Annotated in this window: 47 protein-coding genes and 2 riboswitches (2 of these 49 running past the window's edge); of the genes, 35 read left to right on the top strand and 12 right to left on the bottom strand. The window is 31.4% G+C overall.

The features are described from left to right. A protein-coding gene (menE, locus tag HMPREF2663_RS01790) for an o-succinylbenzoate--CoA ligase (RefSeq protein ID WP_046044309.1) crosses the window boundary here: on the top strand, positions 1-462 show its final stretch. The gene continues 963 nt to the left of window position 1, outside the view; only the last 462 of its 1425 coding nucleotides appear in the window; its start codon lies off the left edge, out of view; its stop codon occupies positions 460-462. Continuing rightward, on the top strand, positions 452-1453 hold the full coding sequence (menC, locus tag HMPREF2663_RS01785) for an o-succinylbenzoate synthase (RefSeq protein WP_070592801.1): 1002 nt from the start codon (positions 452-454) through the stop codon (positions 1451-1453). Before menE ends, menC begins: the two co-directional genes overlap by 11 nt. Here menC and yidD read toward each other — a convergent pair. Continuing rightward, positions 1450-1698 (bottom strand): membrane protein insertion efficiency factor YidD, encoded by a 249-nt coding sequence (gene yidD / locus HMPREF2663_RS01780; protein ID WP_002457867.1) that lies wholly within the window; start codon positions 1696-1698, stop codon positions 1450-1452. The genes menC and yidD overlap by 4 nt on opposite strands. A gap of 70 nt (positions 1699-1768) precedes the next feature. On the opposite strand from yidD, the gene ytkD reads away from it, so the two are divergent. Beyond that, complete coding sequence (ytkD, locus tag HMPREF2663_RS01775) at positions 1769-2236, top strand: RNA deprotection pyrophosphohydrolase (RefSeq protein WP_002446736.1); 468 nt, start codon at positions 1769-1771, stop codon at positions 2234-2236. Continuing rightward, positions 2223-3011: an alpha/beta hydrolase family protein gene (locus HMPREF2663_RS01770; RefSeq protein WP_080052294.1), complete on the top strand. Its 789-nt coding sequence runs from the start codon at positions 2223-2225 to the stop codon at positions 3009-3011. The genes ytkD and HMPREF2663_RS01770 overlap by 14 nt, the downstream gene beginning before the upstream one ends. A gap of 226 nt (positions 3012-3237) precedes the next feature. Here the strand turns inward: HMPREF2663_RS01770 and pckA are convergent, their stop codons facing one another. Then, on the bottom strand, positions 3238-4830 hold the full coding sequence (gene pckA / locus HMPREF2663_RS01765) for a phosphoenolpyruvate carboxykinase (ATP) (RefSeq protein ID WP_002490100.1): 1593 nt from the start codon (positions 4828-4830) through the stop codon (positions 3238-3240). Between the two features lie 151 nt (positions 4831-4981). Then, positions 4982-5091: riboswitch (SAM riboswitch) on the top strand. 108 nt (positions 5092-5199) lie between these two features. Here pckA and metK point away from each other — a divergent pair. From metK to HMPREF2663_RS01750, 3 genes are all read left to right on the top strand, one after another. Beyond that, on the top strand, positions 5200-6399 hold the full coding sequence (gene metK / locus HMPREF2663_RS01760; RefSeq protein WP_002457863.1) for a methionine adenosyltransferase: 1200 nt from the start codon (positions 5200-5202) through the stop codon (positions 6397-6399). A 102-nt stretch (positions 6400-6501) separates the two neighbouring features. Then, on the top strand, positions 6502-7410 hold the full coding sequence (locus HMPREF2663_RS01755) for an NERD domain-containing protein (RefSeq protein ID WP_070845652.1): 909 nt from the start codon (positions 6502-6504) through the stop codon (positions 7408-7410). A 180-nt stretch (positions 7411-7590) separates the two neighbouring features. Beyond that, on the top strand, positions 7591-8427 hold the full coding sequence (locus tag HMPREF2663_RS01750; RefSeq protein ID WP_002446731.1) for an aldo/keto reductase: 837 nt from the start codon (positions 7591-7593) through the stop codon (positions 8425-8427). A 248-nt stretch (positions 8428-8675) separates the two neighbouring features. On the opposite strand, the gene HMPREF2663_RS01745 is transcribed toward HMPREF2663_RS01750, so the two are convergent. Genes HMPREF2663_RS01745 through HMPREF2663_RS01735 form a run of 3 tightly spaced genes read right to left on the bottom strand, consistent with a single transcriptional unit; the run spans position 8676 to position 9736 of the window. Continuing rightward, on the bottom strand, positions 8676-9029 hold the full coding sequence (locus HMPREF2663_RS01745; protein WP_002457861.1) for a fluoride efflux transporter FluC: 354 nt from the start codon (positions 9027-9029) through the stop codon (positions 8676-8678). Next, entirely contained in the window at positions 9026-9391 is a 366-nt protein-coding gene (gene crcB / locus HMPREF2663_RS01740) for a fluoride efflux transporter CrcB (protein ID WP_002474960.1), read from the bottom strand. The genes HMPREF2663_RS01745 and crcB overlap by 4 nt, the downstream gene beginning before the upstream one ends. A 36-nt stretch (positions 9392-9427) precedes the next feature. After that, positions 9428-9736, bottom strand: a complete 309-nt coding sequence (locus tag HMPREF2663_RS01735; RefSeq protein ID WP_002487559.1) for a hypothetical protein — start codon at positions 9734-9736, stop codon at positions 9428-9430. A 273-nt stretch (positions 9737-10009) separates the two neighbouring features. On the opposite strand from HMPREF2663_RS01735, the gene HMPREF2663_RS01730 reads away from it, so the two are divergent. Beyond that, a complete protein-coding gene (locus HMPREF2663_RS01730) occupies positions 10010-10723 on the top strand; it encodes a transaldolase (RefSeq protein ID WP_002446727.1) in 714 nt (237 codons plus the stop codon). 139 nt (positions 10724-10862) lie between these two features. Beyond that, on the top strand, positions 10863-11306 hold the full coding sequence (locus tag HMPREF2663_RS01725) for a hypothetical protein (RefSeq protein ID WP_002446726.1): 444 nt from the start codon (positions 10863-10865) through the stop codon (positions 11304-11306). On the opposite strand, the gene HMPREF2663_RS01720 is transcribed toward HMPREF2663_RS01725, so the two are convergent. Beyond that, positions 11293-11736 carry a competence protein ComK gene (locus HMPREF2663_RS01720; RefSeq protein WP_002457860.1) on the bottom strand — a complete coding sequence of 148 codons (444 nt, stop codon included), beginning with the start codon at positions 11734-11736 and terminating at the stop codon, positions 11293-11295. The two genes, HMPREF2663_RS01725 and HMPREF2663_RS01720, sit on opposite strands and share 14 nt — an antisense overlap. Positions 11737-11741: 5 nt before the next feature. Beyond that, positions 11742-12221 (bottom strand): sigma-70 family RNA polymerase sigma factor, encoded by a 480-nt coding sequence (locus HMPREF2663_RS01715; RefSeq protein WP_070845651.1) that lies wholly within the window; start codon positions 12219-12221, stop codon positions 11742-11744. A gap of 206 nt (positions 12222-12427) precedes the next feature. On the opposite strand from HMPREF2663_RS01715, the gene HMPREF2663_RS01710 reads away from it, so the two are divergent. From HMPREF2663_RS01710 to ribE, 7 genes are all read left to right on the top strand, one after another. After that, positions 12428-12643 carry a hypothetical protein gene (locus HMPREF2663_RS01710; protein ID WP_002446723.1) on the top strand — a complete coding sequence of 72 codons (216 nt, stop codon included), beginning with the start codon at positions 12428-12430 and terminating at the stop codon, positions 12641-12643. Between the two features lie 378 nt (positions 12644-13021). After that, on the top strand, positions 13022-13873 hold the full coding sequence (locus tag HMPREF2663_RS01705; protein ID WP_001830727.1) for a peptidoglycan release complex glucosaminidase SagB: 852 nt from the start codon (positions 13022-13024) through the stop codon (positions 13871-13873). A 348-nt stretch (positions 13874-14221) separates the two neighbouring features. Next, entirely contained in the window at positions 14222-15706 is a 1485-nt protein-coding gene (locus HMPREF2663_RS01700; RefSeq protein ID WP_070845649.1) for an FAD/NAD(P)-binding protein, read from the top strand. Positions 15707-15854: 148 nt separating this feature from the next. Next, a riboswitch (FMN riboswitch) is annotated at positions 15855-15995 on the top strand. A gap of 149 nt (positions 15996-16144) precedes the next feature. Beyond that, positions 16145-17188, top strand: a complete 1044-nt coding sequence (gene ribD / locus HMPREF2663_RS01695) for a bifunctional diaminohydroxyphosphoribosylaminopyrimidine deaminase/5-amino-6-(5-phosphoribosylamino)uracil reductase RibD (RefSeq protein WP_002487547.1) — start codon at positions 16145-16147, stop codon at positions 17186-17188. 6 nt (positions 17189-17194) lie between these two features. Further along, a complete protein-coding gene (locus HMPREF2663_RS01690; protein WP_002457857.1) occupies positions 17195-17827 on the top strand; it encodes a riboflavin synthase in 633 nt (210 codons plus the stop codon). Between the two features lie 12 nt (positions 17828-17839). Next, positions 17840-19021, top strand: a complete 1182-nt coding sequence (locus HMPREF2663_RS01685; protein ID WP_070845647.1) for a bifunctional 3,4-dihydroxy-2-butanone-4-phosphate synthase/GTP cyclohydrolase II — start codon at positions 17840-17842, stop codon at positions 19019-19021. Between the two features lie 12 nt (positions 19022-19033). Continuing rightward, the gene (gene ribE, locus HMPREF2663_RS01680) at positions 19034-19495 is read left to right on the top strand and encodes a 6,7-dimethyl-8-ribityllumazine synthase (protein ID WP_002446718.1); all 462 of its coding nucleotides are present in this window, start codon (positions 19034-19036) and stop codon (positions 19493-19495) included. A 46-nt stretch (positions 19496-19541) separates the two neighbouring features. Here the strand turns inward: ribE and HMPREF2663_RS01675 are convergent, their stop codons facing one another. After that, on the bottom strand, positions 19542-20543 hold the full coding sequence (locus HMPREF2663_RS01675; protein WP_002490148.1) for a proline dehydrogenase family protein: 1002 nt from the start codon (positions 20541-20543) through the stop codon (positions 19542-19544). Between the two features lie 242 nt (positions 20544-20785). On the opposite strand from HMPREF2663_RS01675, the gene HMPREF2663_RS01670 reads away from it, so the two are divergent. Together HMPREF2663_RS01670 and HMPREF2663_RS01665 are read left to right on the top strand one after the other, a co-directional pair. Beyond that, on the top strand, positions 20786-21613 hold the full coding sequence (locus HMPREF2663_RS01670; protein WP_002474670.1) for an alpha/beta fold hydrolase: 828 nt from the start codon (positions 20786-20788) through the stop codon (positions 21611-21613). Between the two features lie 490 nt (positions 21614-22103). Next, positions 22104-22505 carry a SarA family transcriptional regulator gene (locus HMPREF2663_RS01665; protein ID WP_002457854.1) on the top strand — a complete coding sequence of 134 codons (402 nt, stop codon included), beginning with the start codon at positions 22104-22106 and terminating at the stop codon, positions 22503-22505. A 267-nt stretch (positions 22506-22772) separates the two neighbouring features. On the opposite strand, the gene HMPREF2663_RS01660 is transcribed toward HMPREF2663_RS01665, so the two are convergent. After that, positions 22773-23336, bottom strand: coding sequence for a tRNA 5-(aminomethyl)-2-thiouridylate-methyltransferase MnmM (locus HMPREF2663_RS01660; protein ID WP_002486538.1), 564 nt, complete (start codon positions 23334-23336; stop codon positions 22773-22775). Next, complete coding sequence (locus HMPREF2663_RS01655; protein ID WP_001830802.1) at positions 23333-24286, bottom strand: tRNA modification radical SAM protein MnmL/YtqA; 954 nt, start codon at positions 24284-24286, stop codon at positions 23333-23335. Before HMPREF2663_RS01655 ends, HMPREF2663_RS01660 begins: the two co-directional genes overlap by 4 nt. A gap of 106 nt (positions 24287-24392) precedes the next feature. Between HMPREF2663_RS01655 and HMPREF2663_RS01650 the strand changes: the two genes are divergently transcribed. From HMPREF2663_RS01650 to HMPREF2663_RS01635, 4 genes are all read left to right on the top strand, one after another. Then, positions 24393-25607: an MDR family MFS transporter gene (locus tag HMPREF2663_RS01650; RefSeq protein ID WP_002474989.1), complete on the top strand. Its 1215-nt coding sequence runs from the start codon at positions 24393-24395 to the stop codon at positions 25605-25607. Between the two features lie 288 nt (positions 25608-25895). Further along, entirely contained in the window at positions 25896-28313 is a 2418-nt protein-coding gene (gene leuS, locus HMPREF2663_RS01645) for a leucine--tRNA ligase (protein WP_141762225.1), read from the top strand. A 25-nt stretch (positions 28314-28338) separates the two neighbouring features. Beyond that, a complete protein-coding gene (locus tag HMPREF2663_RS01640; RefSeq protein ID WP_001830891.1) occupies positions 28339-28650 on the top strand; it encodes a rhodanese-like domain-containing protein in 312 nt (103 codons plus the stop codon). Between the two features lie 405 nt (positions 28651-29055). Beyond that, positions 29056-40134 carry a SasC/FmtB family protein gene (locus HMPREF2663_RS01635; protein ID WP_070845643.1) on the top strand — a complete coding sequence of 3693 codons (11079 nt, stop codon included), beginning with the start codon at positions 29056-29058 and terminating at the stop codon, positions 40132-40134. 551 nt (positions 40135-40685) lie between these two features. Here the strand turns inward: HMPREF2663_RS01635 and HMPREF2663_RS01630 are convergent. Further along, complete coding sequence (locus tag HMPREF2663_RS01630) at positions 40686-41948, bottom strand: BaiN/RdsA family NAD(P)/FAD-dependent oxidoreductase (RefSeq protein ID WP_002457849.1); 1263 nt, start codon at positions 41946-41948, stop codon at positions 40686-40688. Positions 41949-42219: 271 nt separating this feature from the next. On the opposite strand from HMPREF2663_RS01630, the gene HMPREF2663_RS01625 reads away from it, so the two are divergent. The 7 genes from HMPREF2663_RS01625 (at position 42220) to trmB (ending at position 49419) form a co-directional block, all read left to right on the top strand. Further along, the gene (locus tag HMPREF2663_RS01625; RefSeq protein ID WP_002457848.1) at positions 42220-43881 is read left to right on the top strand and encodes a putative polysaccharide biosynthesis protein; all 1662 of its coding nucleotides are present in this window, start codon (positions 42220-42222) and stop codon (positions 43879-43881) included. Beyond that, positions 43878-44570 carry a pseudouridine synthase gene (locus HMPREF2663_RS01620; RefSeq protein ID WP_002446706.1) on the top strand — a complete coding sequence of 231 codons (693 nt, stop codon included), beginning with the start codon at positions 43878-43880 and terminating at the stop codon, positions 44568-44570. The genes HMPREF2663_RS01625 and HMPREF2663_RS01620 overlap by 4 nt, the downstream gene beginning before the upstream one ends. Before the next feature lie 17 nt (positions 44571-44587). Then, complete coding sequence (locus HMPREF2663_RS01615) at positions 44588-45016, top strand: YtxH domain-containing protein (protein ID WP_070845641.1); 429 nt, start codon at positions 44588-44590, stop codon at positions 45014-45016. A 302-nt stretch (positions 45017-45318) separates the two neighbouring features. Then, the gene (pepV, locus tag HMPREF2663_RS01610) at positions 45319-46728 is read left to right on the top strand and encodes a dipeptidase PepV (protein WP_002486735.1); all 1410 of its coding nucleotides are present in this window, start codon (positions 45319-45321) and stop codon (positions 46726-46728) included. Between the two features lie 3 nt (positions 46729-46731). After that, the gene (gene dat / locus HMPREF2663_RS01605; protein WP_002474955.1) at positions 46732-47580 is read left to right on the top strand and encodes a D-amino-acid transaminase; all 849 of its coding nucleotides are present in this window, start codon (positions 46732-46734) and stop codon (positions 47578-47580) included. Between the two features lie 386 nt (positions 47581-47966). After that, entirely contained in the window at positions 47967-48758 is a 792-nt protein-coding gene (locus tag HMPREF2663_RS01600; protein WP_002457844.1) for a phosphotransferase family protein, read from the top strand. 13 nt (positions 48759-48771) lie between these two features. Continuing rightward, positions 48772-49419 carry a tRNA (guanosine(46)-N7)-methyltransferase TrmB gene (gene trmB / locus HMPREF2663_RS01595; RefSeq protein ID WP_002457843.1) on the top strand — a complete coding sequence of 216 codons (648 nt, stop codon included), beginning with the start codon at positions 48772-48774 and terminating at the stop codon, positions 49417-49419. A gap of 159 nt (positions 49420-49578) precedes the next feature. Here trmB and HMPREF2663_RS01590 read toward each other — a convergent pair whose 3' ends face one another. Beyond that, entirely contained in the window at positions 49579-49893 is a 315-nt protein-coding gene (locus HMPREF2663_RS01590) for a PepSY domain-containing protein (protein WP_002474691.1), read from the bottom strand. An 84-nt stretch (positions 49894-49977) separates the two neighbouring features. Here HMPREF2663_RS01590 and HMPREF2663_RS01585 point away from each other — a divergent pair, with 84 nt between their 5' ends. The 6 genes from HMPREF2663_RS01585 to murC form a co-directional block, all read left to right on the top strand. Further along, on the top strand, positions 49978-51063 hold the full coding sequence (locus HMPREF2663_RS01585) for a M42 family metallopeptidase (RefSeq protein ID WP_070592812.1): 1086 nt from the start codon (positions 49978-49980) through the stop codon (positions 51061-51063). Positions 51064-51068: 5 nt separating this feature from the next. Beyond that, positions 51069-51380: a thioredoxin family protein gene (locus HMPREF2663_RS01580; protein WP_002446698.1), complete on the top strand. Its 312-nt coding sequence runs from the start codon at positions 51069-51071 to the stop codon at positions 51378-51380. A 137-nt stretch (positions 51381-51517) separates the two neighbouring features. Then, complete coding sequence (locus tag HMPREF2663_RS01575; RefSeq protein ID WP_070845639.1) at positions 51518-52372, top strand: DUF1444 domain-containing protein; 855 nt, start codon at positions 51518-51520, stop codon at positions 52370-52372. Positions 52373-52394: 22 nt separating this feature from the next. Beyond that, positions 52395-52991, top strand: coding sequence for a YtpR family tRNA-binding protein (ytpR, locus tag HMPREF2663_RS01570; RefSeq protein ID WP_070845638.1), 597 nt, complete (start codon positions 52395-52397; stop codon positions 52989-52991). Positions 52992-53011: 20 nt separating this feature from the next. Next, positions 53012-56521: a DNA translocase FtsK gene (locus tag HMPREF2663_RS01565; RefSeq protein WP_070845637.1), complete on the top strand. Its 3510-nt coding sequence runs from the start codon at positions 53012-53014 to the stop codon at positions 56519-56521. A 20-nt stretch (positions 56522-56541) separates the two neighbouring features. Further along, positions 56542-57671, top strand: partial view of a UDP-N-acetylmuramate--L-alanine ligase gene (gene murC / locus HMPREF2663_RS01560; protein WP_002457837.1) — the 5' portion only. It continues 184 nt past the right edge of the window; 1130 of the gene's 1314 nt are visible here — the first part of the coding sequence; it begins with the start codon at positions 56542-56544; its stop codon lies beyond the right edge, outside the window.

Genomic DNA, 57671 nt, shown 5'->3' with positions numbered 1-57671 from the left:
ATTAAAGGTGAAAATGTGATGAATGGTTATTTATATCCCAAAGATTTAAAAGACACATTTGATAATGATGGGTATTTTCAAACTGGAGATATAGCTGAAATAGATGATGAGGGTTATGTCATGATATATGATCGGCGCAAAGATTTGATTATAAGTGGCGGAGAGAATATTTACCCTTACCAAATTGAAACAATAGCAAAAGACTTTGAAGGCATTGAAGATGCCGTATGTGTGGGAATATCAGATGATACTTGGGGGCAAGTGCCAATACTATATTATGTGACAAATCAAGATATTAATCGTAATGAATTAATAGAACATTTTGAAAATCATGTAGCTAGATATAAAATTCCTAAAAAATATTATCAGGTAGAATCTTTATCTTATACATCGACAGGTAAATTACAACGTAAAAAGGTCAAAAGTGAAGACTTGAATGAGGGAAAGAATAATGAAAGTTAAGGCAATCAATCTATATACTTATAAGGAACCTTTTAAATCACCAATTTCAACACCGAAAGTGAAGTTAACGCATCGAGAAAGTTTGTTTACGGAAATAGTAACTTATAGTGGAGAAATTTATTATGGAGAGTGTAATGCATTTTTAACTAATTGGTATGATAAAGAAACAATACTCACAGTCGCAAATAGATTAAGAAAGTGGATACCACAAGTACTTCATCAAGATATGATATCTTTTGATTCATGGTTACCTTACCTCAATCAAATGAATGATGCGCCAGCTGCTCGATCAATGGTTGTCATGGCTGTTTATCAAATGTATAACGATCTGCATGATTTTGAAGTACAATATGGTGCTACAGTTAGCGGCTTAACTAATAGTCAAATTGAAACATTATTAGAAACAAGACCGAAACGTATTAAACTTAAATGGTCAACATCACTTATCAAAGATCTTGAAACTATACGTTTATTAAATCTTGAGTGTGATATTGCAATAGATGCAAATGAATCATTAACAAAGCCATCATTTTTACAATTAGCCAATGAAAAAACATCAGATATTATATATATTGAAGAACCTTTTAAAATTCTAGAAGATTTAAATGATATTGATATGTCTATTTTTCCTAAAATTGCCATCGATGAAAAGGCACTTTCTATAGAAAAAATACAATCAATAATTCAACAATATCCCATACAAGTCGTCGTGTTAAAACCATTTAGACTTGGAGGAATAGATAGAATGTTAGACGCCATGAAAATTTTGAAAGAAAAAAATATAAGGTTTGTAGTTGGGGGCATGTATGAGTTTGGTCTAAGTAGATATTTTACAGCAATGTTAGCTAAAGAAGGAAATTATCCGGGTGATATAACGCCACACGGTTATTATTTTGCTAATGATATCGTAGAAACAAGTGGCATATTAAAAGAGGGAATGATTTATTTCACTCCCCCTAAAGTCAAGCGTTCTTTACTTAACAAAGTTTAATGATGATGTGTGGTTTTAGAATTTTTATCCTTTTTTAATGGAACAGGATCAAAGCCACCTTTATGCAATGGATGACATTTAAGTATGCGCCGTACACCGAGATAAAGTCCCTTTAGAGCACCATGGTATTCGATGGCTTCTCTAGTGTATTGTGAACATGTTGGATAAAATCGACATGTTGGGGGTGTAAGTGGCGAAATAAAACGTTGATAAAATACAACTAGAGATAACAATATTTTTTTCAACATTGATAAAGGCCTCCAACTAAATATTTGATAAATATATTTTAACATAGGATGAGAGGAAGTGAGGAACGTGGAGTTTGAGGATAAAGATGGAAGGGTTGTAACATTGAACTATAAAAATGAAAATGATATGCCAAATGGTAATCACGTTCTTGCAATTCCTGTATACAATAGTCAGTTATTATTTACACACCATCAACAACGTGGGATAGAGTTTCCTGGTGGTAAAGTTGAAATAAGCGAACAAAGTAAAGAAGCAGTAATTAGAGAGTTATACGAAGAGACGGGTGCAATCGCAAAATTTATCTACTATTTTGCACAGTATCGTATAAAAACGGAGCATGATGAGCCGTTTATTAAGGATGTTTACTTCGTTGAAGTAAGTCATTTGGAATATGTAGATACCTATTACGAGACTTTAGGCCCTTGTCTTTATCATCATATTAATGATATTCCTTTAAATAAAAGAAGTTTTTTAATCAATGATAAGGCGATTCTTCATTGTTTGGAAAGGGTGAGAGCACTTGGATTTTATTAAGGAAAAGCGCATGCCAATCGAATATGAAACTCATTTTTTTAATGAAGTAACATATATTGTAGATTATTTAAAAGTTAAGGCTCTGATGATGATTCCGAAAAGCAAAAAAGATATCAAACGTATTGTTATATACTTAAGAGGTGGTAAAGGGCAAGTTGGAAGAGTGAGAGCCGCAAGACTTATGCAATTTGCAAATGAACATACCTTAGTTATAGGCCCATACTATAGAGGAAATAATGGAAGTGAAGGAAGAGATGAATTTTACCGTGGTGATTTAAATGATGTAACGCATTTGATTCGACTTTTAAATCAAAACTATCCTTCTGCATTTATACATATGGTAGGATTTTCACGTGGAGGTCTACAGGGATTACTTACTTTTAATGATTTGCCTGTAGATAGTTATATGATTTGGGGTGGCGTATCTGATATACATTTAATGTATGAAGAACGAGTTGATTTGAGAGGAATGTTACGACGAATGGTTGGACATCCAAAAAAAGATACGAAAGCTTATAAGAGCAGAGATGCAATGCAATTTATAAAAAAAGATAGTCCTCCTATTCTCATTATTCATGGTGGCAAAGATATTCAAGTTGGAATACACCAAGCTTATGATTTAGAAAAAAAATTAAAATCCAAAGGAACCTATTATCAAACCTATTATCAATTGGATGAAGGTCATGTACCACGACCTGCTGCGATGAGAGACGTAATTCAATATATACATCAATGGATGAACGACGTCGAAAATAAAAATTTAAATATATTGTGACAATGGATTATACATGTTGATGATAACAATGTATATATTAGAAATAATTAGATATTAAATAATGAGATTGTTTGAAACTTTAGAAATGTATTATCATATATAGATATCCTCAAATAAATGTATTAATAATCCACTCGGCATTTAAATAAAAATTTAAGTGCCTGAGGTATTGAAAGCTTTCTCAGGCACAATGCTTTTAAATTTAACATATAAATGTGCATATTAATTATTGATTAAATGCACCTTTGTTGGCAATATGTTCGACTTCCTTGCCGAATTTTTTAAAGTTATTATTAAAGCGTTGAATCAAATCGTAAGCCTGTGCTTTGTAGTTATCTTTATTGTTCCAAGCATTGATAGGATTCAGAATAGTTGTAGGTACATTGTCAATCTGAACTGGAATATTTAAGCCAAATGTATCATCTTTAATATATTTAGTATTTTTTAATTTACCTGATATAGCTTGATCTACCATTTCACGAGTATAGTGTAGACTAATTCTTCGCCCTATACCATATTTGCCACCTGTCCATCCAGTATTTACTAGATATACATCAACATCATGAATATCGATTAAATTTCCAAGTAAATCAGCATACTTTGTTGGACTTAAAGGTAAGAATGGTGCACCAAAGCAAGTTGAAAACGATGGTTGAGGTTCAGTAACACCACGTTCTGTTCCAGCTAGTTTAGACGTAAACCCACTTAAGAAATGATACATTGCTTGATCTTTAGTTAGCTTTGAAATAGGAGGGATAACTCCAAATGCATCAGCGGTTAAGAATATAATCGTATTCGGATGTGCTGCCTTTGAAGGTGTAACAATATTCTCTATATAGTCAATAGGGTAGGCGGCACGAGTGTTTTCAGTATAGGTGTTATCATCAAAATCTACTGTACCGTCATCATTTGTAACTGTATTTTCTAAGATTGTTCCATATTTAATAGCATTATAAATTTGAGGCTCTTTCTGTTTAGATAAATGAATTGCTTTTGCATAACATCCACCCTCAATATTAAAAACGCCATTTTTATTCCAACCGTGTTCATCGTCACCAATTAACTTACGTTTTGGATCGGCAGAAAGCGTCGTCTTACCAGTTCCTGATAATCCAAAGAATAATGCTACATCTCCTTTTTCTCCAACATTAGCTGAACAATGCATACTCATGATATCCTGCATTGGAAGCAAATAATTCATTACAGAGAAAATACCTTTTTTCATTTCACCAGCGTATTCTGTACCACCAATTAAAATCACTTTATGTTTAAAAGATATAATGACAAATGTTTCACTATTTGTCCCATCTAATTCAGGATTAGCTTTAAAGTTAGGTGCTGAAACAATCGTAAAGTTGGGTTTTATATTTTGAGCTTCATCTATAGATTCTGGACGAATAAACATGTTACGAGCAAATAAGTTATGCCAAGCTAATTCATTTATCACCTTAAGTTTAAGACGTGACTCTTTATCGCTCCCTGCATATCCACTAAATATGTAAAGTTCATCTTTCTGATTTAAATAGTCGAGTACTTTATTGTAAAGTTTTAGAAATGTTTCTTCATCCATGGGCTGATTGATATCTCCCCAATTTATATTATCCTTATACGATGGTTCAGTGACAATAAATTTATCTTTAGGTGAACGACCAGTGTACTTACCTGTTTTAACATTTATTGCCCCCAGTTCAGTTAATTCACCCTCATGGTTTTTTAAAATTTTTTTGTATAATTGTGTTGATGATAGTTGAAAATGTGATGTAGCTTTTTCTATTAGCTGATTTATCTTAAGTGTTTCTGTGTATGTATCTATAGACATACCCAATCCCTCCATACAATAATTTATGTAAGCCCTTACATTTAGATAGTATAACACACCGATTGAATTTATCCACTTTAAAATAGAAATAGTGACAATGTATAAAATTGACAACATACTTTGAATTAGATATTATTAAGTTTAACGGATTCTCTTATCCTGAGTGGTGGAGGGACATGGACCCAATGAAACCCAGCAACCTCTTTATTTAAAGAAAGGTGCCAAACCGTTTGCAGACAAATATGGTCTGAACGATAAGAGCGAATGGACGTTTAAGAGCCTTCTCTCTATCTATATAGTGAAGAAGGCTCTTTTATTTAGCTCTCATATTTAAAGAGAATTTTCGTAATTTATTTAAAGGAGAAAATGATGACATACAATAAACGATTATTTACCTCAGAATCAGTTACTGAAGGCCATCCTGATAAAATTGCTGACCAAGTTTCAGATGCCATTCTTGATGAAATATTAAAGGATGATCCCAATGCTCGTGTAGCATGTGAAACAACAGTAACAACAGGAATGGCACTTATTTCTGGAGAAATCTCAACAACTACTTATGTAGATATTCCTAAAGTGGTGAGGGAAACGATTAAAGATATTGGTTATACTAGAGCAAAATATGGTTATGATTCACAAACAATGGCAGTGTTAACTGCGATTGATGAACAGTCACCTGATATAGCACAGGGTGTAGACAAAGCGCTTGAATATCGAAATGAAATTTCTGAAGAAGAAATTGAAGCAACAGGTGCAGGTGACCAAGGATTAATGTTTGGATACGCAACTGATGAAACTGATACGTATATGCCTCTACCTATATTCCTGTCACATCAACTTGCTAAACGATTATCTGATGTACGAAAAGATGAAATTTTAGATTATCTTCGTCCAGATGGAAAAGTACAGGTGACTGTTGAATATGATGAAGATGACCAACCTAGACGTATTGATACTATTGTTGTTTCTACACAACATGCTGAAGATGTAGAGTTAGCACAAATTGAAAAAGACATTAAAACGCATGTTATATACCCAACTGTAGATAAAGCTTTATTAGATGAAGAAACTAAATTTTACATTAACCCGACTGGACGTTTCGTTATTGGAGGACCTCAAGGAGATGCTGGTTTAACTGGACGTAAAATTATAGTTGATACGTATGGTGGTTATGCCCGTCATGGTGGAGGTTGTTTTAGTGGTAAAGATCCTACTAAAGTAGATCGTTCGGCAGCTTATGCTGCAAGATATGTAGCTAAAAATATTGTTGCAGCTGGTTTAGCTAAACAATGTGAAGTACAACTTGCATATGCAATCGGTGTAGCAGAACCCGTTTCTATTTCAATTAATACGTTTGATACTGGAAAGGTTTCAGAAGCACGTTTAGTTGAAGCTGTAAGAAAGCATTTTGATTTAAGACCAGCAGGTATCATTAAAATGTTAGACTTAAAACAACCGATATATAAACAAACAGCAGCGTATGGTCATTTTGGACGTACAGACGTATTATTACCATGGGAAAAATTAGATAAAGTCAACCTTTTAAAAGATGCAGTTGAAATTCAATGACTTGTAAAATAGAAAATAAATAATTATAAAATATATGTCGAAAATAAGCCTTTTTTCTATTATAATTAGAGTTATTGAAACTGATAAAGGAGCGTTGTTTTAATGGATTTTTCTTCACCGACAGTAATCGGCTTAATTGTTGCAATACTTGTGGCTGTTTTATTCTTTGTACTCTTCTTAGTAGCGAACCATAGTAAGAAGAAAGTGAAGAATCAAACAGAAGCACATTATAAAGAAAAAGAGCAACATCTTAAAGAATCTCATGAAGAAGCTTTAGAAAAAGAGAGAGTAGAGAATAAAAAAGTTGTTACAAAACAACAAGAAGATTTTGACGTGACAGTTAGTAACAAAAATCGTGAAATTGATGCGTTGAAACTATTCTCAAAAAATCATAGCGAATATGTTACAGATATGAGATTAATTGGTATTCGTGAGAGACTAGTAAATGAAAAGAGAATACGCCCTGAAGATATGCATATTATGGCAAATATTTTCTTGCCTAGTAATGAGTTAACTAATATTGAACGTGTGAGTCATCTAGTACTTACACGAACTGGCTTATATATTATTGACTCTCAATTATTAAAAGGCCATGTTTATAATGGCATTAGTGGTGAGCAATTTAAAGAATTACCTACGATGTCACAAGTTTTTGACACGCTCGACTTAGATTCATCACAGCCACAGACATTGGTCTTGGATCAAAATGAAGATCAACATTCATTATCTTTTGTTAATTATTCGGATAAGATTAAACATATTGAAAAATTAGCAGGAGACTTACAAAATGAATTGAATACTAAATATACGCCAACATCAATACTGTATTTTAATCCTAAAAAGGATAATGATGTGACTATTTCTCATTATACACAATCATCAAATGTTAAAGTTTTAGTTGGTCCTGAACAATTAGAAGAATTCTTTAACAAGTTTGTTTTCCATGGACGCATACAGTACAATGTGGATGATTTACAAGATATCATGGATAAAATTGAGTCATTCAATTAAATTATTAAAGAAATTACTTTATTTTTCATATGAGTGCTTATTATAGTCTTCAAAACAATTACTACAAATTAATTGTTTTGAAGGCTTTTTTGATTTGATAGTATTACTTTTTTAAAAAGTAAAAAAAGGGTATGTATTACTAGTAAATTTTTTAATTACAATGATTAAAGGAGAGATCATATGGAGACGGTTCAATTTTATAACGGAAGAACAATGCCTAAAATAGGACTCGGAACTTATAGAGTAAAAGATAGCGATGAATGTAGAGAATCTGTAAAACATGCTATCGAACAAGGTTATAGAAGTATAGATACGGCAATGATTTATGGTAACGAAGAAACGGTAGGTCAAGGTATTAAGGAAGGATTAAAATCGACTGGTTTGAGCCGTGAAGATTTATTTATAACTTCTAAATTATGGCTAACTGATTTTGGACGTCAAAATGTGGAAGAAGCCTATCGCCAATCTGTTGAAAAATTAGGACTGGATTATTTAGATTTATATCTAATGCATTGGCCAGGTACAAATGAAGCGGTAATGATTGATAGTTGGAGAGGTATGGAAGACTTATATAAACAAAATCAGGTGAAAAATATTGGTGTGAGCAATTTTACCCCAGAACATTTTGAAGCTTTGCTTGCCCAAGTTTCTATTAAACCGGTCATTAACCAAGTAGAATTTCATCCTTATTTAACACAAAATAAATTGCGAAAGTATTTAGAAGCCCAAAATATTATCATGGAATCATGGTCTCCATTAATGAATTCACAAATTCTCCATGATGATGTCATAAATGAAGTAGCTAATGAAGTAGGGAAAACTCCAGCCCAAGTTGTAATAAGATGGAATATTCAGCACGATGTTGTTGTTATACCTAAATCCGTAACACCACATCGCATAGAAGAAAATTTAGACGTATGGAATTTTGAATTAAGCGACAACCAAATGGAAAGAATCGATCAATTAAATCAAGATAAAAGAATTGGACCTAACCCTCTTGAATTTGACGGTAAGTAAATCAATAGTAAAATGGCTAAGACAATAGCATTTGTCTTAGCCATTATTATATATTGGTACAACATCGTTGAGTTGAGAATATGTTTATTTTTTAACTACAATTATTCTCGTTGTCATAATAGCTTGAGGACCTTAATAAGGATTTAGTTTTGTTGAGCTTCTAAATTAATAAGATAATTAAAGATACAAATAGAAATCATAATCTATGAAATAAGTTACTATAACCGTAAGTAAAAGTTATTTTAATATTAGATATGGTATCCACAGAAGCAAGCAATGAAACCTAAAATAAATTGTAATAAGGAATAAACTACAAAACGTAATGGTTTAAATTGAGGGCTTAACATATTAACAAGTTCAGATGATAATGTTGAAAAAGTAGTTAAACCTCCGAGAACACCTGTAACAAAGAAAGGAAACATATCCTGGCTAGCGAGTGCATGCCCCATCATAAACCCGATAATTAAGCTACCTGTAATATTTACTATAGATGTTCCAATAGGAATTTTACTATTGAATAAGCTTTGGCATATATTTGTGATTAAGGCTCTAAATACAGCACCGATTCCTCCACCTAACATAACGAGCAAAATAGTAATCAAGAAAATCTACCTCCTATTTTGACACCGAGGTAACAGCTTAGTATTCCTAAAATATAACTCGTTACACCATATACAGTAAACAGTATAAAATGATGTTGATTAAATAGTGTTATAAGTTCAAATTGAAATGTTGAAAAAGTAGTTAACGCACCAAGTAAACCAGTGGTAAGCCCTTTTTTTATGTTTGGATGACTTTTAAAGAGTGAAACGCTTAAAGCGCCGATACTGCCCATTAAAAAAGCACCCAATAAATTTGCAACAAATGTTCCCAACGGAAAGGTTGACCCTTCATTAAGCATTGATAAACAGAATCTTATCAATGCACCTAAAGCACCGCCTACAAAAATATATAGATATTGCATCTATATTTCACCTCAAAATATAAAAGAGTTGATTGTTTATTTAAAAATGTAACCAAAAGTATGTAAAGATGAAAGAATATGGATAATAATAGTGATTAAAATAATCAATGGTAAAATTTTGCTTGCAAATCTAATCCAGTCTGAACTTTCCTTAGCATACTTTATAGATTTATCGGCAAAAATTATCGATAAAATAAGTATTATAATATTAACGATACTCGTAACTACAACAATTTTCATAAACGATTGAAATATATTACTCAATAATGAATTATTGGTATTAAAGAAAAAACTTAAAATTATCATTAATAGACTAAGATAAAAATACTTTTTTGACCGAGCCATAAACTGCCTCCTAGATAAACATTATTACAATATACTATCATATTTATTAAACTTAAACATAGTAATTTTCATTCCATTTTAGACAGTATATTTAAAATTAAAGCAAATAATTCGCTTACATTTCAAGGTCATGTTATAAATAAGTTATAAAATTTTTAAATTTAAAACGTGATTACAAAACGCTATCCATAGTTTTAGTCTGATATACATACAAATAATCAATTCTATACATATAATTGATAGTATTGATCTTTCACGTTAAGGAGAAATGACATGACAAAATTAAATGTTAAAGTGTTTGCGGATGGTGCAGATATTGAAGAAATGAAATCAGCATATAAGAATCAACTCGTTGATGGTTTTACAACGAATCCAAGCTTGATGGCTAAAGCAGGTGTAACTGATTATAAAGCTTTTGCAGAGGAAGCGGTTAGTGAAATACCCGACGCATCAATTTCTTTTGAGGTGTTTGCTGACGATTTACCTACTATGGAAAAAGAAGCTGAGATTTTAAAACAATATGGTGATAATGTATTTGTAAAAATTCCTATTGTTACAACAACCGGTGAGTCTACACTACCATTAATTAAAAGTTTATCATCGAAACAGGTAAGGTTGAATGTTACAGCTGTCTATACTATAGAGCAAGTAAAAGCAATTACTGACGTTGTAACTGAAGGTGTGCCAACATATGTGTCAGTATTTGCAGGACGTATTGCAGATACTGGTATTGATCCACTTCCTTTGATGAAAGAAGCCGTTAAGGTAACTCATAGTAAAGAAGGCGTTCAATTATTATGGGCTAGTTGTCGTGAAGTATATAATGTAATTCAAGCTGATGAAATTGGCGCTGATATTATTACTTGCCCAGCTGATGTTGTAAAAAAAGTTAATAATAATTTAGGCCGTGATATAGGAGAACTTTCAGTAGATACAGTCAAAGGTTTTGCCAAAGATATTCAAAGTTCTGGTTTGTCAATTCTATAAATGTAAAAAAACAGCAATTAAGTGGATTTATTTCACTAGATTGCTGTTTTATTTTAGTTATATAAGAAGATTTGAAAGAATAGTTTAATTCATTTACTATTGATAAATATGACTAATTCTGAAGAGAGGTACCTATCAAATGAGTAAAAATGAATTCATCAAAAGAGTAAATAAGCAATTATGGTTTTTAAATGCTAAAGAAAAAAATGCGCTTAACAAATATATTGACTCAGTTGATCAGGATAAAAGTGTTGACACAAATAAGCCAATAAGATTTTCAAATGAATATTTAAAGAAATTTATATTTAATCATAAGAAAAAATCGACTTCTCATGTGTTCGTACTTTTAATTTGTATGGTTTTAGCTTATGCATTTTTGCTCGGACTCTTTATTTTAGGGTTAGTGACCAGCTTAGCTATAGTACATGCCTATATCAACCCACGTATTGATTTATCAGGTTTTGTTATGTTAACTGTTTTGATTATTGCGATAGTTATGATGATTGCTAGTTTATATGCTATTAAACATACGACTGCCTTATTCACTAAAAAGCTTTTAGAATATAAATTTAATAAAAAGTAGTTTTCTCTATGATATGACCTACGGTAAGACTTTCTTGCCACTTTTTTGTTACTAGGGTATAGGGGATGTTCACTTCGATAGTCGAACCATTTTCAAAAACTATCTTTGTGGTATGAATTGAAGAATGAATTCCTATAATATTGCGTGCATTGATAAAATATTTAATCGATGCACGTTTTTGCGTAACTGGAAATAATATGGTTTCCTCATTGATATAGATAGGTATGAGTTTTTTTATGTTTAAAATATTTTTAGATAACATACATTGATGATGATAAGATTTTTGATGTAATTCCAATAAATAATGTAATGTTTTTTCAGGTGAACATGGTAAATGAATATTGTAATGTTCATACTGAATATAGGTTTCAACATTTGTTGAAAACGCAGTTTGAAGATATAAAAGTGAATGCGTTGATATACATTTCATAGATGTCAATCCTTTGTAGATAAAATTAAATAACGACGTAGTTTTCGTATTGTGTTAGATTTTATTTTTTTAATCGTTGTAGGTGAAAAATCTAAGATTTGGGAAATTTCATATTGTTTGTATCCTTGTAAATATAAGGCTAACCAATCTCGTTCGCGTGGAAGTAACTGTTGTGAAATATCTTTAATAAATAAATCGATGTCGTTGATTGAAATTGACGGAGAAAGTTCTGAAAGGGTATCAATACTACATATATTAAGTGTAGTATCTTTTTGTCTAAATAAATCTATAAGATAGAATTTTAAGCGTATAAATAGATAAGATTTAAAAGAAGAAGATTGTTGTTCATCAAAATCGAGTGTAAGTTGCCACATTTTAATGAGCATTTGTTGATAAAATTCATCATAATTATAAGTGATTTGATAACTTTTTAACAAATAATGTATGATATTATTGTATTTTTTATATGATTCCTCAAATGACATGTAATTAACTCCTATTTATGTACATAAAGTGATTTCCGGATAAATAGAAGTTAACTTATTGTTTGAAAATAATCATTTGCGTAATTGAAGCAATAGGTGTTAAATAGTAGTCATAGACTTTATTAATATATAAAATAAGTGTTTTATTTGCATGCTAACTTGGCTTTTCAACATAAATACTTTTTGAATAAAGAGGAGGGACTTTTATGGATTACGCACATTTAAATCTAGAGCACTTTTTTGCACGAAATGATGATTTGGATATCATTAGAGATCGATCTGATTTTGTGATGATTAATAATTTCACCAATGAGATGAAATACCGTGAAGGTGAAATTGAAGGAACTATCGATTTAAATCAATACTATTATAAAAATAGATCACAAGCTGTAAGTTTCATAATGATGAATTATAAGAAATGATATTTAGAGTGTCACCATAGTGACTAAATCTGGATTTATAAAACCTATTCAACACTATAATGTTTAAATAAATTAAAATTTAAATCTAATTGCCATAAAAACAAAAGGTGATATTGCTGTTTAATAATAATCAATGAATTTTTCAGTTTTGTCAGTATATAAAAACATTCATTTGGCATTAAAAAAATTTCGATTCTTGTCTTATTTTTTTAATATGTGCATCGTGTAACCTATTTATTTAAATTTCAATTTGATTACCATTTATTTATGAATTTGTAACAAAAGAAGTTTCAAATTGTGAATGTGTTTGAATAATGTTAAACTTGATTATCGTAATAGAATGACTAGTTTAACAACAATGACCTAAGAGGTGTGAATATGACTAAGCACAAGAAAGGCTCAATATTAGCTATCATAGGTTTGCTAATTGTATTTGTTGTTACAGGTTTTATCTTCTTTTCAATGATTTCAGATCAAATATTTTTTAAACATGTCAAACCAGTTGAAAAGGTTGAAAAATTAGATAAAACTTTAGATAAAGCATCTAAAAAGCAAATACACAATTATACGAGCCAACAAGTATCTAACAAAGCTAATACAGCTTGGCGTGATGCGTCTGGTACAGAAATTAAAGAAGCTATGGATAGTAGTAAATTCATAGATGATGATAAACAAAAATATCAATTTTTAGATTTGTCTAAGTATCAAGGCATTGATAAAAATAGAATTAAACGTATGTTGTTTGATAGACCAGTACTACTAAAACATACAGATGATTTTATTAATGCCGCAAAGTCTAAACATGTCAATGAAGTATATCTTATTTCTCATGCTCTATTAGAAACAGGTGCAGCTAAAAGTGAACTCGCTAATGGTGTAGAAATAGATGGTAAAAAATATTACAATTTCTATGGTGTTGGTGCATTAGATAGTGACCCTATTAAAACAGGTGCCGAATATGCTAAAAAACATGGATGGGACACACCACAAAAAGCTATATATGGTGGCGCTGATTTTATTCATAAGCATTTCTTATCTCATGATGATCAAAATACACTTTATAGTATGAGATGGAATCCTAAAAATCCGGGTGAACACCAATATGCTACTGATATAAAATGGGCTGAAAGTAACGCGAATATCATTGCAGATTTCTACAAGAACATGAAAACAGAAGGTAAATACTTCAAATTATATGTTTATAAAGATGACGATAAACACCAAAAATAAATTAAATAGTTAAACTAAACACCACTAATAAAAGTTGTGAAGTTAATCGTGCTAATTAAAATTAATTTAGATTTAAGCAATAGTTAACTTTCAATAGTTTTATAGTGGTGTTTTTAATTTATTGGATTAAATGTTGAATTATTCAGCTTTGTTTTTTCGCGATAGTATTGTAAACAGAACTGCAAAAGCAATTAAAACTTTAACTATAAATTTCATAAGCTTCACCTCAAATAAAATTTTAGCATACTATTTTAAGATTAAAAGTCAATCAAATAGGTAATATAGATATAGTGAAAAAGTGTACAATAAAATGTAACTACTAATAATAAATACATAAGGATGATTGATATGCGTGTAGCAATAATAGGTATGGGAACAGCTGGTGTAAGTGTGTTACGCCAACTCGTTAAACATGAAAACTTTTCTCAATTAAAAGTAGATGTATATGATGATGATAGAAATATGGGTCAAGGTGTTCCATTTCAAAATGATAGTAGCGAACTACTTATTAACATGCCATCAAAATCTATGAGCTTAAATCTTGATGATGACCAAGAGTTTTGGAAGTGGTATCAAAATCAGACAGAATTCAATTTTAGTAATCCTCAATATTTGCCTAGATTTGTATTTGGTCATTATATGAAGTCTTATTTATCTTATTATAATGACCAATTTGATAATTTAACTATTATCAATGATAAAGTACAAGAAATTTTTACACAATCCGATGTTGATGACACAGATTTAAAATATCATGTATGTACATGTGATGATGAAAAAGAATGGCGTGAATATGATTATTTATTTTTAACTTTTGGAACTTTTAGTTACCATGACCCTTATGATTTGAAGGGAACTAAAGGCTATATCCAAACGCCTTATCCTACATATCATACACTTGATAATGTTAAAGATTCAGATCGAATCGTGATTATTGGAACAGGGTTGGCTAGTTTAGATGCTGTGAGATATGTAGCTGCACATCATCCATATTTACCCATTACTATGACAAGTCGTTCCGCAGCATTGCCCAGTGTTAGAGGAAAAATGACTAAAATTCAGTTTACGCATTTAACTAAATCACGATTTAATGGAATTATGAAAAAACACTTTGGTAATGTACCATTAGAAAAGGTAGTTTCATTATTTTTAAAAGAATGTGAAGATTATGGAATAGACTTTAAAAAACTTATTTATCGTAGAACTGGAAACCATGTGAAAGACTTGGAGTATGATTTGAATCATGAAGAAGAAATGGGGATATTCCAAAGTATCATTGAACATTTAAAAGAAAATTTAAACTGGATTTGGAATAGTTTGAGCGTTAAAGATCAAGAAACTTTTAATCGTAAGTACACTAAAATCATTCAATTAAATTCTAATCCAATGCCTCCTAGAACGGCTCGTTTACTAATTAAGTTAATACAGAATAATGAACTTGTCATTAAAAAGGGACTAGAAGACATAGTCCATAAAAATGAGCAATTTATGTTAAAGTACAACGACACCACGCAAAATTATGAGTTGTTTGACATTGTTATTAATGCTACAGGTTCTAAAACACATCTTTCTCAATTAGATGAGGATGATCAATTAATTTTAAACTTAGAAAATAGACAAATTGTTCAATGTCATCCTATGGGTGGCATTCAAATTATCCCAGAAACAAATCAAGTCATAAGTCCTAGATATGGAACCTTAAAAAATGTGATTGCAATTGGACAAATGACCAACGGTGTCAATAAACTTAGAAATGGTGTAAAGATGATTGTTAATCAAGTTGTTGATACAGTATCTCAATTATATATAACACAGGAAAATCGAAATAAGTAATATGCATTTAGCGTGTTTGTGAGTTTAATATATCTTCATAAAATCATTGAATAAAATAAGCTATAAAATTGTATTTTAAATTTAAATATAGTAAGATTTAAAATGTAGTGAAGAACTACTGGACTCAATTAATCATAACAATTTCATATATTTCTTTCGGGGCAGGGTGAAATTCCCAACCGGCAGTAAATTAAGCCTGCGACCCACTAGTATTGTTTTTTTGATGTTAGTGGCTGATCTAGTGTGAATCTAGAGCCGACAGTTAGAGTCTGGATGGGAGAAAGAAGATGAATTATCGACTTACACAAATTCGTGTAGTTATGATAAGCGTATTGTATACTTATGTGCAATTTTAAGTATGCCAATAGGCTTATTTAAAGATATAGATATCTCCTTATGCCTACAGTATAGGTATAAGGTTTTTTTTGAGGTGATCAATTGAGTAGATTTATGGATGATGCTATTCAACTAGCAAAAATGGTAAATGGACAAACAGGTGTTAATCCTCCAGTAGGATCCGTTGTTGTTAAAAATGGTAGGATTGTAGGTTTAGGTGCACATTTAAAAAAGGGAGATAAACATGCTGAAGTACAAGCTATTGAAATGGCAGGTTTAAAAGCCCAAGGTGCTACCATATACGTTTCATTAGAACCATGCACACACCATGGTTCAACGCCACCTTGTGTGGATAAAATTATTGAAGCGGGCATATCAAAGGTCATCTATGCTGTTAAAGATACTACTTTAGTAAGCAAGGGTGACGAGATTCTGAGAGAAGCTGGTATAGAGGTTGAATTTCAATATAATGAAAATGCAGCTACACTATACCGTGACTTTTTTACTGCTAAAAGAAACGAAGTTCCGGAAGTAACTGTAAAGGTCTCATCTAGTTTAGATGGTAAACAAGCAACAGACTTTAATGAAAGTAAGTGGATAACAAACAAAGAAGTTAAAGAAGATGTTTATCAATTAAGACATGAGCATGATGCAGTTATTACTGGGCGTAGAACCATTGAAGCAGACAATCCATTGTATACAACCAGGGTTCCTGATGGAAAACATCCGATTCGTGTTATTCTCTCTAAGACAGGACAACTCGATTTTAATCAACAAATATTTAAAGATACTGCATCGGAGATATGGATTTACACTGAAAATGAAAAATTAAAAACAGATAAAAGTTTTATTAAAATAATAAATATAAGTAATTGTGATACAACGACAATATTACAAGACTTATATCAAAGAGGTATTGGGAAACTGCTAGTCGAGGCAGGCCCAAATATTACTTCGCAATTTCTCCAATCCAAACATCTAAATGAACTCATTTTATATATAGCCCCGAAATTAATTGGTGGTTCTGGCAAACATCAATTTTATAAGACTGACGAAGTGATTGATTTGCCTGAAGCAACTCAATTTGAAATTGTTGATTCCAAGTTAATTAATCAAAATTTAAAATTGAAATTACGAAAGAAGTGAATGTCTATGTTTACAGGTATCATTGAAGAAATAGGTACTGTACAACAAGTTCGCTCTGAGCAATCAGTAAGAACGCTTGAAATTAAAGCACAAAACATTTTAGTTGATATGCATATTGGTGATTCAATAAGTGTTAACGGTGCATGTTTAACTGTGATAGATTTCACTGATTCAAGTTTTTCAGTTCAAGTCATCAAAGGGACTGAAAACAAAACATATCTTGGAAATGTTCAACGTAATACAGAAGTTAATCTCGAAAGAGCCATGAGTGGAAGTGGGAGATTTGGTGGACATTTCGTGTTAGGTCATGTTGATGAGCTTGGAACAATTTCTAAAATCAATGAAACTGCTAACTCAAGAATTATTTCTATTAAAACAACTAAAAATATTTTGAATCAAATGGTCAAGCAAGGTTCTATAACTGTAGACGGAGTTAGTCTTACTGTATTTGATTTACATGATCATACTTTTGATATACATCTTATACCAGAGACACGTCGATCTACTATTCTTTCATCTAAAAAAGTGGGCGACAAAGTGCATTTGGAGTCTGACGTACTATTCAAATATGTTGAAAACATCATGAATCAAAATCAATCGCAGATAACGGAAGAGAAGCTTAGAGCATTTGGTTTTTAGGAGGAATATCACATGCAATTCGATACAATTGAGTTGGCTATAGAGGCTTTAAGAAATGGAGAGAGCATTATTGTAGTTGACGATGAAGATAGAGAAAATGAAGGAGATCTTGTAGCTGTTACGGAATGGATGGATGATAATACCATTAATTTTATGGCTAAAGAGGGTCGTGGTCTGATTTGTGCACCAATTGATAGATCTATAGCTGAAAGATTAAAACTACAATCTATGGAGCAAAATAACACAGATATTTATGGCACACATTTTACTGTAAGTGTTGATCATTATAAAACTACTACAGGAATCAGTGCACATGAACGTACACAAACGGCTAGAGCACTCATAGATGAAAAGACTAATCCTGAAGATTTTCATCGTCCGGGGCACTTATTTCCACTTATAGCAAAAGAAAATGGTGTGTTAACACGTAATGGTCATACTGAAGCTGCCGTAGATTTGGCACGTTTAACAGGAGCACAACCAGCTGGCGTAATCTGCGAAATTATGAATGATGATGGAACAATGGCTAAGGGTGAAGATCTCCAGTCCTTTAAAGAACGTCACCATTTAAAAATGATTACTATAAAAAGTTTGGTTGCCTTTCGTAAGGCTGTTGAACTTAATGTTAATCTCAAGGCAAAGGTCAAGATGCCAACAGATTTTGGTCATTTTGATATGTATGGATTTACAACGGATTATAGCGAAGAAGAAATCGTTGCTATTGTTAAAGGAGATTTAAAAAGCATTCCTAATGTACGTATGCATTCTGCTTGTCTGACTGGGGATATTTTTCATAGTCAAAGATGTGATTGCGGGGCGCAACTTGAAGCGTCAATGAAATATATTGAAGAACATGGTGGAATGATTATTTATTTACCTCAAGAAGGTAGAGGAATAGGGTTAATGAATAAGTTGCGCGCATATGAGTTAATAGAAAAAGGCTATGATACAGTTACTGCAAATCTTGCTCTTGGTTTTGATGAGGATTTGAGGGATTATCATGTTGCAGCTGAAATATTAAAGTATTTTGGTTTAAGTAAAATTAACTTGCTCAGCAATAATCCTAAAAAATTTGAAGGTTTAAAAGATTACGGCATTGAGATCGTAGATAGAATTGAACTTATCGTACCAGAAACGCAACATAACCATAGTTATATGGAAACTAAAAAAAATAAAATGGGACATTTAATATAGGAGGACTCGAAAATGAATTTTGAAGGTAAATTAGTTGGTAAGGATTTAAAAATTGCGATTGTTGTTAGTAGATTTAATGATTTTATTACTACACGTTTACTTGAAGGGGCTAAAGATACACTCATTCGTCATGAAGTAGTAGATACTAATATTGATGTAGCTTATGTGCCTGGTGCATTTGAAATACCACTCGTTGCAAAAAAATTAGCTCAAAAAGGTGAATATGATGCTGTGATTACATTAGGATGTGTGATTAGAGGCGCAACTTCACATTATGACTATGTATGTAATGAAGTAGCTAAAGGTGTTTCTAAAGCAAATGATATTTCAGATACTCCAGTGATTTTTGGAGTTCTAACAACTGAAAGTATTGAGCAAGCAGTAGAAAGAGCTGGTACTAAAGCTGGAAATAAAGGTTCAGAAGCAGCAGTTAGTGCAATCGAAATGGCTAATCTAATTAAGCAAATCAATTAAAAAATAAAGGCATGAAGTAGATATCAAAATACTTCATGCCTTTATTTTATTTTTTATGTCTTTTAATGCCAAGGATAAGAGACGTCAATAAAGTTGCAAATATACCGATACCCAAAGTTATCTTTTTTAAGATTTTGGGTTTAGTAAATTCTTTTATAGCTAATGACAAGTTTTGAGGGCGTTCTGCTAGTCTTCTCATAAAGTACGCAAACCAATCATTACCGTATGGTACATAAACTGTAAATAAATAACCTTCATTAGCTATTTTTTGTGCTAATTCCGTGCGGAAACCGTACAACATTTGAAATTCCATTTTATCTTTGCTAATATGATTTTCTTTCATAAATTGTTTGACTTGGTTGATAATTTCATTGTCATGTGTAGCTACAGATGTAAAGTTCTTTGAATTTAGTAGTCGTTTTTTAATAATTCTAATATAATTTGCGTCAATTTCTTCTTTCGATTGATAAGCGATTGATGCATCTTCCTTATAAGCACCTTTCACTAGTCTCAAACGTAATTCAGGATATTTATCAATTAAATCATCGGCTTCATACAGATAGGCTTGAATGACTGTACCCACATTTTTAAATTCACCTTTCAATCTATCAATAATATGTTGAATTTTAGAAAGACTATCGTACTTCTCTGTATCAATATTAATGTGCATCTTTCCATTCTTATCAGCTTTAAGTAAAATTTCTCTCATATTTTCATAAGCAAGATTTAAATCAAACTCACTTCCAAGTTGGCTAATTTTAACTGACATATGTGCCTTAACATTATTGTTATAGATTGCATCAATAATTTCTAAAATCTCTTCTTTAGCTTTAATACTTTCTTCTCTAGTACTAACAAATTCACCCAATGAGTCGACAGTAACTGAAATATTATAATCATTTAAATATTGTATGGTCTCAATTAATTGATGAATCGTATTTCCTGCGACTACACGATTTGCTCCCATTTGAGGTCCCATCTTTTTAGCTATTTTATTAAGATATGTATGATTAGATAACGCAATGAAAAAATCTTTAAATAAGGACATATGCAATACCTCCGTTATACTAAACTATGATATTTTTAAATAGTGTATCATGAAAATTAAGTTTAAGAAAGCGTTTTCATTAAGAGCTTGCACACTTAAAGAGTAATTATATTTTAGGCTATATTGGAAGAGTTAAAGAAAACACTTAAATATCTATCAAATTTCACTTAAAATAGCATTCAATATGTTTGATTTGCTATAATTATATTAATAAAGAACATATAAAAAGGGGCAATTAGAAAATGTGGAAGTGGGAAACAGAAAATGACGCAAAAGGCGTTGTTGTCATTGCTCATAATATATTAGAACATACAGGTAGATATGCATATGTTATCACGATGTTAAGAAGGAATGGTTATCACGTTATCATGGGCGATTTACCGGGACAAGGACAAACTTCACGAGCTCAAAAGGGTCAAATAGATGATTTTAATACGTACCATGAAAATATATTAGAGTGGATAAAAATAGCTAATGAATATAAAATTCCAACATTTGTTTTAGGTGTGGGACTAGGTGGTCTCATTATTTTAAATCTGCTTGAGAAAACAGAATTACCTATTGAAGGTATATTATTATTTTCACCTATGTTAGAACTAAAGAGAGACTATAAAGGGCGCAAAAACAAATTGATTTCTAATGTTGGTAAAATTTCTAAAGATACTAGATTTAAAGTTGGTATAACCCCTCATGATTTAACACGTAATGATGAAATTATTGAAGAAACAGCAAATGATGGGCTAATGCTTAAAAAGGTAACATATAGTTGGTATAACCTTATAAATGAAAAGATGAAAGAAACAATGGATCATATCAGAGATATTAAACCTATTTCAGCATTGATAATGTATGGTACCAAAGACAAAATTTTAGAAACTCAATCTATTAATGAAATGAAAGATAAATTAAAGTCGAAAGAGATGTACTTTAAAGTTTGGGATGGATTATATCATGAAATACATAATGAACCTGAACGCGATTTGGTGATGAGATATGTTCTATCATTTTTAAATAATAGTGTAAATACTATGGGTTTTATAGTAAATGAAGAGGAAATTGAAGACATTTAAGTGAGCGAAAGAAAAATGTTATCAATTTGTATACGATTCTATAATGTGAATAAGTAACTCGGTTTTATAACGGGACTATAGTAATGAGTCCGTAGATCCTAAACATCTACGGGCTCTTATAATACTTAATGATATATTTAGTTTGGTTTAATAAAAAATATATTTAACAATTTGTATAGAAAGCTTTGCCAAAATTATTGCGTTTTAAATGTAGAATTGATATATTTTGATTATATAATTAATTTAATTTTATTATGTATTAACACTAAGTTTTTGGGTTAGAATTTGAGTTGCACTAGATGTAAGATTTGTTTTAAATCTCATTTTTAAATCTTTTTACGGATAAAGTTGATTTTAAGTAGCTCAATCATTGAAATAAAAGGGTATAATTCTAAAGTTTAATAACTTTACCATTTGTAAAATTAAATTTGGGGGAAATGGTTAAGTTAGTTTATAGAATTCACAATTTTTTATTTGGGAGATGTTAATTTTGGCTAATAGTGAAAAGAACAGGGTTTATGGTATTTTACAATTAGAGACATTATTCAAAGAGATTGATTCAATTTTTAATACAATCAAAGAAGAATATGGAATGTCTAAAGAGGAAATTTTGATTTTACTTACACTTTTAGAAAAAGGCTCAATGACTTTAAAGGAAATGGATAAATATGTTCATATTAAGCCGTATAAACGTACACGTACTTATAATAATTTAGTTAATCTTGAGTGGATTTACAAAGAAAGACCTCAAGATGATGAACGTACAGTTATTATTCATTTTAATGACAAGCAAAATTCAAAAAAAGAAGATTTGTTAGAGTTTATTGATGACTCAATTAAAATCAAGTCTGAACCAATGCAATCTAGTTTACAATCTATTTTAGCGGTTTAATTTAACGCGCTTTAAATCTTTAATTGAATAAATTATTTTATTTAAAGCATGAGTACACTTATGAGAATTATTTGTTGAACAATGTATTAAAGAATGTGTTCAAAATTATGATAATCAGTAAACTTAATAGCAATTAAAAGTAAGGTATACTTCATGATGAAATTTATAATTAAAAAAAGAACCTGGGGCAAAATGTTTGCTTGTCTCAGGTTCTTTTTATGTGCACGTATTCTATGACTGAATTGAAAATATACATGTATAAACTCTTTAATTACGCTTTTCAATAGCACAGATAAAAGGAGCGTTATTCTTTTGATTTATGAATTGATATTGCAATATATGAGCTTTATTTTGATCAAAGTTTTGTAAAAATTCAAGTAGTGCTTCTTTTTCTACTTTACCTTCTTCATGACCGTGATATATAACTAATATAATAATTCCTTCAATACTTAAGATATCAAAGATTTCATTAATAGCCATAATTGTTGTTTCAGGTTTAGTGACAATTTCTTTGTTACCTTTCGGTAAATAACCTAAATTAAAAATAGCAGCATCTATGTGGCCATGATATTGGGCAGGAATGTGCAATTTAGCATTTTCATGACCAGATTGGATTAATTTTACATTCGAATAATCTTTTATTTTTTTGTGCGTATTCAAAATTGCTTGTTCTTGTATATCGAATCCATAGACAAATCCATTTGGAACATGTTGAGCAAAATAAGCAGTATCATTCCCATTACCACATGTTGCATCAATTACAATACTATTATGATTAATATGAGAATCAATTAACGATTTAGCGAAGGGTAAAATACGTTCTAGTTTCATGATTGTATACTCTGCTTGTTCATTTTACCTTGATAGGAGTTTCGTCTAGCAAGCTCATTATCAATTTCATTTAATACTTCCCATTTATTAACACTCCACATTGGTCCAACCATTAAATCTATAGGTCCATCTCCAGTGATTCTGTGCACAATCATTTCTGGGGGTAATACTTCAAGTTGATCGCAAACAAGATTAGTATAATCTTGTTGACTCATAAACTCGAGCATACCTTTTTCATATTGTTTAACCATAGGCGTTCCTTTTAGCAAGTGTAATAAATGAATTTTAATACCTTGAACGTCCATCTGAGCGACTTCTTTAGCAGTCTCCATCATCATGTCATAATTTTCACCTGGTAAGCCGTTGATTATGTGTGTACAAACATTTATATTATGCTTGCGTAATTTTGTTACGCCGTCATAGTATGTTTGCATATCATGAGCACGATTTATTAAATCGGAAGTGGACTGATGCACAGTTTGTAAGCCCAATTCTACCCATAAGTAAGTGCGCTGATTAAGTTCAGCTAAATATTCTACTACATCATCAGGCAAACAATCAGGTCTTGTCGCGATTGATAAACCAACGACGCCATCTTCTTTTAATACAGGTTCATATTTTTCTTTTAATACTTCTACAGGTGCATGCGTATTTGTAAACGCCTGAAAGTATGCAATATATTGACCTTCACTCCATTTTTCATGCATTCGTTCTTTTATTTTTTTGAATTGAACTTCAATTGGTTCAGCTCTATTACCTGCAAAGTCACCGCTTCCTGCTGCAGAACAAAATGTGCAACCTCCATGAGCTACAGTACCATCTCTATTTGGGCAATCAAATCCTCCATCTAAAGCGACTTTAAATATTTTTTGACCAAACTTGTTTTTTAAATGATAGTTCCATGTGTGATAGCGTTTATCTTCAAAGGCATACGGGAAATAGTTACCCATAATACATTTTCCTTTCTATTTAAGTTCTAAGTACAGATTTTAACATATTTTAGTGTTATAGTGTCTATTGTAGATTGAGAAAAATATAAAGAGAGGGACTCATGATATGAATATACCTAAATCAGTTTGGTGGCTAGTTATAGGTATGGCACTTAATATAACTGGCGCCAGTTTTTTGTGGCCTTTAAATACAATTTTCATGAAGGAAGAACTTCATAAGAGTTTAACAATTGCAGGTATCGTTTTGATGATTAATTCATTTGGAATGGTTGTAGGTAATTTGTTAGGTGGTTCTTTGTTTGATAAACTTGGCGGTTACAAAACGATTTTAATAGGTACATTTACTTGTTTATGTAGTACAACATTACTCAATTTGTTTCATGGCTGGCCTTGGTACGCAATTTGGTTAGTACTACTTGGATTTGGTGGCGGAATGATAGTTCCTGCTATTTATGCGATGGCAGGTGCCGTTTGGCCTAATGGAGGGAGACAAACTTTTAATGCTATATACTTAGCACAAAATATAGGAGTTGCTTTAGGTGCGGCATTAGGAGGTTTTGTGGCTGAATTTAGTTTCAATTATATTTTTATGGCAAATCTCATTATGTATGTACTTTTTGCCATCGTGGCGATTACACAGTTTAATTTAGAGATTAATGCTAAATTTAAACCACAAGATTCGATAGATTTAAAAAGCAAAGAAAATAAAAAACGATTTACTGCTATGATGCTAGTATGTGCAATGTTTGCAATTTGTTGGATTGCATATATTCAATGGGAAACAACGATAGCTTCATTCACTCAATCAATTAATATTTCAATGTCCCAATATAGTGTATTATGGACAATCAATGGAATAATGATTTTAGTAGCTCAACCGTTAATAAGACCAATTATCATCTTATTAAAAGGTAATTTAAAGCATCAGATGTTTGTAGGTATTTTTATTTTTATGAGTTCTTTCCTAGTAACGAGTTTTGCAAATCACTTTGCAATATTTGTAGTTGGCATGGTCATTTTAACATTTGGAGAAATGTTTGTTTGGCCTGCAGTACCAACTATAGCAAATCAACTTGCACCAGTTGGAAAGCAAGGTCAATACCAAGGATTTGTTAATTCAGCATCTACAGTGGGAAAAGCATTTGGACCTTTTATTGGCGGTATACTTGTAGATACATTTAATATGAGTATGATGTTTATTGGGATGATTATATTATTAAGTTTTGCACTGTTATTTTTAAGTTTCTATGATAAAGTGTTGCCTAAGAATTTTAAAAATCAACATCAATCAAGAGGACGACGAAATCAGAATGGTGTTTAATAATGTAATGATGTTTAATTAACTACTTGCATTCATTGACCATATACAATAATATTAAACACGTATAGTATTAAGCATTTAGAGGCTTTTCTACAGAGAGCTAGTGTTGGTGAGAACTAGTGTTAAGGACTAAATGACTTATTAACATAAACGACATTTAATTAGACATCTCTTACTATTAAAATGAAGTGCGCTAATTGTTAGCGAATAAGGGTGGTAACGCGGCGCAGGTCGTCCCTTTCAAATCATTAATAGTAGGGATGTCTTTTTTATGAATTAGGAGGAAATGTGTTGAATTATAATCATAAGGAAATTGAAAAGAAGTGGCAGAATAACTGGGAAGAAAATAAGACCTTTAAAACGAATGACAATTTAGGACAAAAGAAATTTTATGCATTAGACATGTTTCCTTATCCATCTGGTGCTGGTTTACACGTAGGTCACCCAGAAGGATATACGGCAACAGATATCATCTCACGATATAAAAGAATGCAAGGTTACAATGTATTACATCCTATGGGATGGGACGCTTTTGGTTTACCGGCAGAACAATATGCTTTAGATACCGGTAATGATCCTCGTGAATTTACACAGAAGAATATTCAAACTTTCAAAAGACAAATTCAAGAATTAGGATTTAGTTATGATTGGGATAGAGAAGTGAATACTACAGATCCTGAATATTATAAATGGACGCAGTGGATATTTATTCAGTTGTATAATAAAGGTTTAGCTTATGTTGATGAAGTTGCTGTCAATTGGTGTCCTGCATTAGGTACTGTTTTGTCGAATGAAGAGGTTGTCGATGGGGTATCAGAACGTGGCGGTCATCCTGTTTACCGTAAGCCTATGAAACAATGGGTGCTCAAAATTACAGAATATGCTGATAGATTACTAGAAGATTTAGATGAGTTAGATTGGCCTGAATCAATTAAAGACATGCAACGAAACTGGATTGGACGTTCAGAAGGTGCCAAAGTAACATTTAAAATTGAGCAATCTGACCAAAATATTGAAGTGTTTACGACACGACCAGATACAATCTATGGTACTTCTTTCTTAGTTTTAAGCCCAGAACACCCACTTGTGAATGAAATTACGACAAGTGATAAAGAACAAGAAGTCAAATTGTATCAAAATGAAGCATCAAAAAAATCTGATTTAGAACGTACAGACTTAGCTAAAGAAAAAACAGGTGTGTTTACTGGAGCGTTTGCAATTAATCCGCTCTCTGGCGATAAATTACCTATTTGGATAGCAGATTATGTTTTATCAACTTACGGTACTGGTGCAGTAATGGCTGTGCCTGGACATGATGAGCGAGATCATGAATTTGCTACGAAGTTTAATTTACCAATTATCGAAGTTATAGAGGGTGGCGAAGTTCAAAAAAATGCATACACAGGTGAAGGAAAACACATTAATTCTGGAGAATTAGACGGTCTAGAAAATGAAGCGGCAATAAGTAAAGCGATAGAATTGCTTGAATCTAAAGGTGCTGGTGAGAAAAAAGTCAATTATAAATTACGTGATTGGTTATTTAGTAGGCAACGTTATTGGGGAGAACCGATTCCTATTATACATTGGGAAGATGGATCAATGACTACAGTTCCTGAAGATGAATTGCCTTTATTACTTCCAGAAACAGATGAAATTAAGCCATCAGGTACCGGTGAATCTCCACTTGCAAATATAGATGCGTTCGTAAACGTTATCGATGAAAAGACAGGTATGAAGGGGCGCCGAGAAACCAATACAATGCCTCAATGGGCTGGCAGTTGCTGGTACTATTTACGTTACATTGATCCACATAACGAAAAAATGATAGCGGATCCTGAAAAATTAAAACATTGGCTACCTGTTGATTTATATATTGGAGGCGTGGAACATGCAGTACTTCACTTATTATATGCAAGATTCTGGCATAAAGTGTTATATGACTTAGGTGTTGTACCGACAAAAGAACCATTCCAAAAACTATACAACCAGGGAATGATTTTAGGCGAAGGCAATGAAAAAATGAGTAAGTCTAAAGGTAATGTGATTAATCCAGATGATATTGTTGCATCACATGGTGCTGATACATTACGACTATATGAAATGTTTATGGGACCTTTAGATGCTGCGATCGCATGGAGTGAAAAAGGTTTGGATGGTTCTAGAAGATTCTTAGATCGCGTTTGGAGACTTATCATCACTGATGAGAATTCAATCAATAAAAAAATTGTAGATTCTAACGATCATTCACTTGATAAAGTATACAATCAAACAGTGAAAAAAGTAACAGAAGATTTTGATACACTTAGTTTTAATACTGCAATCAGTCAATTAATGGTGTTTATTAATGAGTGTTATAAAACAAATGAAGTTTACAAACCTTATATCGAAGGGTTTGTAAAAATGTTAGCGCCTATTGCACCACACATTGGTGAAGAATTATGGAATCGATTAGGGCATGAAAATACCATTACTTATCAACCATGGCCAACATTTGATGAAAGCTTATTAGTAGATGATGAAGTTGAAATCGTAGTTCAAGTCAATGGTAAAGTTAGAGCAAAAATCAATATACCAAAAGATTTATCCAAAGAAGAAATGCAAAACTTAGCCTTGTCTAACGATAATGTTAAAATGAGTATTGAAGGTAAAGAAGTTAAAAAAGTTATTGCTGTACCTCAAAAGCTAGTTAATATAGTTGCTAAATAATATTTTTCTAAAGGAGTGCTATTAAATGGAGTCAATAACAGTAGATGAATTAAAGAAAAAAATATTAGATTCAAATCCAGTTAACATTGTAGATGTTCGCACGAACGAAGAAACTGAAATGGGTGTTATTCCTGGAGCAAAAACAATTCCTATGGATGAAATTCCTGATAATTTGAAAGAATTCAATAAAAATGATACGTATTATATTGTGTGTGCAGCGGGATCACGCAGTGCTAAAGTAGTTTCATATTTAGAAGAACAAGGTGTTCATGCTGTAAATGTCGAAGGTGGAATGAATGCTTGGGGCGATGAAGGTACTGTAATTGATAATATTTAAAGAACTTCGAAGTTGTAGATAACGATAATTCTAAGTTAAAAATTAATACAAATGAGTTTATAATTTATTCTAGGAATTTCTGGAATTAGAATGTATATCACAAATGTGGTCACTGAGTACGATTAAGATTTTGATTTGAAATCTTAATCGTACTTTTTTTGATATAAAAATCATTAAATAATTCAATGTGGATCTCAAAAAACAAATTCTGATATCAATTAAAAATATATTAAGATAAATTTTTATACTACTAGATTTAGAATAATATAGATGATAAAATTAAAAAGACTTTAAATAGTTGTGTTTAATTAAATGAGCGATATTGGGAAGAGTCATTACTTTAAATATTTTTCAAAGTTCATTAGACATACATCATAAAGAATTTACAACTAGGAGGCCAATTTAATGAATCTATTTAGAAAACAGAAATTTAGTATTAGAAAATTTAATATAGGTATTTTTTCAGCATTAATAGCTACAGTCGCATTTTTAGCTCATCCGGGGCAAGCAACAGCTTCAGAACTGGAACCTTCTCAAAATAATGACACTACAGCTCAATCTGATGGAGGGTTAGAAAACACATCTCAGTCTAATCCTATAAGTGAGGAAACAACAAATACATTATCTGAGCAAACAGTACCTTCATCTACTGAAAATAAGCAAACACAAAATGATCCTCATCATAATGCTCAACCAATTGCAATAAATGCTGAAGAAGCTGAATCTGCTCAAACAGCACCTTATACCAATATCTATGAAAATAATGATACGAGTGACAACGGGTTACATGTTAATCAGCCGGTTAAACATCATATTGAAGCCCAATCTGAAGATGTAACAAATCATACGAACTCAAATCATTCAAATTCATCGATTCCGGAAAATAAAGCTACAACAGAATCATCAAGTAAACCTAAAAAGAGAGGGAAAAGATCATTAGATACAAATATCGGAAATGACGCTACAAGTACAACTCAAAATATGGATCCAAATTTAAGTAATACAGGTCCAAATAGCATTAACACTGTAATTACATTTGATGATTTAGGAATAAAGACAAGTACAAATCGCTCTCGACCTGAAGTAAAGGTAGTTGATAGTCTAAATGGCTTTACAATGGTTAATGGTGGTAAGGTTGGTTTATTAAATAGTGTGTTAGAACGTACCAGTGTGTTTGATAGTGCCGATCCGAAAAATTATCAAGCAGTAGATAATGTCGTAGCCTTAGGACGTATTAAAGGAAATGATCCGAATGATCATGATGGTTTCAACGGTATAGAAAAAGAATTTTCAGTAAATCCTAATTCTGAGATAATATTTTCATTTAATACAATGACTGCTAAAAACAGAAAAGGTGGAACTCAATTAGTTTTAAGAAATGCAGAAAATAATCAAGAAATTGCTTCAACTGATATTCAAGGAGGCGGCGTATATCGTTTATTCAAGTTACCTGATAACGTACATAGGCTAAAAGTTCAATTTCTACCTATGAACGAAATACACTCAGATTTTAAAAGAATTCAACAGCTACATGATGGGTATAGATACTATTCTTTTATAGATACAATTGGTGTTAATTCTGGTTCACATCTATATGTGAAATCAAGACAAGTTAACAAAAATGTAAAGAATGGAAAAGAATTTGAAGTTAATACTCGTATAGAGAATAATGGTAACTTCGCTGCTGCTATAGGTCAAAATGAACTTACTTATAAAGTCACACTACCAGACAATTTCGAATACGTTGATAATTCAACTGAAGTTTCATTTGTTAACGGGAATGTGCCAAATTCTACGGTAAATCCGTTTTCAGTTAATTTCGATAGACAAAATCATACTTTAACATTTTCTAGTAATGGTTTAAATTTAGGAAGAAGTGCTCAGGATGTTGCTAGATTCTTGCCCAATAAAATACTAAATATAAGATACAAGCTTAGACCTGTCAACATCTCAACGCCACGTGAAGTGACTTTCAATGAAGCAATTAAATATAAAACATTTTCTGAATATTACATTAACACTACTGACAATACTGTTACAGGCCAACAAACACCTTTTAGTATTAATGTCATCATGAATAAAGATGATTTATCAGAACAGGTCAATAAGGATATCATCCCATCGAACTATACACTTGCTTCTTATAATAAATATAATAAGTTGAAAGAACGTGCTCAGACTGTTCTGGATGAAGAAACAAACAATACACCTTTTAACCAAAGATACTCTCAAACTCAAATTGATGATTTATTACACGAATTACAAACAACACTAATAAGTCGTGTGAGTGCTTCGAGAGAAATTAATGATAAAGCTCAAGAAATGACTGATGGTGTATATGATAGTACAGAATTAACTACTGAAGAAAAAGATACATTAGTTGATCAAATTGAAAATCATAAAAATGAAATTTCTAATAACATTGATGATGAACTTACAGATGATGGTGTTGAAAGAGTTAAAGAGGCTGGATTACACACTCTAGAAAGTGATACTCCACATCCAGTAACTAAACCAAATGCTCGACAAGTTGTGAATAACAAAGCGGAACAACAAAAGACGCTTATACGTAACAATCATGAGGCAACGACTGAGGAACAAAATGAAGCGATTAGTCAAGTTGAGGCACATTCATCTGATGCTATCGCCAAAATAGGTGAGGCAGAAACAGATACCACTGTGAATGAAGCAAGAGATAATGGTACGAGATTAATAGCTACAGATATTCCAAATCCAACTAAAAAAGCAGAAGCTAGAGAGGCAGTTACCAACAGTGCAAATTCAAAAATTAAGGATATCAACAATAATACACAAGCTACATTAGATGAAAGAAATGATGCTATCACACTTGTTAATAGATCAAAAGATGAAGCGATTCAAAATATTAACACTGCACAAGGTAATGATGATGTCACTGAAGCACAAAACAATGGAACGAATACGATACAACAAGTACCATTAACTCCAGTGAAAAGACAAAATGCAATAGCAACTATCAATGCTAAAGCGGATGAACAAAAACGTTTAATTCAAGCGAACAATAATGCAACGACTGAAGAAAAGGCAGATGCAGAGCGTAAAGTTAATGAAGCATTATTAACTGCAACTCAAAATATTAGCAATGCACCTACTAATAGAGATGTTGATCAAGCACAAACAATGGGAAGTGGTATCATATCCACAATAAGTCCTGCAACGAAGATTAAAGAGGACGCACGTGCAGCAGTTGAAGCTAAAGCTATTGCACAAAATCAACAAATTAATTCAAATAATATGGCAACAACTGAAGAAAAGCAGGATGCATTAAATCAAGTAGAAGCACATAAGCAAGCTACAATAGCAAATATCAATCAAGCTCAGTCAACTCAACAAGTTTCTGAAGCTAAGAATAATGGCATAAATACTATGAATCAAGATCAACCTAATGCAGTTAAGAAAAATAATACAAAAACATTATTAGAACAAAAAGGAAACGAGAAAAAGTCAGCAATAGCTCAAACACCTGATGCTACGACTGAAGAGAAACAAGAAGCTGTCAGTGTTGTTTCGCAAGCTGTTACCAATGGCAATAATCATATCAACCAAGCAAATTCTAATGATGATGTAGATCAAGCACTTAGTAATGCAGAACAAATTATTACTCATACTGATGTTAATGTTCAAAAAAAACCTCAAGCTAGACAAGCACTGATTGCTAAAGTAAATGAAAAGCAGAGTGCGATTAATACTGATAATGAAGGCACTATAGAAGAAAAACAAAAAGCAATTCAAAGTTTGAATGATGCTAAAAATTCAGCTGATGAACAAATTACACAGGCTGCTTCTAATCAAAATGTTGATAACGCCTTAAATATAGGTATAAGTAATATCAGTAAAATTCAGACTAATTTCACTAAAAAGCAACAAGCTAGAGATCAAGTAAATCAAAAGTTTCAAGAAAAAGAAGCTGAATTAAATTCAACTCCTCATGCAACTCAAGATGAAAAACAAGATGCGTTAACTAGATTAACACAAGTAAAAGAAAGTACACTCAATGACATAAATCAAGCACAAACAAATCAAAATGTTGATACAGCACTTACTAATGGAATTCAAAATATTCAAAATATACAAGTGGATGTTAGGAAAAAACAAGAAGCCAGAACTACGATTAATGATATTGTTCAACAACATAAACAAACTATACAAAATAATGATGATGCTACAACTGAAGAGAAGGAAGTCGCAAATAATTTAGTTAATGTATCACAGCAAAATGTAATTAGTAAGATTGATAATGCTACAACCAATAACCAAATTGATGGTATTGTGAGTGATGGTAGACAAACCATAAATGCAATCACACCTGATACATCAATTAAAAGAAATGCGAAAAATGATATTGATGGTAAAGCAGCTGATAGGAAAATAAAAATTCAAAGAATAAATGATGCTACAGCTGAGGAAATTCAAGAAGCGAATCGTAAAATTGAAGAAGCTAAAATTGAAGCAAAAGATAATATTCAACACAGTAGCACTAGAGACCAAGTAAATGAAGCGAAAACTAATGGAATAAATAAAATAGAAAATATAACTCCAGCAACTACTGTGAAATCTGAAGCTAGACAAGCAGTACAGAATAAAGCAAATGAACAGATTAATCATATTCAAAACACGCCTGATGCTACTAATGATGAAAAACAAGAGGCAATAAACAGAGTAAGTGCTGAATTAGCAAGAGTTCAAGCACAAATAAATGCGGAACATACAACCCAAGGTGTTAAAAATATCAAAGACGATGCGATAACTTCTTTATCTCGAATTAATGCGCAAGTTGTTGAGAAAGAGTCGGCAAGAAATGCAATCGAACAAAAGTCAACACAACAAACGCAATTCATTAATGATAATGATAATGCTACAGATGAAGAAAAAGAGGTCGCCAACAATTTAGTTATAGCTAGAAAACAAAATGCGTTAGATAATATTAACTCTTTATCTTCAAATAGTGATATTGAAAATGCTAAAGTAACAGGAATAAATGAAATAGCTAAAGTTTTACCAGCAACCTCTGTTAAGTCTAAAGCAAAAAAAGATATTGATCAAAAACTCGCGCAACAGATTAATCAAATTCAAACACATCAAACTGCTACAATTGAGGAAAAAGAAGCGGCTATTCAATTGGCAAATCAAAAAGCAAATGAAGCAAGAACAGCAATTCAAAATGAACATAGTAACAATGGTGTCGCACAAGCTAAATCTAACGGCATTCATGAAATTGAATTAGTTACGCCAGATGCGCACAAAAAATCTGATGCTAAACAAAGTATCGATGATAAATATAATGAGCAAAGTAATACTATCAACACTACACCAGATGCAACAGATGAAGAAAAGCAAAAAGCATTAGATAAATTAAAAATAGCTAAAGATGCAGGATACAACAAAGTTGATCAAGCGCAAACAAACCAACAAGTATCTGATGCAAAAACTGAGGCTATAGATACGATAACTAATATTCAAGCAAATGTTGCAAAAAAACCATCCGCTCGAATGGAATTAGATTCAAAGTTTGAAGATTTAAAGCGTCAAATCAATGCAACGCCTAATGCTACAGAAGAAGAAAAACAAGATGCAATTCAAAGATTGAATGTTAAAAGAGAAGAAGTTAAGAATCTAATAAATCAAGACAGACGTGACAATGACGTTGAACAGCACAAAAATACTGGACTTCAAGAATTAGAAACGATTCATGCTAATCCAACTAGAAAATCTGACGCACTTCAAGAGTTACAAACTAAATTTATTTCACAAACAGAGTTAATTAATAATAATAAAGATGCAACTAATGAAGAAAAAGATGAAGCTAAACGACTTCTGGAGATTAGTAAAAATAAAACTATAACAAATATCAATCAAGCGCAAACTAATAATCAAGTTGATAATGCTAAAGATAACGGCATGAATGAGATTGCTACCATAATACCAGCAACAACAATTAAAACAGATGCTAAAACGGCGATTGATAAAAAAGCTGAGCAACAAGTTACAATCATCAATGGTAATAATGATGCAACAGATGAAGAAAAAGCAGAGGCTAGAAAGCTGGTTGAAAAAGCGAAAACTGAAGTCAAATCTAATATTACAAATAGTGATACTGAAAGGGAAGTCAATAGTGCTAAAACTAATGGGTTAGAAAAAATAAACAATATTCATCCATCAACTCAAACTAAAACAAATGCTAAACAAGAAATAAATGACAAAGCTCAAGAACAATTGATCCAAATTAACAACACGCCTGATGCAACCGAAGAAGAAAAGCAAGATGCAACAAATAGAGTCAATGCCGGATTAGCACAAGCAATACAAAATATTAATAATGCACATAGTACTCAAGAAGTAAATGAATCTAAAACAAATAGTATTGCTACAATCAAGAGTGTACTACCCAATGTGATCAAAAAACCGACTGCTATAAATGATTTGACTCAAGAAGCTAATAACCAAAAGACTTTAATAGGTAATGATGGTAATGCTACTGATGATGAAAAAGAGGTTGCAAAACAATTAGTGACCCAAAAATTAAATGAAGAAATTCAAAAAATTCATGAAAGTACACAAGATAATCAAGTTGATAATGTAAAAGCACAAGCTATTACTGCAATTAAATTGATTAATGCAAATGCACATAAAAGACAAGATGCCATCAATATTTTGACTAATCTAGCTGAAAGTAAAAAATCAGATATAAGAGCCAATCAAGATGCAACTACTGAAGAAAAAAATACGGCAATACAATCTATAGATGATACGTTAGCACAAGCACGTAACAATATTAATGGTGCAAATACAAATGCGTTAGTGGATGAGAATTTAGAAGATGGTAAGCAAAAGTTACAACGTATTGAGTTGTCTACCCAAACTAAAACACAAGCTAAAGCAGATATTGCCCAAGCAATAGGTCAACAAAGATCGACAATAGATCAGAATCAAAATGCTACAACTGAAGAAAAACAAGAAGCACTTGAGAGACTTAATCAAGATACAAATGGAGTCAATGATAGAATACAAGCAGCTTTAGCAAATCAAAATGTTACAGACGAAAAAAATAATATATTAGAAACAATAAGAAATGTTGAACCTATTGTAGTTGTAAAACCTAAGGCTAATGAAAATATTAGAAAAAAAGCTGCGGAACAAACGACTTTAATAAATCAAAATCAAGATGCGACACTAGAAGAAAAACAAATAGCACTTGGCAAATTAGAAGAAGTAAAGAATGAAGCGTTAAATCAAGTATCACAGGCACACTCAACTAATGATGTGAAAATTGCGGAAAATAATGGAATTGCTAAAATTTCTGAGGTTCATCCTGAGACTAATATTAAACGTAATGCTAAACAAGAGATTGAACAAGTTGCGCAAAGTCAAATTGATACTATCAATACAAATAATAAATCAACTAATGAAGAAAAATCAGCCGCTATAGATAGAGTTAATGTAGCTAAAATTGATGCTATTAACAGTATTACTAATGCTACAACTACACAATTAGTTAATGATGCTAAAAATAGTGGTAACACGAGTATTACCCAAATATTACCAAGTACAGCAGTCAAAACTAATGCATTAGCAGCTCTAGCTACCGAAGCTAAAAATAAAAACGCTATAATAGATCAAACGCCAAATGCAACAGCAGAAGAAAAAGAAGAAGCAAATAATAAAGTTGATGGTCTTCAAGAAGAAGCAGATGCTAATATCCTGAAAGCGCAAACTACTGAGGAAGTAAATAATATTAAAAATCAAGCTGTTCAAAATATTAACGCTGTTCAAGTTGAAGTTATCAAGAAACAAAACGTTAAAAACCAATTGAATCAATTCATTGATAATCAAAAGAAAATTATTGAAAATACGCCTGATGCAACACTTGAAGAAAAAGCTGAAGCTAATAGATTACTTCAAAATGTACTAACGTCCGCATCAGATGAAATTGCTAATGTAGATCATAACAACGAGGTTGATCAAGCTTTAGATAAAGCAAGACCTAAAATTGAGGCAATTGTACCACAAGTTAGTAAGAAACGAGATGCTTTAAATGCAATCCAAGAAGCATTTAATTCACAAACTCAAGAAATACAAGAGAACCAAGAAGCTACGAATGAAGAAAAAACTGAAGCATTAAATAAAATAAACCAATTACTTAATCAGGCTAAAGTAAATATTGATCAAGCACAGTCAAATAAAGATGTAGATAATGCGAAAACACGTAGTATTCAAGATATAGAGCAAATTCAACCACATCCACAAACAAAAGCAACCGGGCGTCACAGATTAAATGAAAAAGCTAACCAACAACAAAGTACTATTGCAACTCATCCTAATTCAACAATTGAAGAAAGACAGGAAGCAAGTACAAAACTACAAGAAGTCCTTAAAAAAGCTATAGCTAAAATAGATAAAGGTCAAACTAATGATGATGTAGAAAAGACTGTAGTAAACGGAATAGCTGAAATTGAAAATATATTACCTGCTACTACAGTTAAAGATAAAGCTAAAGCTGATGTAAATGCTGAAAAAGAGCAGAAAAACATACAAATTAATAGTAATGATGAAGCAACGACTGAAGAAAAATTAGTTGCTAGTGACAATTTAAATCACGTTGTCGAGACAACAAATCAAGCTATTGAGGATGCGCCAGATACCAACCAAGTGAATGTAGAAAAGAACAAAGGTATAGGTACAATTAGAGATATTCAACCACTTGTAGTTAAAAAACCTACTGCCAAATCTAAAATTGAAAGCGCAGTAGAAAAAAAGAAAACTGAAATTAAACAAACACAAAATGCAACTCATGATGAAGTAAGAGAGGGTTTAAATCAGTTAAATCAAATTCATGAAAAAGCCAAAAATGATGTAAATCAATCTCAAACTAATCAGCAAGTTGAAAATGCTGAGCAAAATAGTTTAGATCAAATCAATAACTTCAGACCAGATTTTAGTAAAAAACGTAATGCAGTAGCTGAAATTGTTAAAGCGCAACAAAACAAAATTGATGAAATAGAGCAAGAATTTAGTGCTACACAAGAGGAAAAAGATAATGCGTTACAACATTTAGATGAACAGGTTAAAGAAATCATTAATTCTATAAATCAAGCTAATACAGATAATGAAGTAGATAATGCTAAAACTTCTGGGGTGAATAACATAACTGAATACAGACCAGAATATAATAAAAAGAAAAATGCTATATTAAAATTATATGATGTTTCAGATACTCAAGAAGCTATAATTAATAGTTATCCTGATGCAACTGAAGATGAACTTCAAGAAGCTAATAGTAAGTTAAATAAAATACTTTTAGATGCAAAAAAACAAATTGGTCTTGCACACACAAATAATGAAGTTGATGATACTTATAATGAAGTTTCCCAAAAAATGAAAACTATTTTACCACGTGTAGATACAAAAGCGGTAGCACGTTCTGTACTTAATGCACTTGCTAAACAATTGATTAAAAATTTTGAAAATACTCCAGATGTTACTCATGAGGAACGTAATGATGCGATTAATCATGTAAAAGAACAATTATCATTAGTATTCAATGCCATTGAAAAAGACCGAAAAGATATACAAGTTGCGCAAGATGAATTATTTGGATTAAATGAATTAAATAGTATATTTATCAACATAACTCAAAAGCCTACTGCCAGAAAAGCAATTAGTGATAAGGCGAGTCAATTAAACAACTCTATCAATAATACGCCATATGCTACAGAAGAAGAACGACAAATTGCACTGAATAAAGTTAAGGCGATTGTTGATGATGCAAATGAAAAAATACGAGAAGCTAACACTGATAGCGAAGTACTTGGAACAAAATCAAACACAATAACATTGTTACAAGCAATCAGTGCAGATGTACAAGTTAAACCACAAGCATTTGAAGAAATCAATGCACAAGCTGAAATTCAAAGAGAACGTATTAATGGAAATAGTGATGCGACAAGAGAAGAAAAAGAAGAAGCTTTAAAACAAGTTGATACATTAGTAAATCATTCATTTATTACAATTAATAATGTTAATAAAAATCAAGAAGTTTATGATACAAAAAACAAAACGATTGAAGCTATTCATAAAATCAAACCAATATCAACTATCAAACCACAAGCATTAAATGAAATCACTATTCAATTAGACGCTCAACGTGATTTAATAAAGAATAATAAAGAGTCTACAGTTGAAGAAAAAGCCTCGGCTATCGATAAATTAATTAAATATGCAGCAAGAATAGCCGAAGCAATAGATAAAGCTCAAACAAATGAAGAAGTTAAAGATATTAAAAAACAAAGTATTGATGAAATTTCTAAAATACTACCTGTTATTGAAATTAAATCGGCTGCAAGAAATGAAATTCATCAAAAAGCAGAAGTTATTCGTGGATTAATTAATGATAATGAAGAAGCGACTAAAGAAGAAAAAGATGTAGCATTAAATCAATTAGACACAACTCTAACACAAGCAAATCTTTCAATTGACCAAGCATTAACTAATGAAGCTGTTAATAGAGCTAAAGAAATAGCAACTTCTGAAATTAATAAAATTTCTGTCATTGCCATTAAAAAGCCTGAAGCTATAGCAGAAATTCAAAAACTAGCAGATAAAAAATTAAATAAATTTAAACAAAATCAAGAAGCTACTATTGAAGAAAAGCAATCAGCTGTCAATGAATTAGAACAAGCTTTAAAATCAGCTATTAATCATATTCATCAATCTCAAAATAATGAATCAGTGAGCGCTGCATTAAAAGAAAGTATATCTTTAATAGACTCGATTGAAATTCAAGCACATAAAAAATTAGAAGCTAAAGCATACATTGATGGATATAGTGACGATAGAATTAATGACATATCTTCTAGAGCGACTAACGAAGAAAAACAAATATTTGTAAGTAAACTTAAAGCTTTAATCAATCGTGCACATAAACAGATTGACGAAGCTGAAACAATTGTGTCAGTTGATACAATTGTCCGAAACTTTAAAGTTGAAGTGGATAAATTAAACTCAATTGTACGTAAAAAAGCTAAAGCATTGAAGGAAATTAAATTAGAAGCAGATCATGTAAAGCAAATGATAAATGCAAATCTAAGTGCTAGTACTAGAGTGAAACAAAATGCTCATACATTGATAAATGAAATTGTTAGTAACGCTTTAAGTCAACTTAATAAAGTAACCACAAATAAAGAAGTTGATGAAATAGTTAACGAGACGATTGAAAAACTTAAGTCAATACAATTAAGAGAAGATAAAATATTGAGTAGTCAAGGCTCAACAACATCTATGACAGAAAAATCTAATCAATGTTATAGTTCCGAGAATAATACAATTAAATCTCTACCAGAGACAGGAAATGTTGATAAATCAGTACCATTAGCTGGAGTTACTTTAATATCTGGTTTAGCAATCATGTCCTCACGCAAAAAGAAAAAAGATAAAAAAGTGAATGACTAATATTATAAATTTATAAACCACAGAATCGGAGATATCAATTAATAAACTCCCTTCAAAGTAGACATTAATACAATGAAAACTTTGAAGGGAGTATTTTTAGCTATTCAACATAAAATCGTCGCTAATCTATTATTAAACGTCTTTTAAGGATAGCAAAATGTAAATTCTTTTCAATACTATTAAGGTAGTTATTAATATTAACCATCTATATGTGAAATATAATATGGAGTTTAACACCTTTATCACATTCTAATAACAATCGTTATTCAAAGAACAACAAATTAATAATTGTAAATGAATATTTGAATTCAGATATAGCAATTAAATATTTCTAATAAAATATAAAACATATAAGCTATTAAATAATAAAAATCTAGCATATCATTTTACTTATATTTGTGGTAGTTATCTTGTGAAAATATTAAGAAATATATTTTATGAATTAGTGTATGTACAATCTAGACGTGTCTAATATAAAAAAATTGCTATAAAGTATTTGATTATTATCAAGTACTTTATAGCTTATGCTAATTTGTATTATATTAATAAAATTATTTGTTTTTATCTATTTTAAATTCACCGGCAAACATTCCAGCAACATGACCCGTAACTAATGCACTTGTTATATTATAACCTCCAGTGTATCCATGAATATCTAGGACTTCGCCACATAAAAATAATCCTGGCACTAATTTGGACATCATAGTTTTGGGTTCTATTTCTTTTAAAGAAATACCGCCACCTGTCACAAAAGCTTTGTCTAATGGAAGTGTACCATCTACTGTAAAGGTAAAAGTCTTTAGAAGATTAACAAAAGTTTGAAACTGTTGGTTTGATAAATGATGTGCAGTCATTTCATCATGAATACCAGATTGTTCGAGAATAAATAATAAATATCGCTCTTCTATTATTCCACGCAAACTATTTTTAATATATTTATCTGGTTCTGCTTTAAGTATTTTTCTCACTTTTTGAAATAGTTGATCTACGTTTAGTTCAGGGAAAACATCTAATTGCATTTGGATATTTTTCTTTTTTTGATTTTTCTGCTCTTTATAAACAAACTGACTGCATCTAAGAGCAGCAGGACCACTAATTCCAAAATGTGTGAATATCATATCCATTTGATGACTTACTCTTTTTTTACCATTTTTCTTTAAAACCGATAAATTAACATCTTTTAAACTTAACCCTTTTAAGCGATTTGATTTGATAAAAGTTTCTGAAGAAGTGATAGGTACTTCAGTAGGGAATAATTCTGTTATAGAATGACCTAGAGATTTTGCAAATTTGTAACCATCTCCAGTAGAACCGGTTTGAGGCACTGATGTACCTCCTGTAGCAATAATTAAACTGTGACTTTCAAATTCACCTATTTGTGTTTTAACTTTAAAATTATGGTCATACGAAACACTGACAACTGGTGTTTCTTCCTTAATCTCAACATGATTCTCTTTGAGCTGGTTAATAAGCACATCAACAACATCTTGAGATTTATTTGAAACTGGGAACATTCTACCATGATCTTCTTCTTTAAGTTTGACTCCACGGGTTTCAAAAAAATTTATAATAGAAAGATTATCAAAAACTGAGAAAGGGCTATATAGGAATTTACCATTACCCGGAATATTTTTTATGATTTCATCATACGGAAGTCTATTAGTTACGTTGCAACGACCACCACCTGAGATTTTTAGTTTTCGTCCAAGACCTTTTTTCTTTTCGATTAATAAAACTGATTCATTTTTTTCACTTGCAGCAACTGCAGCCATAGCCCCACTAGGGCCGCCTCCGATAACAATTGTTTGATACATAATGATAACCTCCACACTTTTTTATCTTAATTATTGTAAATGGAATAGGATGACAGAGCTTAAGATAATAATTATAATATAAAACTTGGCAAATAATATTAAAATTGAAGTTGAGAGTCTTTTAAAGTCATATCGATTTTAATTAAAGTTATCTTTATAGGACAAACAACTATTATTTTGTGATATATTTTAAAGTAATGCAAGATAATGTGTTTAACAGTAAAAATAGAACTGACAAGCATTAATAATTATTAAGATAGGAAGATAGGTTATGAGTGAAAGTAAAGAAATGGTTCGTGGAACCTTTTTAATTACAATAAGTATTTTAATTACAAAAGTATTAGGTGTCTTATTTATTATTCCGTTTACTGCTTTAATAGGTGGACAAGCCAACATGGCACCTTTTACTTATGCTTATGCACCATACAATATAGCTATAGCTATAGCAACAGCAGGTGTTCCGCTTGCCGCGTCAAAATATGTTGCTAAATATAATGCACTGGGTGCATATAAGGTCAGTCAGAAGTTTTATAAATCAAGTTTTGTAGTCATGAGTATTACTGGTATTGTAGGTTTCCTAGTTTTATATTTATTAGCACCATACATAGCCGAACTAACTTTATCACGTAATACTCATGGTAAGAATGGGTGGACAGTTGCTGATATCACTTGGATTATTAGAATAATAAGTATGGTAGTTATATTTATTCCAGTTCTCGCAACTTGGAGAGGTATATTTCAAGGATACAAATCGATGGGACCTACTGCAGTATCAGAAGTTACAGAACAAATTGCAAGAATTGTATTTATTTTAGTAGGTAGTTATTTAACGCTCAATGTATTTGGAGGTACAGTTCTTCAGGCGAACGGTATTGCAACGTTTGCAGCGGCAATAGGTGCAATCGCAGGAATACTTACATTATGGTATTACTGGATTAAAAGAAGAAATAATATTAAAAATATGGTCGACTCAGATACAGCAAATTTAAATGTTTCATACGGGAAAATGTACAAAGAAATTATTGCTTATAGCATTCCATTTGTCATAGTAAGTTTGAATTTTCCACTATTTAATTTGGTTGATCAGTTTACTCATAATGGTGCGCTTAACCTTGTAGGTGTCAAACCTGGTTTGCAAGATATATTCTTTAACATGTTAAACATGTCTACAAACAAAATTGTAATGATTCCAACATCATTAAGTGCTGGATTTGCTGTCAGTTTAATACCATTTATAACTAAAACCTATGAAGAAGGTAGATATGCAGAGATGCATCGACAAATTAGAACTTCGATTGGAGTTTTAATGTTTATTACTGTTCCAGCTAGTATTGGGATCATGGCATTAGCGCAACCTTTATTCACAGTATTTTATGGTTTTGATCCAGTTGTTCACGGTCACGATCCAAATTTCGATGGAAGTAGATTATTATTTTACTATGCTCCTGTTGCAATTTTAATTTCATTATTAAGTGTTACAGCATCAATGTTACAGGGTATCGATAAACAAAAATTAACGGTTTTTGTTATTTTAGGATCTGTTTTAATTAAATTAATTCTGAATTATCCTTTAATTATGTTATTACACACACCTGGCGCTGTATTAAGTACAGCAATAGCTTTATTATTTGCAATTTGTTGCAATTTCTATATTCTTAAAAAATACGCAAACTTTAAATTTAGTTACAGTTGGATACATCTAGCTAAGATTATTCTAATTTCAATTATCATGATGATTGGGGTTGAGGTGATTTTCTTCATTTTAAGATTATTCTTGGAACCAACTAGATTTAATTACTTGATTATTGTTGCAATTGGTGTCATTGTAGGAGCAATCATTTATGGTGGTATTACAATCAAGACTAGATTAGCTGATGAATTTTTAGGTGATATTCCCACTAAAATAAGACGTAAAGTGAAGATATTGCGATGAGATTAGATAAATTTCTAGCTAATATGGGCGTTGGAACGCGATCAGAAGTTAAACAGTTACTCAAAAAAGGAGCTGTTAAGGTCAACCAAAATAAAGTTAAGTCACCTAAACTTCATGTTAATCCTAATTCTGATGAGATAATGGTAAATGATGAAGTAGTAAGTTATATTGACAAAGTGTATATCATGTTAAACAAACCAAAAGGTTATATTTCAGCTACAGAGGATGAGTTGCATCCTACTATTATTGATTTGATACCTGAATACGCACATTTAAATATTTTTCCGGTCGGACGTTTGGACAAAGATACAGAAGGATTACTCCTAGTTACAAATGATGGGCAGTTTAATCATGAAGTAATGAATCCCAATAAGCATGTTTCAAAGACTTATGAAGTCTATTCAAAACACCCAATAACTCAATTTGATATTGATGAATTTAAATCCGGAATAGAATTATCAGATGGAAAATTAAAGCCTGCAATTTTAAAGAAAGTTGATGATTATGTATCACATGTCACCATTTACGAAGGAAAATATCATCAAGTTAAAAGAATGTTTCATAGTATCGAAAATGAGGTATTAGAATTGAAACGCATAAAGATTGCTGAACTAGAACTAGACCATAATTTAGATTTAGGTAGTTATCGTTTGTTAACACAATTGGATTTTGATAACCTTAAAAACTAACAAAGGAGAGATGTAAAATGGGAAAAAGTACTAATTTATTTAAAGTTGCATTAGGCATTGGTGGTGCTATTACTGCTGTAGCATTATCACGTAAAGAAAGTCGAGATAAACTTAAACAAGAATATAATAAATATAAAGAAGATCCTGAATCATATAAATTTAGCGCTAAAGATTTAGCAACTCAAATAGGTAATAAAGCTAATGAAACAATTCAAGAAGTTAAGAAGAACCCTAAAGACTATGTTGAACGTATCAAAAGTAATCCTAAAGAATTTTTAGAAGAAGAAAAGTCTAAAATTATTGGCAAAAATGATCAGACTCAAGATGATATCGAAGAAGGAAAATTCGATGCTGAAGGTGGCGCAACTGCCAATAATAATTTAAGAGTTGTTACTGAAGATGACTTAAAAAATAATAAAAATGCATTACAAGATAAAAAAGAATAGTTATACATTTTAACTTTAGTGGAACAGAATTTGAATTCGTTGTTCCATAGCGATAACAAAGATTAGTTTTAAACATAAGCGTTATAAGTTTATTTTCAATCCGTTTAACGATTGTTAAGAATAAGAGAAGTCTAGGACATTAACTTGTACCTAGGCTTTTTTATATTTTTTAAACTATAAGTTAATCTTTTAGTCGCAACTTATTAATAAAAATTAAGTTATTTTTCTGACATCTTACTGTAGTTTCTTTTAAACATCATGTAAAATGGAACATAACTTAGAAAAAAGGAAGTTGATCTCGAATGTGGAAAGAAAAGGTTCTAGAGTACGAAAATCAAATGATTGAAGATCTTAAAGGCTTACTATCTATAGAAAGCATCAGAGATGATTCTAAAGCCACAGCTGATGCACCTGTGGGACCAGGACCGAGAGAAGCTCTTGATTACATGTACAAGCTAGGTAAAAGAGATGGTTTTTCAGCCCATGATGTTGATCATATAGCTGGTAGAATTGAAGCTGGTAAAGGAGAAGAGGTATTAGGTATTTTATGTCATGTCGATGTAGTACCGGCAGGCGATGGATGGGATTCAAATCCATTCCAACCAGTAGTGACAGACAATGCAATTATAGCCAGAGGGACACTGGATGATAAAGGACCAACCATTGCTGCCTATTATGCAGTTAAAATTTTAAATGAGATGAAGGTAGATTGGAAAAAACGTATACACATTATTATCGGAACTGATGAGGAATCAGATTGGAAATGTACAGACAGATATTTCAAAACAGAAGAAATGCCTGCCTTAGGTTTTGCACCAGATGCAGAATTCCCAGCTATACATGGTGAAAAGGGTATAACAACCTTTGATTTAGTACAAAATGAAGTGACGGAAGATACAGATGAACCTGACTATGAGTTATTAAAATTTGAATCTGGTCAAAGATACAATATGGTTCCTGATTACGCTAAAGCAGAAGTGCTCGTCAAAGAAAATATGACAGATGTCATTCAAAACTTTGAAAACTTTTTACAACAAAATCAACTGCAGGGTGAAAGTACAGTTGACAGTGGTATTTTAATATTAACAGTTGAAGGTAAAGCAGTTCATGGCATGGATCCATCTTTAGGTGTTAATGCAGGATTGTTTTTACTTAAATTTTTAGCAAGTCTTAATCTAAATAAAAGCGCAAAAGATTTCGTAGAATTCAATGAGCGATACTTATTTGAATCTCACTTTGGTGAAAAAATGGGTATGAAGTTCCATACAGATATTATGGGAGATGTCACTACTAATATCGGGGTTATCAGTTATGATAAAGAAAAAGCAGGCCGTTATGGTGTTAATCTAAGATATCCCGAAGGATTTAAATTTGAAGACGCAATTGAAAGATTTAGAAGCGAAATTAATGAACTAGGTTTTAGCTTAGAACTTGGTAAAGTTCAAAAACCGCATTATGTTGATAAAAATGACCCATTTGTAAAAACACTTGTAAACGCATATAGAAATCAAACAGGTGATATGACTGAACCATATACGATTGGTGGAGGAACATATGCGAGAAATTTAGATAAGGGTGTCGCATTTGGTGCGATGTTTGCAGATTCAGAAGATTTAATGCATCAAAAAAATGAGTATATAACTAAAAAGCAATTGATCAATGCAACAAGTATTTATTTAGAAGCTATTTACGCTTTATGTGTGGAGGATTAATTTATGACAAAAGTTTTTATAAATGGTGAATTTGTTAATGAAGAGGATGCTAAGGTTTCATACGAAGATCGAGGATACGTGTTTGGTGACGGAATCTATGAATATATCCGTGCATATGATGGGAAATTGTTTACCGTTAAAGAACATTTTGAAAGATTTTTAAGAAGTGCTGAAGAAATAGGTCTAGATTTAAATTTTACTATCGAGGAATTAATTGAATTAGTACGTCGATTATTAAAAGAAAATAACGTTGTGAATGGCGGTATTTATATACAAGCTACCCGTGGTGCTGCTCCTCGAAATCATTCATTTCCAACACCACCTGTAAAACCTGTTATTATGGCGTTTACGAAAAGTTATGATAGACCTTATGAAGAATTAGAACAAGGTGTTTATGCCATTACAACTGAAGATATTAGATGGTTACGTTGTGATATTAAAAGTTTAAATTTATTAGGTAATGTATTAGCTAAAGAATATGCTGTTAAATATAATGCTGCAGAGGCTATACAACACCGAAGTGATATTGTCACTGAGGGTGCATCTAGTAATGTTTACGCAATTAAAGATGGAGTAATATACACGCATCCTGTCAATAATTTTATATTGAACGGAATTACTCGCCGTGTCATAAAGTGGATAGCAGAGGATGAACAAATACCATTCAAAGAAGAAACATTTACAGTAGAATTTCTTAAAAATGCTGATGAAGTTATCATTTCTAGTACTTCTGCAGAAGTTATGCCAATTACAAAAATTGATGGTGAAAATGTTAAAGATGGACAAGTTGGTACTATAACACGCCAATTACAACAAGGATTTGAAAAGTATATTCAATCACATAGTATTTAGAATTTTTAAATTTATAGTTTGAGGATGAAAATTTAAAATAATTGTCTTATTTCACCGAAAATCTGATCTGATAATGTGTTATAATTTATAATAAAGCGATTTAGAAATCAAAGAGACATTAGACTAGTAAAATGTATCTTTTTGTTTCTGATTTTTAGTTGAAATGTAACCCTAAAAATTATAAAATCTTTTATGAGTGATAAATTATGAACGGACTTAAATAAGTCGAATTAAGATGGGACTAAATATTGACTTAAATAGCTCACATAAACTGTTAACAAATTAAATGTAAAGCGTAAAAAACAAACGCTTTGTAAAAATTAGAATATATGGCTCAGAAAAACTATTTCTTGAGCCATTTTCTAGTTGAAAGTGAGGTGAACGTGTTGGAGCAGTTTTATCAGTTAGGGTGGACACTTGATTCAGCAGGAGGTGCTTCTGGTGAAGCATATATGGCTGAACAAGATGGACAAAAATTATTTTTAAAACGCAATTCAAATCCTTTTATTGCTGCGCTATCTGCAGAAGGTATTGTACCTAAACTTGTTTGGACGAAACGTATTGAAACAGGTGAAGTAGTAACAGCTCAGCATTGGAAAAATGGTAGAGAATTAAATGAAGATGAAATGAATCAAACCAGAGTTGCTGAACTACTACATAAAATTCATGGTTCAAGACCTTTATTAACAATGTTAAAGCGTATGGAGATGGAACCTATTACGCCTGAAATTATGTTGAATAAAATTAACGCATCACTTTCAAGAGAAGTTTTAACGCATCATGTTGTGAGAAGAGCTTTAACCTATCTTGAAGATCATATACCGAATTTAGACGCACGTTTCTTTACTGTTGTACATGGAGATGTTAATCATAACAACTGGTTATTATCAGATCGTGATGAACTTTACCTTGTGGATTGGGAAGGTGCAATGATTGCAGACCCAGCGATTGACATTGGTATGCTGCTTTACAATTACGTTCCTCAAAACAAATGGTCTCAGTGGTTTAAAACTTATGGCGTTGAAGAAAGTGTCAATTTGAATAAACGTATGAAATGGTACACAGTTATTCAAGCAATTGGTCTCATTCAGTGGTATGAAGAACAAAAACGCTATAAAGATATGAATACATGGCTGAAATTTTTAAATGAAGTAATGAATAGTAACTTATTTATATAAGGAGTAATTAATGATGAGAGTTCGTTACAAACCGTGGGCCGAAGATTATTTAAAGAACCATCCTGATTTAGTAGACATGGACGGTGCTCACGCTGGTAAAATGTCTGAGTGGTTCGAAAAAGAACAACCGATTTATATTGAAATTGGTTCAGGAATGGGACAATTTATAACAACATTAGCAGCACAATATCCAGAGATTAATTTTGTATCAATGGAACGTGAAAAAAGTGTGATGTACAAAGTTCTTGATAAAACTAAAGAGATGGGCCTAAAAAATTTAAAAATGATTTGTAATGATGCTATTGAGCTTAATGAGTATTTTCAAGATAATGAAATATCTAGAATTTACTTAAATTTTTCAGATCCTTGGCCTAAAAAGCGTCATGCAAAAAGACGTCTAACGTATCATACATACCTTGCATTATATAAACAAATACTTAAAGATGACGGTGAAATTCATTTTAAAACTGATAATCGTGGTTTGTTCGCATTTAGTATAGAAAGTATGTCGCAATTTGGAATGTATTTTACTAAAATGAATTTAAATTTACACGATGAAGATGATGAAGATAATATTGTGACAGAATATGAGAAGAAATTCTCTGAAAAGGGATCTCGTATTTATCGAATGGAAGCTAAATTTCATAAATGTTTTGAATAGAATAAGTAACTTATGATTAATATCAAACCAACTTTTATGTTTAAAATTATCATGAAAGTTGGTTTTTTTACAAAAAGCCCCAAATGATTTTAAATATAAATTCATTTGGGGCGAAGTTATTGTGATAGGGTTTTGTTATTATATAATATCAATTTTGACTCAGAGTTCAATAATGTCAATAATTTGTCCTGACACAGCATCTGCATAAAACTCATAATTAATAAGATGGTCATTTTTTAATACTGTGATGCCACCTTGGTATATTGGTTGGTTCTGATTTATATTTTCTAAAACAATTGGTTCTTGCACAATATAGGAACCTTTTACTTCTCTAAAATAAGTTTTGACTTCATTAAGTAATAATTCGGCGTTATACAGTTTTTTCTTCGTCAAAAAAATGAGAGAAAAGATTAATATTAAAAAAGCTGTAGAAAAAAACAATATGGTTATTTTTTTAAAATTAACTGACTTCATCACAAATTCTCCTCTTACATAATTCATATCATTAGTTTACCATATTGAAGATGATATAATTAAGCATAAGGAGTGAGAATTTATATGACTATTGATAACTCAAAAACATTGGAACGAATTAAAATATTAACAGAACTTCATGGAGCACCCGGTTTTGAAGATGAAGTGAGAAGTTATATGAAGAGTGAAATGGAACCGTTCGTGGATAAGTTTATTCAAAATAAGATGGGTGGTTTCTATGGAATAAAAAAATCAAATAAAGAAAACGCACCTCGAGTTATGATAGCAGCACATATGGATGAAATAGGTTTTATGATTACTCATATTAATGATAATGGAATGATTCAATTTACAAATTTAGGTGGCGTAGCTAATGATATTTGGCAAGGGCAAAGGTTAAAGATAAAAAATAGGTGCGGTAAAGAAATTATCGGAGTAGTTGCTAATATTCCTAAACATTTTAGAACAGGAAATGAAAGCATACCTCAAATCAAAGATTTAATGTTAGATATTGGTGCCTCTTCATCAGAAGAAGTACGCAATCGGGGTGTGGAGGTTGGTGATACAATAGTTCCTCACACAATAATGACTCAGTTGTCAAATAACAGATATAGCGCGAAAGCCTGGGACAATAGATATGGTTGTGTCTTAGCTATTGAGATATTAGAATTATTAAAAGACGTTCAACTAGATGTTGATTTATATGTTGGTGCCAATGTACAAGAAGAAGTTGGTCTTAGAGGAGCTAAAGCTGCCGCAAAGCAAATTAATCCTGATATTGCATTCGTTGTCGATTGTTCCCCTGCAAATGATATCAAAGGTAAACAACAACTTTCTGGTATGTTAGGGGAAGGGACTTTAATTCGTATCAAAGATGGTACTATGATACTTAAACCAATATTTAGAGATTATCTCCTTAAGCTAGCACAAGAAAATCAGATTGCATATCAATATTATATATCACCTGGTGGTACAGATGGTGGGGAGATTCATAAAGCGAATGAAGGTATACCAACAGCTGTTATTGGAGTGTGTGCACGTTATATTCATAGTACAGATGCGGTGTTTGATATTAGAGATTATTTTGCTGCACGTCACTTGTTAAAAGAAAGTATTATTCATTTAACAAGTGAACAAATTCAACAATTACAATATGGAAAGGAAATTTGACATTTATGATTAAACTTGAATCAGAACAACAATTTGAAGAATTAAAAAAAGGGTATACAGTATTTGAATTCACTGCTGAATGGTGTCCAGATTGTAAGGTGATTGAACCGGATTTACCTAAATTAGAGAAAAAATACAGTCAATTACAATTTGTGTCTGTAGATAGAGATCAATTTATAGATATTTGTGTTCAAAATGATATTTTAGGTATTCCTAGTTTTCTTATCTTTAAAGAAGGTCAACTTTTAGGAAGTTATATAGGTAAAGAGAGAAAATCAATTGATCAAATTGATCAATTTTTATCTCAACACATTTAATAATTAGTCAGAAAATGACTCAGCAAATCTACATTAATTTATAATAACAAATTAATGTGATTATCTGAGTTTTTTCTGTTAACTCAACATTATTTATTGTAAACTGTAAAAAGGTGCGAAAATAGGGAGTGTTAATAATGAATGTCTTCCAAATGAGAGATAAATTGAAAGCGCGTTTAAAACAATTAGACGTAGAATTCAAGTTTGATAGAGAAGAAGCAACGTTACGTATTGTAAGAATTGACAATCACAAAGGTGTAACGATTAAACTTAACGCTATCGTCGCAAAATACGAAGAACAAAAAGAAAAGATTATAGATGAAATTTGTTATTATGTCGAGGAAGCAATCGCTCAGATGGGTGATGAAGAGATAAATAATGTTGAGGACATACAAATTATGCCGGTTATAAGAGCTACAAGTTTCGATAAAGAAACTAAAGAAGGTCATGCATTTGTGTTAACAGAACATACTGCTGAAACTAATATATATTACGCTCTTGATTTAGGAAAATCTTATCGGCTAATAGATGAAAATATGTTACAAACATTAAATTTAACTGCTCAACAAGTGAAAGAAATGTCACTATTTAATGTTCGTAAGTTAGAGTGTCGCTATAGTACGGATGAAGTTAAAGGTAATATTTTTTACTTTATCAACACAAATGATGGATATGATGCAAGTCGTATTTTAAATACTTCCTTTTTAAATCATATTCAACACCAATGTGAAGGTGAAATGCTTGTTGGTGTGCCACATCAAGATGTATTAATTCTTGCGGATATTAGAAATAAAACAGGTTATGATGTTATGGCTCATTTGACTATGGAATTCTTTACTAAAGGACTTGTTCCGATTACTTCTTTATCATTTGGTTATGATAACGGACATCTAGAGCCAATATTTATTTTGGGAAAAAATAATAAACAAAAAAGAGACCCTAACGTTATTCAACGTTTAGAAGCTAACAGAAAAAAATTCAAAAAAGATTAATGAAAGAAATGGAGTTTTATAAATGAACTTATTTTACAATCCTAAAGGTGTTGGAGATGTTGCATTTATTCAAATTGAACCTTCAGTTGGCCCTTTTGAATATGAGCAAAAACAGAATGTGGTAGAAATAAAAAAAGAAAATAAGGTCGTAGGTTATAATATATTTCGTGTGTCTAACAATGTGACAATAAATGATAATGGACATATTAAACTAACTACTGAATTAATCAAAGATTTCCAACAACTAATTACTGAAGCAGGTTTTGATTATCAACTTGATACTGATGTATCGCCTAAATTTGTAGTGGGTTACGTAGAAACTAAAGAAAAACACCCTAATGCAGACAAACTAAGTGTGTTAAATGTAAATGTTGGTACTGAAAAACTTCAAATTGTTTGTGGGGCTCCAAATGTAGAATCTGGTCAGAAGGTCGTTGTTGCAAAAGTTGGAGCCGTTATGCCAAGTGGCATGGTAATCAAAGATGCCCAATTACGTGGGGTGGATTCTAGTGGTATGATTTGCTCAATGAAAGAATTAAATTTGCCTAATGTTCCTAAAGAAAAAGGAATTATGGTACTTAATGATGACTATGATATTGGTCAGGCATTTTTTGAATAATTAAGAAAGGTAGTGTAATTATGAGCTGGTTTGATAAATTATTTGGCGATGACAACGGTTCGAATGACGATTTGTTACGCAAAAATAAAAATAGACGTCAGTCTCAGCAATCAAAACAAAATAATCAAGACTCATTACTGCCTCAAAATAATGATATTTATAGTCGACCAAGAGGTAAATTTAGATTTCCTATACAAGTTTCTGAAAATGAATATACGCAAAAAAATGAAAGTTATAATGAACATAGCCAAGAAGAAACAAATGATACGATGAGTTCATATAACCAGCATGATAACCTTGATTTTGTTTCTTCTGGTAAAAGACATCGACGCCGTCGCCAAGCGTATTCAAAACACAATCAATCTAAGATTACACAGCAAAAGCAATTTGCAGATAATAATTATACAAATAATAACAGTATTTTTAATCAAAACGACAATCAGAAATCTTCACAACAACGCAAATCAATACAATCTGAAAATATTAAAAACAAAGCAAACACTAAGAATACGTCGACATCTCCTGGATTTACATATATAAATCATAGTTTTAAATCAAGTGAGGTACCCTCAGCGATTTTTGGTACAAAAAAACGAAGCCCGATTGAGAATGGTGTCATACCACCAGAACATAAGGAATTAAATGATAAAGAGATTGTTCAAAAGGATGAAGGCTCACATTCAACGAAATCAGTAGGTGCGTCAATAAATGTTTCTAATAGTAACGATGATAATGTTGAAAAAAATCAACAGAAAAAACAACAAACAACTGCTCAAACTGAGTCATCATCAGAAAATATTCATAATGTTGAAAAGTCAAATTATCAAACTACTAAGCGTAAAACACCAAATTATTCTAAAGTAGATAATACGATTAATATTGAAAACATCTATGCTTCACAAATTGTAGAAGAAATCAGAAGAGAAAGAGAACGTAAAGTTCTTCAGAAACGACGTTTTAAGAAAGCCTTACAACAAAAACGTCAACAAAATCAACAGTCAGAAGAAGATTCAATTCAAAAAGCTATTGATGAAATGTATGCGAAGCAAGCCCAACATTATACAGGCGAAAGTTCATTGGATTTAGAAAATGAAAGCAATCAAGATTCGTCACCTAATAGCCTTGAGAAACAAACAAACAGCAGCAACATAGACAATAAAGAAGTGAAAAATAATGCAACTTCATTTAACTACGAAGAAATTGACTTAGATGCGACAACAGATGTATATAAAGTTAATGAAGAAGAAACTGAATCTAAAATTGATGAAGATTTAGTATCATCTAATCATTATCATTCTAATGATGATTCGGAAGTAGAAGATGCCGAATATCACGAATTAGATGATAACCGACAACAAAACCAAAGTAAGTCCCAAGAGGATATAATTAGTTCAGAATCAATTAATTCAAATATGGATGATAATGCAATCAGTGCAAGTGTAGATAATGACACTGAAAGAGCTAAACCAAATGAGGATAAAAATGATACAGAAATTACACACTTAGATGAAACAACAAGTGCAAAAGTTAGTGACGAGAAGACTAAATCTAATACAAACAATTATTTAGAACAAGAAAAGAATGTAAAATTAAAAAATGTAAATTCATCAAAATCTTCAAATTCTGATACAGTTCAAACAAGAAAACAACGTTTTGGTGGTAGTAGACCGTTTAATGTTTTAATGACACCGTCAGATAAAAAGAGAATGATGGATCAAAAACACAAAAAAATAAGTGTTCCAGAGCTTACACCTGAAAGAAAAGCGAATGCAAATCATAGAAAAGACAGGGAACCTAATAAATCTGAAGAATTTAAACAAATCAATACTAATAGAAAAACGGATTCTAATAGTAATGAAGCTAATGGCATTGAGCATGATATTAATTCAGCAAGTGATAATCGCGTACATGAAACATCATCCAAACAACACGATGAGCAAATACAAAAGCTACAAGATGATTTTCATTTTGAGAACCCAAACCATGCTAAAACTAACAATTCAAATGAAACTGGCAATCAAAGTAATATAAGTCATTCAAAACGGGCGCAATATTCAACAAATGAAAGTGAAAATATTGATACACAAACTTCAAATTCAAGTACATCAAATCAAAATTTTCAACGTATTCGTAAAGGCCCGAATATTAAATTGCCGAGCTATCAATTATTGGAAGAACCAGAACCACATGAAAAAGATCAAGATTGGATAGATAATAAAAAGCAAGAATTAAATGACGCATTATATTATTTCAACGTGCCTGCGGAAGTGAAAAATGTAACAGAAGGACCGAGTGTTACTCGATTCGAATTATCTGTTGAAAAAGGTGTTAAAGTATCAAGAATCACTGCATTACAAGATGATATAAAAATGGCTTTAGCTGCTAAAGATATTAGAATTGAAGCACCAATTCCAGGTACAAGTTTAGTAGGTATTGAAGTGCCAAATCAAAATCCTACGAAAGTGAATTTAAGGTCAATTATTGAATCTCCTAAATTTAAAAATACAGAGTCCAAACTTACGGTTGCAATGGGATATCGAATTAATAATGAACCCTTATTGATGGATATCGCTAAAACGCCTCATGCACTTATCGCTGGTGCTACAGGGTCAGGCAAATCAGTATGTATCAATAGTATCTTAATGTCTTTACTTTATAAAAATCATCCAGAAGAATTGCGTTTATTACTCATTGATCCGAAAATGGTAGAACTTGCACCGTATAACGATTTACCACATCTTGTATCACCCGTAATAACAGATGTAAAAGCAGCTACACAAAGTTTAAAATGGGCTGTTGAAGAAATGGAAAAACGTTATAAATTGTTTGCTCAATATCATGTCAGAAATATTACTGCTTTCAATAAAAAAGCACCTTATGAGCAAAGAATGCCTAAAATTGTTATAGTTATTGATGAGTTAGCTGATCTCATGATGATGGCACCACAAGATGTAGAACAATCAATTGCACGTATAGCTCAAAAAGCTCGAGCTTGTGGTATCCATATGTTAGTTGCTACACAACGACCATCAGTGAATGTAATCACTGGTCTTATTAAAGCTAATATACCTACTAGAATTGCATTTATGGTTTCATCGAATGTTGATTCTAGAACGATTTTAGACAGTGGTGGCGCTGAAAGATTATTAGGTTATGGTGATATGCTTTATCTAGGTAGCGGTATGAATAAACCTATACGTGTTCAAGGTACATTTGTTTCAGATGACGAAATAGATGAAGTTGTTGACTTTATTAAGCAACAGCGTGATCCTGAATATTTATTTGAAGAAAAAGAACTATTAAAGAAAACACAAACTCAAGCACAAGACGATTTATTTGATGATGTATGTGAGTTTATGGTTGAAGAGGGACATATTTCTACTTCTCTTATCCAAAGACATTTCCAAATTGGTTATAACAGAGCGGCAAGAATTATCGATCAGCTAGAACAATTAGGATATATTTCAGGTGCTAATGGTTCTAAACCAAGGGATGTTTATATTACAGAAGCGGATTTAAATAAAGAATAAAATGAGTAAGGAGTATTGAAATGACACACTATCATTTTGTCGGAATTAAAGGTTCAGGCATGAGTTCATTAGCACAAATCATGCATGACCTCGGTCATGAAGTACAAGGTTCAGACATAGAATCTTACGTTTTTACAGAAGTTGCCTTAAGAAATAAAGGGATAAAAATCTTACCCTTTGACGCAAATAATATTACAAAAGAAATGGTTGTCATCCAAGGTAATGCATTTCCTGATAATCATGAAGAAATTGTTAAAGCACATGAATTAAAGCTTGATGTCATTAAGTATCATGACTTTCTTGGTCATGTTATAAATCAATATACATCTGTTGCTGTTACAGGCGCACACGGTAAAACGTCTACAACTGGTTTGTTATCACATGTGATGAATGGAGATAAAAAGACCTCATTCCTAATCGGTGATGGTACAGGTATGGGACTACCAGGAAGTGACTATTTTGCTTTTGAGGCTTGTGAATACCGTAGGCACTTCTTAAGTTATCATCCTGATTATGCAATTATGACTAATATTGATTTTGACCATCCAGATTATTTTAAAAATATCGATGATGTTTATGATGCATTCCAACATATGGCGTTAAATGTTAAAAAAGGAATTATTGCTTGGGGTGATGATGAATATTTACGTAAATTAGATGTGGATATTCCGGTTTATTATTATGGCTTTAAAGAAACAGATGACATCTATGCTAAAAATATTCAAATTACTGAAAAGGGTACGCAATTTGATGTATATATTCAAGGTGAATTTTATGATCAATTCTTATCCCCACAATTTGGAAATCACAACATTCTAAACGCACTTGCTGTAATAGCAATTAGTTATTTAGAAGACATGAATGTAGAGAATATTAAAGAAGCCCTGATAACATTTGGTGGTGTAAAACGTCGTTTTAATGAAACAAAAGTATCAAATCAAGTATTAGTAGACGATTATGCACACCATCCAAGAGAAATTAGTGCTACAATTGAGACAGCGCGAAAAAAATATCCACAAAAAGATGTTGTTGCCGTTTTTCAACCACATACGTTTTCAAGAACTCAAGCATTTTTGAACGAATTTGCTGAGAGTTTAAGTAAGGCAGACCAAGTATTTTTATGTGAAATATTCGGTTCAATAAGAGAAAA

The sequence above is a fragment of the Staphylococcus sp. HMSC077D08 genome (assembly GCF_001837945.1).
GTDB lineage: Bacteria > Bacillota > Bacilli > Staphylococcales > Staphylococcaceae > Staphylococcus > Staphylococcus epidermidis.
This window is presented reverse-complemented; position numbering and strand designations above follow the sequence as displayed.

What these genes read in the sequence shown, in the direction of transcription:
- HMPREF2663_RS01625 (WP_002457848.1), top strand. Translation starts at nt 42,220, where the DNA reads ATGAGTGAAAGTAAAGAAATGGTTCGTGGAACCTTTTTAATTACAATA.
- crcB (WP_002474960.1), bottom strand. Translation starts at nt 9,391, where the DNA reads ATGCAATATCTATATATTTTTGTAGGCGGTGCTTTAGGTGCATTGATA.
- HMPREF2663_RS01685 (WP_070845647.1), top strand. Translation starts at nt 17,840, where the DNA reads ATGCAATTCGATACAATTGAGTTGGCTATAGAGGCTTTAAGAAATGGA.
- HMPREF2663_RS01635 (WP_070845643.1), top strand. Translation starts at nt 29,056, where the DNA reads ATGAATCTATTTAGAAAACAGAAATTTAGTATTAGAAAATTTAATATA.
- HMPREF2663_RS01675 (WP_002490148.1), bottom strand. Translation starts at nt 20,543, where the DNA reads ATGTCCTTATTTAAAGATTTTTTCATTGCGTTATCTAATCATACATAT.
- HMPREF2663_RS01735 (WP_002487559.1), bottom strand. Translation starts at nt 9,736, where the DNA reads ATGGCTCGGTCAAAAAAGTATTTTTATCTTAGTCTATTAATGATAATT.
- HMPREF2663_RS01715 (WP_070845651.1), bottom strand. Translation starts at nt 12,221, where the DNA reads ATGTCATTTGAGGAATCATATAAAAAATACAATAATATCATACATTAT.
- HMPREF2663_RS01670 (WP_002474670.1), top strand. Translation starts at nt 20,786, where the DNA reads ATGTGGAAGTGGGAAACAGAAAATGACGCAAAAGGCGTTGTTGTCATT.
- HMPREF2663_RS01700 (WP_070845649.1), top strand. Translation starts at nt 14,222, where the DNA reads ATGCGTGTAGCAATAATAGGTATGGGAACAGCTGGTGTAAGTGTGTTA.
- pepV (WP_002486735.1), top strand. Translation starts at nt 45,319, where the DNA reads ATGTGGAAAGAAAAGGTTCTAGAGTACGAAAATCAAATGATTGAAGAT.
- HMPREF2663_RS01725 (WP_002446726.1), top strand. Translation starts at nt 10,863, where the DNA reads ATGAGTAAAAATGAATTCATCAAAAGAGTAAATAAGCAATTATGGTTT.
- HMPREF2663_RS01690 (WP_002457857.1), top strand. Translation starts at nt 17,195, where the DNA reads ATGTTTACAGGTATCATTGAAGAAATAGGTACTGTACAACAAGTTCGC.
- HMPREF2663_RS01655 (WP_001830802.1), bottom strand. Translation starts at nt 24,286, where the DNA reads ATGGGTAACTATTTCCCGTATGCCTTTGAAGATAAACGCTATCACACA.
- dat (WP_002474955.1), top strand. Translation starts at nt 46,732, where the DNA reads ATGACAAAAGTTTTTATAAATGGTGAATTTGTTAATGAAGAGGATGCT.
- HMPREF2663_RS01660 (WP_002486538.1), bottom strand. Translation starts at nt 23,336, where the DNA reads ATGAAACTAGAACGTATTTTACCCTTCGCTAAATCGTTAATTGATTCT.
- menC (WP_070592801.1), top strand. Translation starts at nt 452, where the DNA reads ATGAAAGTTAAGGCAATCAATCTATATACTTATAAGGAACCTTTTAAA.
- pckA (WP_002490100.1), bottom strand. Translation starts at nt 4,830, where the DNA reads ATGTCTATAGATACATACACAGAAACACTTAAGATAAATCAGCTAATA.
- HMPREF2663_RS01650 (WP_002474989.1), top strand. Translation starts at nt 24,393, where the DNA reads ATGAATATACCTAAATCAGTTTGGTGGCTAGTTATAGGTATGGCACTT.
- ribE (WP_002446718.1), top strand. Translation starts at nt 19,034, where the DNA reads ATGAATTTTGAAGGTAAATTAGTTGGTAAGGATTTAAAAATTGCGATT.
- HMPREF2663_RS01585 (WP_070592812.1), top strand. Translation starts at nt 49,978, where the DNA reads ATGACTATTGATAACTCAAAAACATTGGAACGAATTAAAATATTAACA.
- HMPREF2663_RS01750 (WP_002446731.1), top strand. Translation starts at nt 7,591, where the DNA reads ATGGAGACGGTTCAATTTTATAACGGAAGAACAATGCCTAAAATAGGA.
- HMPREF2663_RS01720 (WP_002457860.1), bottom strand. Translation starts at nt 11,736, where the DNA reads ATGAAATGTATATCAACGCATTCACTTTTATATCTTCAAACTGCGTTT.
- HMPREF2663_RS01620 (WP_002446706.1), top strand. Translation starts at nt 43,878, where the DNA reads ATGAGATTAGATAAATTTCTAGCTAATATGGGCGTTGGAACGCGATCA.
- HMPREF2663_RS01710 (WP_002446723.1), top strand. Translation starts at nt 12,428, where the DNA reads ATGGATTACGCACATTTAAATCTAGAGCACTTTTTTGCACGAAATGAT.
- ytpR (WP_070845638.1), top strand. Translation starts at nt 52,395, where the DNA reads ATGAACTTATTTTACAATCCTAAAGGTGTTGGAGATGTTGCATTTATT.
- HMPREF2663_RS01640 (WP_001830891.1), top strand. Translation starts at nt 28,339, where the DNA reads ATGGAGTCAATAACAGTAGATGAATTAAAGAAAAAAATATTAGATTCA.
- trmB (WP_002457843.1), top strand. Translation starts at nt 48,772, where the DNA reads ATGAGAGTTCGTTACAAACCGTGGGCCGAAGATTATTTAAAGAACCAT.
- metK (WP_002457863.1), top strand. Translation starts at nt 5,200, where the DNA reads ATGACATACAATAAACGATTATTTACCTCAGAATCAGTTACTGAAGGC.
- HMPREF2663_RS01575 (WP_070845639.1), top strand. Translation starts at nt 51,518, where the DNA reads ATGAATGTCTTCCAAATGAGAGATAAATTGAAAGCGCGTTTAAAACAA.
- HMPREF2663_RS01730 (WP_002446727.1), top strand. Translation starts at nt 10,010, where the DNA reads ATGACAAAATTAAATGTTAAAGTGTTTGCGGATGGTGCAGATATTGAA.
- HMPREF2663_RS01580 (WP_002446698.1), top strand. Translation starts at nt 51,069, where the DNA reads ATGATTAAACTTGAATCAGAACAACAATTTGAAGAATTAAAAAAAGGG.
- HMPREF2663_RS01630 (WP_002457849.1), bottom strand. Translation starts at nt 41,948, where the DNA reads ATGTATCAAACAATTGTTATCGGAGGCGGCCCTAGTGGGGCTATGGCT.
- HMPREF2663_RS01565 (WP_070845637.1), top strand. Translation starts at nt 53,012, where the DNA reads ATGAGCTGGTTTGATAAATTATTTGGCGATGACAACGGTTCGAATGAC.
- HMPREF2663_RS01615 (WP_070845641.1), top strand. Translation starts at nt 44,588, where the DNA reads ATGGGAAAAAGTACTAATTTATTTAAAGTTGCATTAGGCATTGGTGGT.
- HMPREF2663_RS01705 (WP_001830727.1), top strand. Translation starts at nt 13,022, where the DNA reads ATGACTAAGCACAAGAAAGGCTCAATATTAGCTATCATAGGTTTGCTA.
- HMPREF2663_RS01755 (WP_070845652.1), top strand. Translation starts at nt 6,502, where the DNA reads ATGGATTTTTCTTCACCGACAGTAATCGGCTTAATTGTTGCAATACTT.
- HMPREF2663_RS01590 (WP_002474691.1), bottom strand. Translation starts at nt 49,893, where the DNA reads ATGAAGTCAGTTAATTTTAAAAAAATAACCATATTGTTTTTTTCTACA.